The following is a 55965-nucleotide window of genomic DNA, read 5'->3' on the forward strand; positions in this document are numbered from 1 at the left end:
CCTGGTTCTCCGCGCTGGAGTACGACATCTCGGGCACGGTGACCGCTCCGGCCGACCGGCAGGAGGGGATCACCCTGCAGTTGCTGGACGGCGACGGCGAGGTGATCGCCGAGACCGAGACCGACGCCGACGGCAACTACACGTTCCCCGGCTACGCGACCTACGACGACTATCAGGTCACGGTCGTCCCGCCGGCCGGGCTGGAGGTGGATGGGCCACCGGTGCGGGAGGCCGATCTGAGCGACGGTGATCAAGAAGGCGTCGACTTCGTACTCGTCGAGGAGGGCGAGCCGACCGGAGCGATCATCGGCCACGTGACCACCGACGAGGGCGAGCCGGTGCCTGGCGCGGAGATCACGGTCACCGGGCCGGAGGGCCTCGAACGGACCGTGATCACCGACGACGACGGCCGCTATCGGGTGGAGGATCTGCCGTCGGGGCCCGGCTACCGGGTGAAGATCACTCCGCCGGACGGCTACGAGACCTCGGGACCGGCCGAGCGCGAGGTCGGCGTGATGAAGAACGGCGCCACGCCGGTCCACTTCGAGGTGACGGCGTCCGAGGAACCCGCCTACGACGTCTCGGGTACGGTCACCGACCCGGCCGGCGATCCGGTCCCGGACGTCGACGTCACCCTGACCGGCGATGGAATGGAGGAGCCGGTCGTCGTCACCACCGACGAGGACGGCACCTTCACCTTCCCCGACGTCCCGGCCGGCGACGACTACCAGGTGACCGTCGAGCCGCCGGAGGACGGCGAGGTGGTGGGCGATCCGTCGGTCACCATCGACGTGGTGGACGAGAACGTGACCGGGATCGAGTTCACGGTGGAGCTGGCGAAGCCGTCGCCGAGCCCGACACCGTCCCCGTCGGAGCCCACCGATGAACCGACCGACGAACCCTCGGACGAGCCGAGCGACGAGCCGTCCGACGAACCGAGCGAGGAGCCGTCGGACGAGCCGACCGACCCGGGCGAGGAGGAACTGCCCAACACCGGTGGTCCCTCGGCCCTGATCGGATTGGGTGCGGCGTCCTTGATCACGGCCGGCCTCGTGCTGGTGGCGCGGCGACGGTCCAGGCTCTGACGGTCAGGACTGCCAGACCCGGAGGTACGCCATCCGGACGGCCGCACCGTCGAGGTACAGGCCGATCGGCTGGTTGTCGTAGCTGACGCCCTGGTAGACCCCGGGCGCGGCTCCGGCCGCGGTCTGCACGATCAGTCGGTCGTCCGAGCCGTCCTCGGCGTGCCGGTGGTGGACGCTGATCCGGTCGTCGGCCCAGGTGATCTTGAACGAGCGGTACGTCTCGATCGGCGTCGGGTAGCTGACGTTGGCCAGAGTGGTGTATTCGTGGCCGTACTCGCGCTGGATGGTCACGTAACCTGACTTGCGGATCAGCAGCACCGCGTAGTTGAAGTCGTTGCTGTGGTGGCCGAGCAGCACCTTGAGCCCGCCGTTCGCGGAGCGGGTGACCCCGTCGATCACCCGGCCGCCGAGCGGGTCGTACCAGAGGGTCCGGCCACGGACGACGACCGAGTAGTTCTGTTGGAAGCTGCGCCGGGAGCGGACCCGGACCCGGCGCACGTTGTGGCCCCAATCGCCGCGGTGGAAGGGATCCGTGTAGCTCCCGTTCTCCACGCTGCCGACCGCCGCGTCGTGCACCCAGAGCCCGCCGCGGACGCCGGTCGCCGCGTAGGTGATCAACTCCGGTCCGTCGGAGTAGTTGCCCTCGTCGCCGTACGAGGCGGCGTTGCGGAACAGGTCGTACGTCGTCGCGGCGGCGGCCGGGATCGGATCGGGCCACGCCGTGGCGCCGGCGACGGCGAGCCCGCCGGTCAGGCCGAGGCCGAGGAACCGGCGGCGGTTCAGGGGCGGATACGGCTGGTCGGGCATCGGAACCTCCTCGCCGCGGAGGGCAGCGGCGGGACGCCCTCGCGTACCGTCAGCTTGACGTGCAACCGAATGCGGATCAAGGGTTGACCGGAAACTCCGGCGGGCTCGGCCTTAAGGTTGGGCGATGGCGTTGATCAACTGTGACTTCTTCTCGGACGTGCTCGAGGTCGGTACGTCGATGACGGTGGTGCTGCCCCAGGCGACGGAGGAACAGATCGGTGTCTCGCCGGCCGGGCTGCGCACCGACTTCCCACTGCTCTACCTGCTGCACGGGCTCTCCGATGATCACACGGCGTGGCTGCGCTACACGAGCATCGAGCGGTACGCGGCCGCCGCCGGGCTCGCGGTGGTGATGCCGGCGGTACACCGGAGCTTCTACGCCGACGAGGCACACGGCCACCGCTACTGGACCTTCGTCTCGGAGGAGTTGCCGAAGATCGTCGGCGCATTCTTCCGGGTCTCCGCCCGGCCCGAGTCTACGTTCGTGGCCGGCCTGTCCATGGGCGGCTACGGCGCGATGAAGCTCGGCCTGACCCACCCGGACCGGTTCGGTGCGGTGGCCAGCCTGTCCGGGGCCGTCGACGTACGCCAGCTGCTCAGCCGGCCCGAGCGGTCCGAGATCGCCCGGCGGGTGTTCGACGGCGAGATCACCGAGTCCGATGATCTCTTCGCGCTGCTGGCCGGTGCCGCGCCCGGGACCGTACCGCCGCTCTACATCGCCTGTGGGACGGAGGAGGACCGGCTGATGCCGCCCAACCGGAAGCTTGCCGAGCAGGCCCGGAGCCAGGGCGTCGACGTGGTCACCGACTTCCGGCCCGGGGTACACGAATGGGGACTCTGGGACGACGTGATCCAGGACGTGATCAACTGGCTGCCGCTGCCCGGCCGAGTCAGGGCCTGACCCGCGATGATCTTGCTCGTCGTCGGCGGCAGCGGCTTCCTCGGTAGCGAGCTGGTGCGGCAGGGCGTCGCCGCCGGGCACCGAGTGACGGCGACTCACCTGACCCGGGCACCCGGAGCGGGAGTTCCGAGCGAGGCTCTCGATCTCCGGGACCGGACTGCCGTCGAGGAGTTGATCTTCCGGATCCGGCCGGACGTCGTGTTCAACGCCGCCTACCAGCAGAAGGATTGGGCCACCACCGCCGGCGGTGCGATCCACGTCGCACTGGCCGCCAAGGAGGCCGGCGCGCGCCTGGTGCACGTCTCCAGCGACGCCCTGTTCTCCGGCAGTGATGATCACTACACCGAGACCGCGAGACCCGATCCGATCACCCCGTACGGTGCCGCCAAGGCCGCCGCCGAGACCGCGATCATGATCATCGATTCGACGGCGGTCGTCGCCCGTACCTCCTTGATCATCGGCGACGGCGACTCGCCGACGGAGAGATTCGTCCACGCCCTGACGGCCGGCGAGGCGACCGGAGGCCTGTTCACCGACGACCGCCGGTGTCCGGTCCACGTCACCGACCTGGCCGCCGCTCTGCTCGAACTCGCGGCCGGTGATCGCTCAGGCATCCACCATCTGGCCGGCCCCGATTCGATCAGCCGCCACGAGCTCGGCGTCCTGATCGCCCGCCGCGACGGCCTCGATCCCGACCGACTCCCGACGGCGACCCGAGCCGGCAGCGGAATCCCCGGCCCACTCGACCTCCGGCTCGACAGTTCGGCTACTCAGCGGATCCTGAGCACGCGGCTCCGCGGCGCCCGAGAGTTTCTCTCGCGCTGAGAGCTCACTTCCGAGCCTGGACCAGGAATCGTCTGCTCCTCACGTCGAACCCGCCTGTTCGGCCGATCTGATCATGGATCGCCCGCAGGCGCGATCGGTGCCGGTCCGGGTCGAAGCCCGGGGCTTGCCAGGAGACGATCCGGAGCTGATAGATCACGGCGCCGACGTCGAGGTAGCGTGTCCGAATCGCGGCCTCGCGAGCGTCGATGATCATGAACCCGGCGTTCCGTAGCTCCTCCTCAAGGCGAGGCAGCGAGTCCGGGATCGTGGGATCGATGGCCGGCGGGATGCCGAGCGCTTCGTTGAACTCGAGGTCGTTCTGTGCCGCGACCTGCTGGGTCAGCATCACCCCGTGAGGTGCCAGTGCGCGGAAGACCTCCGGCGCGTTGAGCCGGCCGTGGCGGTTGAGGACCAAATCGAACTCGCCGTCGCCGACCGGAAGTCGGGGTGTCGGCCGTTCGATCACCTGGATGCCGAGCGGTCCCAGCCGTGCTGCGGCGACGGCGACGTTCGGAGCGTGCGGCTCGACCGCGACGCTCCCCGCCGGCGGCCGAAGCGAACCGAAGATCTCGCCTCCGCCGGTATTGATGTCCAGGACTCTGCCCGCCCGCTGACCATCGGGCGCGCGAGGTCCTGATAGCTCCAGGGCAGCGGTTGATCAACGGTGCGATCGCGGTTGAAGGAGAAGTCCCAGCCCTCGATGGGCGCGGACACAGCCTCGTCGAAGAGTTCGTCGAAGGATCGGTCGGGTGATGCGTCGAACAAGATCAAGTCACTTTCAGGTGATGGTGGGTGAGCACGCTGAGACATCCCGAGGTCCGGCCCGAGACTGGCCTACGGGGAACGCAATCCGTGTGTGCCCGCAGCGTGAGGAAACCTCTTCGCGCGGGCTAGTTAGCTCGACACATCACCGTGCCGTTCTATCACCGAGCACCTGGGTGACGCCATCGTCAACGCCCACGGCGACGAGTTGGAGGTCGGACACCTCACCGTTTCGAGGCTTCGCAACGCCTTCGGCCAGAGTTGGCGTGTCCGGTCCAACCCGGCATCACGGGGTAAGCGAATCCCACCCGGCTTTCGCCGTCCTAGCCCGGACCCCCCGAGATGCCGCGACTCTTGCCATCGTGTTGATCAGTTCGTCGCGACCTCGGGATCGAACATTCGGGATCAGCCTGGCTACGAGCGCTGAGCGGTCGAGTTCGCCGAGACCGCGAGTCCACTCGGGCAGCACAGTGTTCTTCAAGATCTCTTGTTTTGTAGGGTTTCTGTCGGTCCAATGAAGTAGAATAGTGCACATGTTCGAATCGTTGGAGGCGAAGGCTGCCGGGTACGGCACCGCCGACATCCTGAAAGCTGCGGGCGGGTTGCGGCGTGCCCGGATCGCGGCGGCGAACGAACTGCTGGTCTGGACCGCGGCCTGGGTGGATGCGCATCCGGCGGAGTCGATCACAGATCACGGGCCCGGGTTGGCGCAGGCGGTCCGGCCGGGTGGTGAGGGCACGCCGGCGGTGAACGATCTGGCGATGTTGGAGTTCTTGGCCAAGATCGGCAAGAGCAGCGGAGCAGGGATGTTGTTCATCGGTGACGTGCTCGATCTGCGGCACAGGTTGCCTTTGTTGTGGGCGAAGACGCTGCGCTGTGAGGTGGAGGAGTGGCAGGCCTGCAAGATCGCCCGCCTGACCCACCACCTGACCATCGCGCAGGCGGCGCAGGTGGATCGAGCGGTGGCGTGGTTCGCCGGGACGCAGCCGTTCGGGAAGCTCCGGGACGCGGCCGAGGCGGAGATGCTGCGGGTCGACAGTGACCGGGCCCGGGCTGATTATGAGGCTCGCCGTAAACAGCGCGGGGTGTGGTTGTCACAGACCGACGACAACGGGCACAAAGCCGTCTTCGGGCGGTTGGAGCCGCTCGCGGCGCTCAAGCTGTATGCCCAGGTCCAGGAGTTGGCCGATTGCCTGACCGAGGCAGCGCTGACGAGCGTAGGGCCGAGGCGTTCGGCTTGTTGGGGGATGTCGGCGCGATCACCAGGTTGCGGGCGCGCCGCCGGCAGCCGGACCTGTTCGACAACGATCTCGCTGAGGCTGTCGCGGCACTAACGCCCGAGGATGAGCCGGACCTGGTGGTGGAGGAGACCGAGGTTCATCCGGCCCTGCGGGATCGCCCGGACCTGGTGGAGGTCGAGTCGGCGATCTTCGAGGCGGCGGTCGAACGGCTCGTGGCCAAGCTTGACCCGACGGTTCTGGCGCCCACGTCGACGGTGGTGGTGCACATCGCGGCCGAGGAGCTAGCGCAGGCCGAGGGTGTGTGCCGCGTGCCCGGGGTCGGGCCGGCTTTGAAGAGCGTTGTTGGTGAGTGGCTGATTCATGATCGGGTGGTGGTGCGGCCGGTGATCGATCTGAACGATGTGCCGCCGCCGGTCGATGCCTATGAGATTCCGGCTCGGGTTCGTGATCATGTGCTGTTGCGGCAGCCGAGCAGTGCGTTCCCGTGGTCGACCGCGACTCGCAAGCTGGATCTTGATCACACCGATCCCTATCAGCCGAATGGATCGCCTGGCCAGACCCGAGTCGACAAGCTCTCACCGCTGGCCCGTGTGGAGCATCGCGCAGTGACCCATGGCGGTTGGCGCCGTCGCAGGCCTGATCCCACCACGATGATCTTCCGGTCACCGCACGGCAACGTGTATCTGACGAACCGTTCCGGCACCCATGATCTTGGTACCGGACCGGTCGCCCACGCCCTCTGGGCCGCCGCCTGCAGGTAGGCAACGGTTCGGAGGGTGGGCCAATCCAGCGAGTTCCCGGCCGAACCCAATAACCCCGCTGTCAGGACTTGGCACTGCGCGCTGGATCCGCCCGATGGCCGTGGGCTTACCCCCCCGCGAACAGATGTGCTGACGAATCGAACGGCCGCCACCCGGCATCTGGGCCTGGTGTCAGGGAAGCCGTCGGCGCGTGGCCGGCCCTGAACGACCGGTGCACGCCGGCCCGTCTCGGGATCTTCCAGCGGTGGGCAACGCAGCTGGCGCTGACCCCTCGACGTACTCATGATCTCGCACCGGCCCGGCACCGTGATCTTGGTGCCGGACCGCTGCGCTCAGGAGGCGGATCGGGCCGTGCCCTTCGACAGGCTCAGGGCACGGCGTCTCCCGCGACGAACGCCCGGGTCAGCCCACCTGGGCGGGGGTTCGCGTTCTGGTCAGCCGCATCTCGTGGCCGGCGTCTTCGAGGACGTCGCCGAGACGGGCGACGATCTCGTCGAGGAGGGCGCGGTCGCTGATCAAGGGTGGGGCGATCTGGACGACGCTGTCGCCTCGGTCGTCCGGGCGGGCGATCAGGCCGGCGGCTCGGAGGCGGCGGGGGAGATAGCTGCGGAGCAGGAAGTCGCGTTCGGCCTGGTCGAAGCGGGCGCCGCGTTCGTCCTTGACCAGCTCGACGGCCCAGAAGAACCCGGAGCCGCGGACATCGCCGACGATCGGCAGCGAACGCAGGGCGAGGAGTTCGGCGGCGAGGTGCGGGGACTGTCCGCGTACGTTCTCCAGGATCCGGTCCCGTTCGAAGATCTCGATGTTGCGCAACGCGATCGCGGCGCTCAACGGGTGCCCGCCGAACGTGATGCCGTGCCGGAACGGTGAATCCGTGGTGATCATGGGATCGGTGACCCGGGAGCGGGCGAGCACGCCACCCATCGGTGCGTACGCCGACGTGAGGCCCTTCGCAACGCTGATCAGGTCCGGCGCGATGGACTCGGCGGTGATGCCGAACCATTCGCCGAGCCGGCCGAAACCGGTGATCACTTCGTCCGCCATCAACAGGATGCCGTAACGGTCGGCGATCCGGCGCAGGCCGGCCCAGTACCCGGGTGGCGGCACCAGACAGCCACCCGCGTTCTGCACCGGTTCTGCGATGATCATGGCGACGGTGTCCGGTCCGGCGTCGATCACCGCATGCTCGATCTCGGCCAGCAGCCGATCTCGGAACGCGACCGGGTCGGTGCCGTCCGGGGCACGATAGGCGTTCGTGTTGGAGACGTGGGTGACCTCGATCGGCGACGGCCCGAAACCGGCCGCGTAGTTCGGCAGCCCGGTGAAGGACAACGCGCCGAGGGTCACCCCGTGATAGGCGGTCTTGCGGGCGATGGCCTTGGTCCGTTGCGGCTGCCCGATCGCGATGAAGTGTTCCCGAGCCAGCTTCCAGGCGGCCTCCACCGATTCCGAGCCGCCGCTGGTGAAGAACACCCGGTAGTCCTCGGCCGGTGCCCGGGCCGCGATCGCCTCGGCCAGCTCGATCGCGGTCGGATGGGCGGTCGCCCAGGTCGTGTGGAAGGCGAGCGTGCTGAGCTGCCGACTGGCCGCCTCCGCCATCTCCTCGCCGTACGAATAACCGAGCTGTGCACAGAACAAGCTGGACAGCGAGTCGATGTAGCGCCGCCCTTCGGTGTCGAACACATACGGCCCGTCGCCCCGCTCGATCACCAGCAGGTCGTCGATCCGTTGTTTGGAGAAGTGCAGCAACAGGTGGTCGCGTGCCCTCTCCTGCCAAACGTCGTGAGTCATGATTCCGCTGAACCCCTCAATCCCAGATCCCCTGATTTCCTGACGTCCCCGAGTGCTGAAGAACCCATCGTGCGCCCAATCACGGCATCCGTCGAGGGGTCGAGCCGTCCCCCGGACCGCTGCGATCGGCGGACGACCGGGAGAATGGTGCTGCCGACGGACCGACGAGGGGACTCGACATGGATTCGCGATCACGCGAAGCGACCGGATTCCAGGAAAGCGCACCGTACGATCCGCGCATCGATCTTCGGACCGACTTCGTCATGGTGTACGGGCTCAACGACACCACCGCCGACCGGATCGCCCGATGGCGTGAGGCCGGCTACCGGGTGCATCTGATGACCGGCATCTCGTGGGGGCAGTACCAGGACTATCTGGACGGCCGCTGGGACGGCACCGATCACTGGTCGGACGCGCAGACCGACGCCGAAGGCCGACCCATCCTGCACGGCGAGAGCGCCGACATCCCCTACCTGGTGCCGACGATCAGCTTCACCGAATACCTGATCGAGAAGCTTGCACCGATCGTCGATCTTGATCTTGACGGGCTGCACCTCGAGGAGCCCGAGTTCTGGGCCCGCGGCGGCTATGCCGCATCGTTCCGCCGCGAATGGCTCGCCTACTACCGCGAACCGTGGCAGCCGCCGCACTCCTCGGTCGAGGCGCACTACCGGTCCGGTCAGCTGATGCAGCACCTGCTGACCCGCAGCCTCGACCGGGTCACCACGGTGCTCCGCGACCGGGCGTTGCAACGGGGCCGGGAGCTTCGCTGTTACGTCCCGACGCACAGCCTGCTCAACTACACCCAATGGCAGATCGTCAGCCCGGAGTCGCGGCTCCGCGAGCTTCCCGCCGTCCACGGCGCCATCGCCCAGGTCTGGACCGGCACGTCACGGACGCCGAACGTCCACGCCGGCCGGCACGCCGAACGGACCTTCGAGACGGCCTTCCTGGAGTACGGGATCGCGCAGGACCTCACGCGCGGCACGGACCGCACCCTCTGGTTCCTGCACGACCCGATCGAAGATCATCCGGGCCGGACCTGGGAGGACTACCGGGCCAACTACCACCGGACGCTGGTCGCCTCGCTGTTGCATCCCGGGGTGGACCGGTTCGAGGTGACGCCGTGGCCGCGCCGGGTCTTCACGGGGCGCTACCGCCGCGACGGCAGCGACGAACGAGTGTCGATCCCGGCGGACTACGCGACCTCGTATCTGATCACCATGCAGAGTCTCCGCGATCTTGAGCAGCCGGCACCGGCTGCGGCCGAGGGGCTTCGGATCGGCGTGCCGCTGTCGGACACGGCGATGTTCCAACGCTGGCTGCCGGGTGGCGGTTCCGGCGAGAAGTACGACGGCCTGCAGGGTGAGCCGACCGCGGAGTCCCGGCGGCTGCTCGACTTCTCCGCGTTCTACGGCCTCGCGCTGCCGCCGTTGTTCGACGGTCAGCGGGTGGTGCCGATTCAGCTGGAGCGGCTGCTGGACGACCCGAGCGCGCTCGATGATCATGACCTGATCGTGCTCAGCTACGAGTTCCAGAAGCCGCGACTGCCGGTGATCAACGAGATCCTGGCCGGCTGGGTGCGCCACGGCGGTGCCCTGCTCTTCGTCGGCGACGGCGCGGATCCGTACCACGGGATCAGGTCCTGGTGGACCGGCCGGTATCCGACACCCGGCCACCACCTGGCCGATGTGCTCGGTGTCGATCATGGAACGGTGGAGCCCGTGCCGGTCGGCAACGGCTGGGTACGGTTCGTGTCCGCGGACCCGGCCGGCTTCACCGACAGCCCCGAGGCGGCCGCCGAGCTGGTGGCCGTCCTGCGCGGACTCGCCGCGGCCGCCGGGCAGGCGTGGCACTCCGGCGGTTGGCTCTCGGTCCGTCGCGGCCCGTACCTGATCGGCGCGGTGCTGTCCGAGGCGACCGAGTCGACGCCCCTCACCGGGCGCTACCTCGATCTGCTGGACCCGACCCTTCCGGTGATCACCGAGCGAACGGTGTCACCCGGTGACGTGGTCTGGCTCCGCGATCTCGATCATGAACCGCGGCCCGGCCAGCTGCTCGCTTCGGCCGGCCGGCTTCGTGATCATGAGATCGACGACGGCCGGATCGGGTACGTCTGCGAGGCACCGACCGGGATCGCGGTGATCACGGCACTGCGCGTGACCGAGCGCCCGGCCGAGATCCTGATCGACGGTGCCGCCGGCACGGACTGGGATCATGACGCGGCGGCCGGCGTCCTCCGGGTCCGTCACCCCGGCGATCCGTCCGGTACCGCGGTCATGATCAGGGGCCGGTAGCGTGGTCGCCGTGATGACGGCGGACGAGGTGCTGGGCGTCCTGGCAGTGGCCCGGAGCGCCGAGGCGGCGGTGTGGATCGGCGGCGGCTGGGGGATCGATGCGCTGGTCGGCCGGCAGACCCGTGATCATCGTGATCTTGATCTGATGCACCGACGGGACCAGGAGCCGGCACTGCTGGCGGTGCTCGCCGAGGCGGGCTTCGTCCGCGGCCTCGACTGGTACCCGATCCGGTTCGTCATGGCGCATCCCGACGGTCGCGAGCTCGACCTGCATCCGCTGGTGTTCGCCCCGGACGGTTCGGCGGAGCAGGCGTCACCGGATCCCGACCGTCCGTTCCACTACCCGGCCGACTGCTTCGTCACCGGCATGATCAACGAGACTCCGGTGCCGTGCCTGTCCGCCGAACAGCAGGTCCGGTTCCATCAGGGCTACGAACCGGCCGAGCGCGACCGGCACGACATGGCACAGTTGCGGCGTGCCTTCGGCCTCGCGACTCATTTCTGATCCTGGGCTGGATCCCTCCCGGTGCGACTGACCGGGTCGGCGGATCAGGGTGGGTCGGGATGGGTCAGGATGATTCGGCGGCGCGGGCTTCGGTGCAGGCGATGCCCAACCGGTGCAGGACGACCTCGCTGATCTCGCCCAGGGCCTCGAGCTGGGCCGGGTCGAGGGCGTCGACCAGATGGACCCGGATGCGCTCCTGCTGGAACCGGTCGGCGTTGCGGCGGGCCGTCCGGCCGGCGGCGGTGATCACGATGACGGTGCCCCGCGAGTCCTCGGTGCACTCGGTGCGGCGGACCAGGCCGCGCTGCTCCATCCGCCGCAGCTGGTGCGACAGCCGGCTCTTCTCCCAGGCCAACTCCCAGCGCAGATCCCGTGCCCGCAGGGTTCCCTTCGGTGCCTCGGCGAGGGCGGTCAGCACCTCGTGGTCTGCCTCGGACAGTCCGGTCGCCTGCGCCAGCTCGCGCCCGAGCACGCCGATGAGTTGCGCCTGCATGCGATGGAACCGGCGCCAGGCCGCGACCTGGGCCGGGGTCAGGGGCGCACCGCGAGCCATGGCCACAGCCTACCGCAGGATGGTTGATGTATCATCCATTCCGTACGAAGGTTGACGTATCACCATGGAGGCGGCGAGGCATGACGGACTACGGGCACGAGCTGAAGTTCGGCGGATTCCTGACCCCGGACGCCGGTGACCCGGACCGGGTGGTCGATCTGGTCCGGCTGGCCGAGCAGGACGGCCTCGACCTGGTCACCTTCCAGGACCATCCGTACCAGCCGGCGTTCCTGGACACCTGGACCTTGATCAGTTACGTCGCCGCCCGGACCGAGCGGATCAGTCTGGCCGGCAACGTGCTCAACCTGCCGTTGCGGCCGCCGTCGGTGCTGGCCCGCAGCATCGCCAGCCTGGACCGGCTGTCCGGCGGTCGGATCGAGCTGGGCCTCGGCGCGGGCGGCTTCTGGGAACCGATCAAGGCCATGGGCGGCGAGCAGCGGACGCCCGGCGAGGCGGTCGCCGCCGTGGACGAGGCGATCCTGATCATGCGCGAGCTGTGGGACACCGAGCAACGCGGCGGGGTCCGGGTGCGGGGCAGGGTCTACCACGTCGAGGGCGCGAAGCGCGGCCCGGCACCGGCGCATCGGATCGGCATCTGGCTCGGTGCCTACAAGCCGCGGATGCTCGAGCTGACCGGCCGGTCCGCCGACGGCTGGCTGCCGTCGCTGTCGTACCTGCAGCCGGGCGATCTCACCCGCGGCAACAAGATCATCGACGAGGCCGCGGAGGCCGCCGGCCGGGCGCCGAGCGACATCCGCCGGCTGCTCAACCTGGACCGGACCCGGCCCGAGGAACTGGCCGAGCTGGCCCTGACCGAGGGCATCGGCACCTTCATCATCACGGTCGACGACCCGAATCTCCTGCGCCGGTTCGCTGCCGAGACCGCCCCTGCCGTACGGGAGCTCGTCGCCGCGGCCCGTCGTGGCGGCGGTGCCGGCCCGGACCTGCCGCCGCCCGCTGCGGGCCCTGGTCCGGTTGACGCGACGAGCGGCGACGTGTTCGACCGGCTCGGCGTCCACCCGACTCCGGACGACGGCAGCCGGCTCCTGGTCGAACAACCGTGGGACGAGTCCACCCGGCCGCACCGCGCCGTCGCTCCGGAGCAGGAGTACGACCGGCAGGGCAGCGCGGTCAGCCAGCACCTGATCGACGTCCATGATCACCTGCGGCAGGAGCTGGAGACCGTCCGCGATCTGGTCCAGCAGGTGAAGCAGGGCACGATCGAGGCCTCCCGGGCCCGCTCGGTGATCAACGACCTGACCATGCGGCAGAACAACTGGGCGATCGGCGCCTATTGCGCGTCCTACTGCCGGGTGGTCACCCAGCACCACACGATCGAGGACCGCAGCATGTTCCCGCACCTGCGCAGCGCGGATCCGGAGCTGGCGCCGGTGCTGGACCGGCTCGGCGAGGAGCACCAGGTCATCCACGAGGTGCTCGAGGAACTGGACCGCCGGCTGGTCGAGCATCTGAAGGCGCCCGGCGAGTTCACCGAGCTGCAGCACGCGGTGGACCGGCTCACGGACACGCTGCGGTCCCATCTCTCCTACGAGGAACGGGAACTCGTGGAGCCGCTGGCCCGGGTCGGGATGTACCAGGGCCAGCTCTGAGGGGCGCGGGTTAAGCTCGTCCGCATGTCCACGTCCGACGGGTCCACCGCAGCAGGGGGCTGGGTCGTGATCACCGGGGCCACCGGCGGGCTCGGCGCCCGTTTCGCCCGGGCCCTGGCCGCCGAGGGCCGGAACCTCCTCCTGGTCGGCCGCAACGAGACGGCGCTGGAGGGCCAGGCGACGGAGCTCGCCGGCCGGTTCGGGGTGACGGCCCGGCCGCTGGTCGCCGACCTCGCCGAGCCGTCCTCGGTGTCCGACCTGGTGAAGCAGCTCAATGAGCTCGACGTCGACCTTCTGATCAACAACGCCGGCTTCGCCCAGCACGGCCCGTACGAGGCGCTGGACCCGGCCGGGCAGCATGATCAACTTCAGGTGTGTGTGGTGGCGCTGGCCGACCTGGCCCAGGGGATCGCGCCGCAACTGGTCCGCCGCGGCCAGGGTGGCATGATCAACGTCGCTTCGACGGCCGCCTTCCAGCCGACGCCCTACCTGGCCGCGTACGCCGCGAGCAAGGCGTTCGTGCTCTCGTTCAGCCAGGCGCTGCACGACGAACTCCAGGGCAAGGGCGTGACGGTGACCGCGCTCTGCCCGGGGCCGGTGATGACCGGCTTCTGGGATCAGGTCGGCTCCACCGACGCGGCGTTCGGCCAGCGGCTCAGTGCCGACCGGGTGGTCGCGCAGGGGCTGGCCGGCTACCGACGAGGCCAGGCCGTCGTCGTCCCGGGCTGGCGGAACCTGATCACAGCCCAGGCGAACCGGATCATCCCGCGCCGGCTGGCGGTCCGGATCGCCGGCCTCGCGGTACGACCCCGAGGACGATCATGAGCGACCACTGCTGCGCGACCGGGCGTCCGGCCGATGCGAAGCCCGAGGGCCGCAGATCCACGGTCGTCCCGGCCGACGGGCGGCACCTGATCGAGCAGGCCGAGCTGCCCGGCGGCACGTTCACCATGGGTGATCAACACGGCGACGGGCTGGCCGCCGACGGCGAGACCCCGGTGCACCAGGTCACCCTGTCCCCGTTCTCGATCGACGTCACCTCGGTGACCAATGCCGACTACGCCCGGTTCGTCGAGGCGACCGGCTACCGGACCGATGCGGAGATGTTCGGGTTCTCGGCGGTCTTCCACCTCGCGGTGCAGGCCAAGCCGAGTCAGATCATGAGCAACGCCGACGGCACTCCGTGGTGGATCGGCGTCCGCGGTGCCGACTGGCGCCATCCCGGCGGGCCGCTGTCCGACCTGGACGGCCTCGATGATCATCCGGTGACGCACATCAGCTGGACCGACGCCCGGACCTACTGCCGCTGGGCCAAGCGACGGCTGCCGACGGAGGCCGAGTGGGAGTACGCGTCGCGCGGCGGGGTCGAGGGCGACCGCTACCCCTGGGGCGACGAACTGGACACCGAGGACTGGGCCTGCAACATCTGGCAGGGAACCTTCCCCAAGATCAACACCGAGCAGGACGGCTGGCTGACCACGGCCCCGGTGCGCAGCTACCAACCGAACGGCTTCGGGCTGTGGCAGACGGTGGGCAACGTCTGGGAATGGTGCGCCGACTGGTTCGATCCCTTGTACTACAGGGCTTCGCCGGCCACCGACCCGAAGGGACCGCCGGCCGGGCGGGGCCGGGTGCTGCGCGGCGGCTCGTACCTCTGCCACGACTCGTACTGCAACCGCTACCGCAACGCGGCCCGGTCCTCCAACACCCCGGACTCGTCGATGGGCAACGCCGGCTTCCGTACGGTGGTCAGTCTCGACGGATGATCACCGGGAGGTTCGGCGCAGGCTGAGCCGACGGAAGATCCGGGACCAGCGGCCCAGGTGTCGCGGGTCCGGATACTCCGGTACGTAGCCGAGGCGCAGGTACGCGGAGATCGCGGGCAGCCGGTCGTCGTCGGTGTGCAGGATGCTCGCCGCGAGGCCGTCTGCCGCGAACCGGTGCAGGACGGCCAGGGTCACGGTCAGGCCGAGCCCGCGGCCGCGCAACGCCGGATCGCTCGCGACCCAGTGCAGGATCCCGACGTCCGGCTGGTCGGCCCGGACCAGGGCGGACGCCGTGGCCACCGCGAGCCGGCCGCGACGGACCAGATAGGTGTCTCGGACCTCGGGCTCGTCCAGCAGTTCGCGGCGGACCCGGTCCGGCGTCCACGCCTTCGTGAACGCGGCGTCGAGCAACCGGGCCAGGCCGTCGGCGTCGGCCCCGGCGGCTCGATCGACGCCGGCCGGAAGCGGCGGCAGGTCGTCCAGGTCCGGCCGGCGCATCCGTAACTGCATCGGCGGACCGATCAGGCGGCGGCGTCGCGCGCGTTGGTCGCGACCCGGTAGAGGCTGGTGGTCGCGGTGATGTAGAGGTCGGTGCCGTCCGGGCCGCCGAAGCAGAGGTTGGCCGCGGTCTCCGGCAGCCGGATCGCACCGAGCTGCCGGCCGGCCGGGTCGAAGACGCCGACGCCGTAGCCGGTCGAGGTCCACAGGTTGCCGTCGGTGTCGACCCGGAGGCCGTCCGGCACCTTGTCGTCGATCGTGATCACGGTGCGCCCGTTCTTGCACCTCCCGTCGACGAGGTCGTACGCGCGGATGTGGGCGTTCCCGACGCCGGGATGGATCCCGGTGCCCGAGCCGGACGAATCGGCGACGTAGATGATCTTCTCGTCGGGTGAGAAGGCGAGTCCGTTCGGGGCCTCGACGTCCATGATCACCGGACGGGTCTCACCGGTTGCCTCGTCGTGCCGGAACACGTACTGATCGCGGTACTCCCGCTCGCCGGGGTGGCCCTCCTCCGGGATCGTGATCCCGTACGCGGGGTCGGTGAACCAGAGCGAGCCGTCCCGGGCGACGATCACGTCGTTCGGCGAATTGAACCGATGCCCGTTCCACTGCTCGACGATCCCGGTGACCTCGCCGTCATGATCACGTTCGACCCGGCGGCGGCCGTGCGAGCACTGGACCACCCGGCCCTGCCGGTCCAGCGTCCGGCCGTTGGTGAACTCGGCGGCGTCGGAATAGACGGTCGTCGTGCCGTCGTCGGCGTGGAACTGCAGGATCCGGTTGTTCCAGATGTCGCTCCAGCGGACGGCGCGCAGTTCCGGCAGCCAGACCGGGCCCTCGGACCAGATGGCACCGGTCCAGAGGCGCTCGACCTCGGTGCCGGAATCGATCAAGCCGGCCAGGCCCTCGACGACGGGGGCGGAGTTATCAGGCATGGCAGGAATTATCACCCGGCCCGCCGTGGCCCGCGGCGGGCGGGTGGACCAGAATGGCGGCCATGGCTAACTCGACGGAATCGATCGTCATCATCGGAGCCTCTCTGGCCGGCGGCGGTGCAGCCGTGGCCCTGCGCGAGGGCGGCTATCAGGGCGAGATCACGCTGCTGGGCACCGAGACCCACCGGCCGTACGAGCGACCACCGTTGTCCAAGGCGTTGCTGCTCGGCGACGCCGACGAGCCGGACTGGGTCGGCGAGGACGGTTTCTTCGACCAGGCGGTCAGCTGGCTGCCGGGGACGACGGCGACGGCGATCGACACCGAGCGCCGGGTCGTCACGGCGGGGTCGGCCGAGTATCCGTACCAGAAGTTGATCATTGCGACCGGTTCGTCGCCGCGCCGGTTGAGCCTGCCCGGCGGTGAGCTCGACGGGGTGCTGACGCTGCGCACCCTGGACGACGCGTTGGTGCTGCGGGAACGGATCGCCGCCGGCGGTCCGGTCGCGGTGATCGGGGCCGGTTGGATCGGTTGTGAGGCGGCTGCGGCGGCCCGCAGTCGGGGTGCCGCGGTGACCATGATCGCGCCGGAGGCGCAGCCGTTGGTCCGGGTGCTCGGTGAGCAGATCGGTGGTGTGTTCGGCGAGTTGCACCGTGAGCACGGTGTCGACCTGCGGCTCGGTGCCGCGGTGGCGGGTTTCGAGGGCGAGGGTACGGTCAGCGGCGTGCGGCTCGGTGACGGCAGTGTCGTGGCGGCCACGACGGTGGTGCTCGGGGTCGGTGCGGCACCGAACCTCGGGCTGGCCGAGGCGGCCGGGCTGGAGTTGGCCGACGGCGGGATCGCGGTCGATCCGCAACTGCGTACCTCCGTTCCCGACGTGTACGCGATCGGTGACGTGGCCGCCCATGATCATCCGCGGTACGGCCGCCGGGTCCGGGTGGAGCACTGGGCCAACGCGAAGGACCAGGGCGCCCAGGTGGCCAAGATCATCCTCGGCTCGGACGAGCCGTACCAGGCGAGTCCGTACTTCTTCACCGATCAGTACGACCTGGGCTGCGAGTACCGCGGCCTGGCCGATCCCGACCATGATCGACTGGTGGTCCGGGGCGACCTGGCGAGCCGTGAGTTCATCGCGTTCTGGGTCCGTGACGGCGTGGTCAGCGCCGCCATGAACGTCAACGACTGGGACCACGGCGACGCGCTCGGCGCGCTGGTCGACTCCGGTCGCCAGGTCACCGACGACGAGTTGATCAACGGCGACCTCGGGTAGGGCGAGCGCTTTCCCGAATGGTCGGCTGTCGGTCACCCGGCGGTCATCCCGGTGACCTCCAGGCGTCGGACTGGAGGCGCACCGTGGGCCCATGGGGACTTCTCGGGGGCCTTCGCGCCGTACGCTGATCAAGACCGGACTGGCCACCGCGACCACCGCGGCCCTGGCCTTCTCGACCAGGGGTGCGGCCGCGGCGCCGACACCGCGGCAGAATCCGTTCACGCTCGGGGTCGCCTCCGGTGACCCGTGGTCGACCAGCGTGATCCTGTGGACCAGGCTCGCGCTGGACCCGCTGGCCGGCGACGGACGCGGCGGGATGCCCGAGCGCGACTACGACCTGCTCTGGCAGGTGGCCACCGACTCCGGCTTCCGGAAAGTGATCAAGTCCGGCCGGGCCGTGGCCAGGCCCGAGTTCGGTCACGCGGTGCACGTCGAAGTGACCGGGCTGCAGCCGGGCCGCGAGTACTGGTACCGGTTCCGGCAGGGCACCCACACCTCGGAGCCCGCGTTGACCCGGACCGCGCCGGGGCGGGACGAGTCGCCGGCGTCGTTGGCGATGTCGTTCGTCTCCTGCTCCCAGTACGAGCACGGCTGGTTCACCGCCTACCGGCGGCTGGCCGAGGACCAGCCCGAGTTGATCTTGCACCTGGGCGACTACCAGTACGAGTACAAGGCCGGCGCCTACGTCGCGCCGGGCGGCAACGTTCGTGATCATGCCGGCCCGGAGACCACCGACCTCGCCACGTACCGGCAGCGGCACGCGCAGTACAAGGCGGATCCCGATCTGCAGGCAGCGCACGCGATCGCGCCCTGGCTGGTGGTCTGGGACGATCATGAACTGGACAACAACTGGGCCGACGAGATGCCGGAGAAGCCGGCCGAGGCCGGACCCGCGTACCTGGAACGGCGGGCCGCCGCGTTCCGGGCCTACTACGAGAACATGCCGCTGCGGCCCAGTTCGGCGCCGGAGGGCATCGACATGCTGCTCTACCGCCGGGTGCAGTGGGGCAACCTGGCCACGTTCCACATGCTCGACACCCGGCAGTACCGCGATGATCAAGGGTGCGGCGACGGCTACCGGACCGACTGCCCTGAGGCGGTCGACCCGGCCCGGACGATCACCGGCGACGAACAGGAGGCCTGGCTGCTGGACGGCTTCCGGCAGTCGAGGGCGCGCTGGGACATCGTCGGCCAGCAGGTGTTCTTCGCCCAACGCGACAACAACGTCTCGCCCGACATCAAGACGGTCTCGATGGACGGCTGGGACGGCTACCAGGCCTCCCGGGAACGGATCACCCGCGGCTGGGTCGACGCCGGCGTCCGCAATCCGGTGGTGCTGACCGGCGACGTGCACGCGCACTGGGCCTCCGACCTCAAGATCGACTACGACGACCCTGACGGCGCCGTGGTCGGGTCGGAGCTGGTCTGCTCGTCGATCACCTCCGGCGGCGACGGCGCGGACTCGGCGACGCCGCACCCGTGGCTCGGCTGGAACCAGCACCTCAAGTTCCAGAACAACCTGCGCGGGTACGTGAACACCACGATCACCGCCGATCGGCTGGACGCCGATTTCCGTTGCCTGCCGAAGGTCTCGGTGGCCGATCAGGCGGTGTTCACGCGGCGTTCGTACAAGATCGTCGACGGTGAGCGTGGCCTGCAGCAGACGGCCGACCACCCGCCGGTCGCTGCCCGGACCAGCGCTCGCGGCGCGGACGAGATCACCCGCGAGACGGTGGCCTGGGAGACCGAACGTCCCTGAGGCACAACGTTCCCTGAGCTTGTCGAAGGGCAGGCAGGATCGGCCCCGGCACTTCGACAAGCTCAGTGCGCGTGTGGTTGGTTCTTGACCCGATGGGTCCGATTCGCGTTGGATGAGGGCAGCCGAGGTGCGGGAGGGTGACCCGATGATGCGTCCGATCCGACTGATCGCTGTGCTGTCCCTGGCGGTGCTGGCCGCGTGCGCGCTGCCGACGCCGCCGGCCGGGGCCGAACAGCAGAACGTGTTCCGGGCTCCGCTGAACAACGGGGCCGACCCGTTCATGGTGGTGAACGACGGGACCTACTACCTGATGACGACCCGCGGGGATCGGCTCACGATCAACGCGGCGCCGAGCATCGGGCAGTTGCCGGCCGCCGAAGATCACGACGTCTGGATCGGGGCCGAGGACGACCCGAGCCGGAGCACCCAGATCTGGGCGCCGGCGCTCTACCGGTTCGACGGCGCGGACGGCCGGCCGCACTGGTACATCTACTACACGGCGAGCGACGGGGTCGACGCCAATCACCGGATGTACGTGCTGGAGTCGGAGGGCGACGACCCGCTGGGTCCGTACGAGTTCAAGGCCAAGATCGCCGATCAAGGTCAGTACATGATCGACGGCGAGCCTATCGTGGTGAACGGCCAGCCGTACTTCACCTGGTCGATGAACGGCCGCGGCCACGGCGGCGGGCCGCAGCAGGTCTACATCCAGAAGATGATCAACCCGTGGACGACGGACGGCCCGGTGGTCGCGCTGCCGGTCGACGCCGGCATGTGCACCGAGGTACGGGAGGGGCCGACCTCGATCGTGCACGGGGACCGGCTGTTCCTGACGTACTCGACCTGTGACACCGGCAAGCCCGACTACTCGCTCTACCTGATCTCGATCCCGACCGACGGCGACCCGATGGTGCCGGGCAACTGGACCACCTATCCGGACCCGATCCTGACCCGGAACGACGAGGCCGGCGTGTACGGCCCCGGGCACCATTCGTTCTTCAAGAGCCCGGACGGCAGCCAGGACTGGATCGCCTACCACGCGAAGAACACCAGCGACTACACCTACGAATGGCGCACCACCCGGGCGCAGCAGGTGACCTGGAGCGATGCCGGACTGCCGGTGATCGGCGCTCCGGCGGCGCTCGGCACGGATCTGCCGCTGCCCGCCGGGGATCCCGGACCCGGGCCGCGGGCGATCAACGACACCGACACCGGAACCGGATCCTTCCAGGTCGAGTACGGCGGCACCTGGTCCTCCGGCTCGGGCTGCGGCAACCAGTGCTATCGCGGAGATGATCACTGGAGCGGCGAGACCGACGCCACCGCGACCTTCCGGTTCACCGGGACCCAGCTGGCTCTGTTCAGCGTCCGCGACGTCGGCAACGGCATCGCCGCGATCTCCATCGACGACGGCCCGGAGACCCGGCACGACTTCTACTCGTCGCCGCGGCAGGGCCAGGTGATGAACTACCGGACGCCGCAGCTGCCGCCCGGTGATCATGTGGTGAAGGTCCGGGTGACCGGCCAACGCAACCCCGAGTCGACCTCGACGGTGATCAGCATCGATCGGGCCGAGGTCTGGCCCTGATCTCGGCCGGGTAACGATCAGGACACGGTCCCGCGGCCGGCGGGAAGCGACCGCATACTGCTGGTCGGGGCAGGGGCGACGGTCGTGGGGACCGCCGATACGGGCCTGCCGGGAATGTGGGGGATTCATGCGGATCAAGCGCGCGCTCATCGGGCTGGCGGCGGCCTCGGCCCTGCTGGCCGGGACCACCGTGCTGCCGGCGGATGCGGCTCCGAAGCCGAAGTCGTACAAGAACTGTGCTGCCCTGAACAAGGTCTATCCGCACGGCGTCGGCAAGAAGGGCGCCAAGGACAAGGTCAAGGGCAAGTCCAAGCCGGTCAAGAACTTCACCGTCAACAGCAAGGTCTACAGCTACAACGACGGCAAGGCGAAGCGGAAGGGCGAGCGGGACCTCGACCGGGACAACGACGGCGTGGCCTGCGAGAAGCGTTGATCTTGGTCAGCGCCAGTCGGCTCTGATCCGTACCCGGTCGCCGGGGAGCTGCACCGCCGTCGCGGGGTCGTGGCCGAGGGTGAGTTCTTCGACCACGTCCTCGGCGTCCCAGGCCCAGGCACAGCGCAGGGCCTCGGCGGCCGTGTCGAAGGGGGTACGGCGCTGCGACTGGCGGACGACGAACCGGCGGGACAGGACGACGTCGCCCTCCCGGAGCGCCGCCGTCTCCGAGCCGGCCCAGGTCGTCGTCTCCAGTCGGCGGCCGTCGGGGTTCTGCAGTTGGTAGGTCAGGGCGATCGTGCCGCCGCCCAGGGGGTCGGTCTGCTGCCGTCGATCGGCTTCGGCGTAGCTGGCGCAGCGCACCCGGACGGACCGCTCCGGCTGGTACCACCAGTCGAGCCGGATCACCTCGGCACCCGGCTCGGTCCACCCGCGCTCGTTGATCAACTGGCGCCGGTGCCGGATCGCCAGGTCCACCGTGCCCCGGTCCGGGTCGTGCTCGGTGATCATGATCCCGGGCGAGACGAGCATCCGGTGCTCGCCCGGCGCGATCCGGGTCAGCCAACCGCTCTCGGCCAGTTGGTCGGCCTCCGCCGGTGACAGCCCGCCGGCGAGGAACACGGCCGTACCCTCGCCGTAACCGGCCAGCCGGTCGATCAAGACCCTGAGCCCGCCCGGGCGCTCGTCCGCCGGCAGCCGGTCCAGCTCCGCGGCGCAGCACACGATGGTCACCTGGTCCGCCGGCCGCCACAACCGCAGGGTCCAGGCCGTCAGTCGGCCGTCCCGCGCCGGCACGCTGAAGATTCCGTGCAGATCGAGGACGTCGGGAGCGAAGCCGATCACCGTCGGCTGCTCGTCGCCGAGCCCGGTGGAGAACCACCGGTAGTCGCGGTCGGCCGGCGGCGGTGCGCCACGCAGGACCAGGACGTCGGCGGACGGCAGAGCCGCGACCTGACCGGCCGGGCCGAGGTTCGCGAAGCGCATGCCCGGCAGCCTAGAACCGGGGGAGCCGCGACAACGTCGACGGACGGCGCCGGATAATGTTTCGGCGTGCGCTTTCCGCACTCCGAAGGTTTCCGATCTCATGGTGGAGGCAGTGACATGGGCCCGCTACGCAGTCAGGAGTGGTACGCCGGCCAGGAGCGGGACGGCTACATCCACCGTGCATGGATGCGCCGAGGGCTTCCGCTGGACGCGTTCGACGGCGAGAAGCCGCACATCGCGATCGCCAACACGGCGTCCGACCTGACCCCGTGCAACCTGCACCTCAACGAGGTGGCCAGCAGCGTCCGGGACGGCATCCTGGAGGCGGGCGGCGTGCCGCTCAACCTGCCCGTGGTGTCGCTCGGTGAGACGCTGGTCCGGCCGACCGCGATGCTCTGGCGCAACATGGCCGCGATGGCGATGGAGGAGATGTTCCGCGCCAATCCGATCGACGGCCTGGTGCTGCTCGGTGGCTGCGACAAGACGATCCCGTCGCTGCTGATGGCGGCGGCATCGGTCGACCTGCCGGCGGTCGTGGTGCCCGGCGGGCCCGCGCTGACCGGCACGTTCAAGGGCCGGCCGCTCGGCTGCGGTACGGATGTCTGGCGGCTCAGCGAGGACGTTCGCGCCGGCGTGATGTCCGCGCAGGAGTTCACCGACTCCGAGTCCGCCATGCTCAGGAGCAAGGGCCACTGCAACACGATGGGGACCGCCTCGACGATGGCGGTGGTGGCCGAGTCCCTCGGCATGACCATCCCCGGTGTCGCCGGCACCCCGGCGCCGGACGCGCGCCTGCTGGCGACCTCGCACGCGACCGGCAAGTTGATCATCGAGATGGTGCGGGAGGACCGCCGGCCGAGCCAGATCCTGACCAAGGCGGCCTTCCACAACGCGATCGTCGCGGTGGCCGGCGTCGGCGGCTCGACCAACGCCGTCGTCCACCTGCTCGCCCTGGCCGGTCGGCTCGGCGTCGACCTCACCCTGGCCGACTTCGACGAGATCGGCCAGCGGATCCCGCTGCTGGCCAACCTGCAGCCCTCCGGCACCCACCTGATGGACGACCTGTTCCGGGCCGGCGGCGTGCTCGCCGTCCTGGCCCAGCTCAAGGACCAACTGCGGCCGGAGGCGATCACCGTCACCGGAAAGCCATTGGTCGACTACCTCGGTGACCGGCCGATCTACGACGACGACGTGATCAAGCCGGTCACCGAGCCGGTCCTGGAGGACGCCGGAATCGCCGTCCTGCGGGGGAATCTGGCCCCGAAGGGCGCGATCATCAAGCCGTCCGCCGCCTCGCCGGAGCTGCTCACCCACCGCGGTCCGGCCGTGGTCTTCCACAGCATCGAGGACCTGCACGCGCGGCTGGACGACGAGGACCTCGACATCACGCCGGATTCGATCATGGTGCTGCAGGGTTGCGGCCCGCGCGGCTACCCGGGGATGCCGGAGGTCGGCAACATGCCGCTGCCGCAGAAGGTGCTCCGCCAAGGGGTACGGGACATGGTGCGGATCAGCGACGCCCGGATGAGCGGCACCGCGTACGGCACCGTCGTGCTGCACGTCGCCCCGGAGGCGGCGGCCGGCGGTCCGCTCGGCCTGGTCCGCGACGGCGACATGATCACGCTCGACGTACCGAACCGGACGCTCGTGCTCGAGGTCTCCGACGAGGAGCTCGCCGCCCGCGCCGCGGAGCCGGGCGCATCGTCCACGGCGGCGCCCACTCGGGGCTGGGAGAAGCTCTACGTCGACCACGTGATGGGGGCCGACACCGGCGCCGACCTGGACTTCCTGGTCGGGTCCAGCGGCGCCCCGGTCGGCCGCGAATCCCACTGACACCGGTCGCGGTCAGGTCCCGCCGAGGATGATCGCGCTGGTGTAGTAGTGGCCGGGACCGGTCGGCTTCGGGATCACGACTTCGGTGCGCAGCGTCACGGCGGGCAGGTCGAAGGCGCGGAGGGTCGTGGTCTCCTGATCGTCCGGCGAACTGAGGGCGTAGAGGGTCTGGTCCTTGATCGCGATCGCATCGAGACCGCCGCCGACCTCGAAGCGCTCGATCTTTCCCGTCCTGGGATGGAAGCGGGTGACCCAGCGGTACTCCGCCATCTCACGGAACCCCGGGTGCATGTAGGTGTGGCCGATGTAGAGGTGCTCGCCGGACTCGACCATCAGGTACGGCGCCGGCGAGCCAAGATCGACTCGGGACCGTCGCCCGGTCGCCAGGTCGATCGCCACCAGGTGGGTCCCCTCCCGGCCGTTGACGGTCGTCTCCGGGTAGTAGAGCCGGCCGTCGACGATCGCGGCCGCGTACGGGGAGCCGTGTTCGGGATACACGGTACGGGTCTGCTCGGCCAGCGTCTCGGCGTCGAGGGTCAGCATCATCGTCCGGTCGTCCTCGAGGCTGGCGCCGAGCACGTAGAGCAGGTCGCCGTGCACCAGCAGCTTCGTCGGGATCACGCCTTCCAGAGCGATCTTGGCCATCTCGGCACGGTTCGCGTCGCGGCGCCGGATCACCCCTTCCCAGTTGAGCGTGTTGGTCGTGTAGACGTCCTGGCCGCGGGACTCGATGCTCCAGACGCCGGTCTCCTCGACGCCGTGGGCGGTGACCGAACAGCGGGCCGTGTCGATGCTGATCAGATGCCGTGGCCCGAAGTAGGGCGAGCCGTTGGAGGCCATGATCACCTCCTGGCCGGACCGCTCCACGGCGGCGGTCGAGGCCGTCCCGAAGCCGAGGTACGGAAGGTTCTGCCGCTCGATCCGACCGTCCCCGGTGACGTAGGCGAGCTGGCTGTACCAGCCGCCCTCGGTGGACCAGAGCACCGCAGACTGCCAGCCCGCCGGGCAGGGTCCGCCCGCCGGGAGCCCAGGGACCACTCCGCACCCGGCCGCCGTCAGCACGGCCACGAGCAGACCTGCCCAGCCGGCCCGACCCCGGTTGCTGCGCCGCATCGCGTCCTCCGTCCCTGCCGTTCCGCCGGAACGCCCGCACTTCTGGTCCGTGATCCCAGTGTGGGTCACGGGCGGAGGTTCCGCTCTCATTCGTCCTCGCGCGAATCATTCGCCGGGGGCTGTTGACCGGCGCCGCGGCGGATGCGAGGCTTGGAATTAACAAACCGGGTTTCGCAATTCGTCACGGGAGCGCGCGTGTCAACGGAGGACCCCGCCGGCGCGGCCGTCCGGCAGGCCAATGCGGCGGCCTGCCTGACCGTGCTGCGGGACCAGGCTCGGCCGTTGACGATCGCCGAGCTCGCCGTGGCGACCGGGCTGTCCCGGCCCACCGTCAACGCCGTGATCACCGACCTGCTCCGCTCCGGGCCGGTCCGGTCCGCCGGTCCGCGGCAGGCCCCGGGCGCCGGTCGGCCGGCGCGGGCGTACGTCTTCGCTGCGGACGCCGGCCGGGTGGCCGGGATCGACGTCGGCGACCGCCGGGTCCGGGCCTGGGTCGCCGACCTGGCCGGCCGGCTGGCCGGCCTCGCCGAGACCAGGGTGCCGAGCGGGACCACGGGTACCGGCCGGATCGCCGCGGTCCGGCAGACCGTCCGGGACGCGCTCGCCGACTCCGGGGCCGAGCCGGACGCCCTGCGCGCGGTCGGCATCGGGGTGCCGGGCATCCTCGACGCCGCCGGCCGGGTGGCACGCAGCCTCGCGGTGCCGGACTGGGTCGGTCTCGACCTCGCGCCCCGGCTGGAGCGGTCGCTCGGCTGCCCGGTGCAGGTGGAGAACGACATCAAACTAGCCGCGCTGGCCGAGCAACGGCTGCGTTCTGACGGCGACGACCTGGTCTTCCTCCAGTTGGGCCACCGGATCTCGGCGGCGTTGATCATGAACGGGGCGATCCTGCAGGGCCGGCACCGGCTGGCCGGGGAGCTCGGCAGCCTGCGCGGGATGCGCTGGACCGAGTCGTCGGTCCGCGGCCGGTTGCGCTGGCGTACGGCACGGACGGGGCGGAAGGTGTTCGACCTGGCCCGCGCCGGTGATCACCGGGCGGCCGCCGAGGTCGAGGCCTTCTGTGCCGAGATCGCCCCCAAGATCGCCACCCTGGCCCTGACCGTCGACCCGTCGGTGATCATCATCGGCGGCGGGCTCTCCCAGGCCGGCGAGACGCTGATCGAGCCGCTGACCGCGGCGGTCCACCACGACCTGATGACCGACGACAAGCCGGAGGTCGCAGCCGCGCACCTGTCCACCGAGGGAACCCTGTGCGGTGCGCTCGGTTCCGCCTTCGAATCCCATTCGGCCGAGATCCTCGGCGTGCCGGGCGTACCGGCACGCTGGAGTTCCTGGGCCGACACCCCGACCACCCACCGAGAGAACACGAGGATGATCAGATGAAGTTCGGCTTCAGCTCCTACAGCTTCAACCAGAAACTCAGCAGCGGCGAGATGACCCTGTTCGACGTGATCGACTGGGTCGCCGAGAGCGAGGGCGAGCACCTCGAACTGGCCGCGATCTACCCGAACGCGGACGGCCCGGTGCCCAACGCGGACAGCGATCCCGGCTTCATCGACAAGATCGCCGAGCACGCCGGCACCCGCGGCGTGACCCTGTCCAACCTGGCCATCGGGGCCAGCTTCCTCGGCGACGAGGCGGAGAACGCGGCCGAGGTGGAGCGCGTCAAGGCCCACGTCGACCTGGCCGAGCGGCTCGGCATCAAGCTGATGCGGCACGACGTCGTCCGGCACGCCGGCATCGAGGGCGACGACACGCCGGCCTTCGAGGAGGCGCTGCCCAAGATCGTCAAGGCCAGCAAGGAGATCGCGCAGTACGCGGCCACCAAGGGGATCACCACCAGCCTGGAGAACCACGGCTTCTTCGTCCAGGCCAGCGACCGGGTGCGTCGCATCGTGCATGCGGTGGCCGAGCCCAACTTCAAGACCACGCTGGACGTCGGCAACTTCATCTGCGTCGACGAGGACTCGACGGTCGCGGTGCCGGCCAACCTGCCGTACGCAATGATCGTTCACTTCAAGGACTTCTACATCCGGCCGGCCGACCGGAACCCCGGCGAGGGCTGGTTCCGCAGCCGGGGCGGGAAGTACCTGCGCGGCGCCATCGTCGGCAACGGCGACCTGGACATCTGGAGCATCGCGAAGTCGATCAAGGAATCCGGCTACGACGGCTACGCCTCGATCGAGTTCGAGGGCCACGAGGACTGCCTGATCGGCTGTGCTCGCGGCGTCGCCAACGCCAAGCGCATCTACGAAGAAGCCTGAGCCTCCCACCATTCTCGAAGGAGAAACCCTTATGCAGCAGGTCAAGATCGGCGTCGTCGGCACCGGCGGCATCGCCGGCTGTCACCTCAAGGCCTATCAGGGCAACCCGCGGGCCGAGTTGCTCGCGGTCTGCGACATCAACGCCGACCGGGCCACCGCGGTGGCCAAGCAGTGGGGCGCCGCCCGCTCCTACAGCGATCCCGCCGAACTGTTCGCCGACCCGGACGTCGATGCGGTGAGCATCTGCACCTGGAACAACACTCATGCCGAACTCGCCGCCGCGGCGATCGAGGCCGGCAAGCACGTCCTGGTCGAGAAGCCGATGAGCCGCACCTACGCCGAGGCGCAGAAGCTCGAGGACGTGGTGAACGCCCATGATCGAATTCTGCAGATCGGCTTCGTCCGGCGGCACTCGGCCAACTGCCGGGTGCTCAAGTCGTTCATCGACGCGGGCGAGCTCGGCGATCTCTACTACGGCAAGGCGAGCTGCATCCGTCGGGTCGGCAACCCGGGCGGCTGGTTCGCCAACAAGGCGATCTCCGGCGGCGGCCCGTTGATCGACATCGGCGTCCACGTGATCGACCTCGCCTGGTACCTGATGGGTAACCCGCGGGTCACCTCGGTCAGCGCGAACACGTACGAGAAGCTCGGCAACCGGTCCAACATCACCACCATGCCGCGCTACAAGGTCGCCGACTACGACCCGACGCTGAACGACGTCGAGGACATGGCCAACGCCTTGATCAGGTTCGAGAACGGCGCCTCGCTGATGATGGACGCGTCCTTCTCGCTGCACGCGACCGAGGACTCGCTCACCGTCTCGGTGTACGGGGACAAGGGCGGCGCCGACCTGGAGCCGAAGCTGCAGATCGCCACCGAGAAGCACGAGACCGTGCTCAACGTGACCCCGCGGATCGGCTTCGACACGTTCAACCTGGACGACGGCTTCAGCCACGAGATCGAGAACTTCGTCGCCGCCTGCCTGGGCGAGGCGGAAAGCATCGCCCCGGTCTGGCAGGGCGCCGAGATGATGAAGATCCTGGACGCGGTCTACACCTCTGCCGCGGAAGGCAAGGAGATCCAGGTCTGACATGCCTGATCGTTCCCTGAGCTTGTCGAAGGGCAGGTCCGATGAACCGGGCCAAGGCCCTTCGACGGGCTCAGGGCGTGTGCGGACGGGCTCAGGGCACGGCGGGTCGTGGGCCCGGGCGTTGATCATCAGTGGGGCGCTGGCGATCCTGCTCGCGCTGACCTGGCTGGTCTCCGACCTTGCGGTACGGCGAGCGGATCCGGCCGTGGTCGCGGCCGGGCGGTCGGCGTTCAGCGCGCTCGGCCTGTGCCTGTTGGCCTTCCGGGGCAAGGGTGCGCTGCGCCGCTCGATCGACCAGATCCGGCGTAGGCCGCTGTCGCTCGGGTTGTCCGGGCTGCTCGGCGTCTCGATCTACGCGCTCGGCTCGCTGACGGCGATCTCGCTGGTCGGCGTGACCGTACCCAATCTGCTGCTGGCGACGACGCCGTGCCTGTCGCTGCTGATCGGCGTGCTGTTCTTCCGCAAGCGGACCAGTTGGCCGGCGGTGGCCGGCGTCGTGGCGGGCTCGGCCGGCGCGGTGCTCTTCGTCACCACGAGCTTCGCGCTCCGGCCCGATCTGCCGAGCTCGACCCTGGTGTCCGGGGTGATCGCCTCGGTGATCGCGGTGATCGCCATCGCCGCGTACGGGCAGCACTATGCGCGGCTGTCCAAGGGTCACGACCCGCTGGACCTGCTGCCCGGGATCTTCGGCATCGGCACGCTGGTCGTGATCATCTTCCTGGTGATCACCGGCCAGCTCGGCGGCGTGGCCCGGCTGACCTGGCTGGACTGGGGCCTGCTGGCCCTGCTCGGGGTCGGGATCTACGTCCCGGTCTACGTTCTGCAGCACCAGCTGATCCATCTCAGGGGAGCGGTCTTCAAGGCCTCGATCTCGCTCGTGGTCCCGTTCCTGGTCCGGTTCGCCGAGACCTTCCTCGGCGCCCCGCCGCCGACCCTGTTCGAGCTGGCGACCATGATCGTCTGCGTCGCCGGCGTCGCCCTGGTGATCCGACACCCGGAACGCGACCGCGACGACGGGTGACACACTGGCTCCCATGGCAGGCAAGGAACATCACTACCGGGTGACGACCACCTGGACCGGCAACACCGGGACCGGTACCTCGGGCTACCGGGACTACTCCCGTGATCACGAGGTGACGATCGAGCCGAAGCCGGCGCCGCTGCTGGGCTCGGCCGACCCGACGTTCCGCGGCGACCCGCAGCGGTACAACCCGGAGGAGCTGCTGCTCACCGCGCTGAGCCAGTGCCACATGCTGTCGTACCTGCATCTGTGCGCGGTGAACAAGATCGTCGTCACCGGCTACGTCGATCGCGCCGAGGGCACCATGGCGACCGACCAGACCGGTGGCCACTTCACCGAGGCGGTGCTGAATCCGGAGATCACGATCACGCCGGAGTCCGACGCCGAGTTGGCCGCGCAGCTGCACGAGCCGGCCAGCGCGGCCTGCTTCATCGCGGCCTCGGTGAACTTCCCGGTGCACCACCGGCCCACGATCACGACGGGCTGACCGGGTGTCGCGCCTCTCGGGGTGACCGGCCGGTGTTGCGTTTGAAGGCCCGGCTGAAGGCCTCCTCGGACTCGTAGCCGACCCGTCGGGCGACCGCGGCGACGCTGAGCGTCGTCGACCCGAGCAGATCCCCGGCGACGTGCATCCGCCAGCCGGCCAGGTAGCGGATCGGCGGCAGCCCGAGCGTGTCCCGGAACCGCTCGTCGAGCAGCGATACCGAGACATGCGCCAGGGCAGCCAGGGACTCGACCCGCCAGTGCACCTCCGGCGCCCCGTGGATCGCGGCCAGGGCCGGTGCCAGCACCGGATCGCCGAGGGCGGCGAACCAGCCGCCCTCGATGTTCGGAGCACTGGCCAGGTGCAGCCGCAGCACCTCCCGCACCACCAGTTCCGGGAGCTGGGTCGGTCCGCGCAGACCGCCACGCTCGGCGGGAGCGGTCTGGGCCAGTGCGTAGTCGATGCTGGCGCGAACCCAGTCCCGGGCGGGCCCGGAACCGAGGCGCACCACGAACAGCGGCGGCAGTGCGCGCAGCCGGGGGTCGAACAACGGGTGGTCGCTGGACAGGTAGCCGCAGACCACGTCGGTCTGCGGTCCGCCGGTCCCGAGCGTGATCACCGGCATCCTCAACCAGGGCAGGGGATCGAGCAGTTCCTCCATCGCCACGATCGCGCTGTCGGCCGCACCGCCCATTGTGTGGACGTCGCCGTACGGTGCCACGATGACGTCGCCGGCCCGCGCCCAGTGCCGTTCCCCGTCCGGCAGTGCGGTCCAGCAGCGGCCCGAGGCGACGAGATGGAACAACGCGACTCGGGGCGACCCGGGGCTCAACAGTGCCGCGGTCGCCTCCGGCGTCGGTGACCGGTAGGCCCAGGCCTCGCTGTACTCACCGCGCAGGAAGACCGCCCCCTGGAGTCGCATCCGGTTGAGCATCTCGACAAGCGTGGTGTTCCGGTCAGGCTCGGCGGGGACGCGGTCATGGTCGGCCGGTACCGCTCGCACAAGACTCAGTCTGACAGCGATTCACCACCACCGAAGGAGCATTCATGCTTTTCATGGACGTCCACGAGAACCTGCCGGGAGTCAAGGCGGCCGATGTCGCCGAGGCGCACCAGAAGGACCTGGCCATCCAGGACCAGTACGGGGTCGACTACCGGCAGTACTGGGTCGACGAGGCGGGCGGCAAGGTGTTCTGCCTGGTCGAGGCACCGTCCGCCGAGGCCGCCGCAGCCGTGCACAAGGAGGCTCACGGGCTGCTTCCCGATCATGCCTACCCCGTGGTCGAAGGGGTCTGATCCGAGGTCGAACAGGGTGGCCGCCCGGAGCGTACGTTTCCCCGGGCGGCCACCCTGTCGGCTGTTGACCCAGGATCAGGACAGCAGTCGGACGCTGAACAGCGTGGCCGCGCGGAGCCGGCGCACGTTGTCCGGGTCGCCGCCGTTCTGACTCTCCCAGTACGTCGACGCGACATAGCGGGCCAGCGAGAGGCGGCTCGCCTGATCATGATCGACCTGGGCAGCTCGGCAGGCCTCCGCGGTCAGCGCGGCCAGCGTCGCGGCGTCGCCGATCTCGGGCAGCCGGCTCCGGACGATCGTGTGCACCTCGTGGGCGACCGGTCCGGCGACCAGCAGCGGGTCGATCGCGACCCAGCGTCGGTCGGCGGCTGAGCGGATGTTGTCCAGGCTGAGATCACCATGGGTCAGCCGGTCCGAACGCCCGGCACCGAGCTCGGCCACGGCGACCAGAGCCAGCGCGAACACGTCGTCCGGGAAGGCGAGCCGGGACCGGTCCGCGGCCTCGTGCTGCTCGATCAACTGGTGCCGCCAGGCCAGGGCGCCCGCGGCCAGGCTGGTGCTGCCGGCGGGGGCCGGGGTGCGGCCGAGCCGGGCGGCCAGCTGTCCCGCGATCCGTACCGCGACCCGCGGATCCGGCTCGCCGGCCAGTGCGGGACCGGGCAGCCACTCCAGCAGCAGGGCGTTGGCGGCGGGTTCGGTCTCGAACAGCCGGACCGTCCCCTCGCCGTCGAACGCCTGCAGCGCCGTGGCCTCCGTACCGGCGTCGATCATCGGGCCGATGATCTTGAGCGCGGCCGGGCCGGCCGGTGTCATGACCGGTACGACGACCGAGGTGGCCCCGGTGGCCACCGGTCCGCTGATGGTCAGCCGCCAGCGCCGGCACAGATCGGCACAGCGCCCGGGCAGGTCGGCCAGCCAGGCGGCGCCGGCGTCCGGGCTCCGGCGCAGCACCTCGTGCCGGAACCGGTCCGGCAGCTGAAGTTCGGATGCGCCCACACCGCGAGTCAACCACCGGCCCGGGAACGCGTCCTGGGTCTTGCCGTCGCTCGGCGAGCAACTTAGCCTATATAGGAAGATTGTTTCGAAATATCGAAGCTTACCGGGAAGGTCACAACGATGCGACGACTCCTGCTCGGGGCCGCACTGGCCCTGCTCATGATGATCACTCCCGGAGTCGCCGCGGCGAACCCCGCGCCGGCCGGAGTGATCCCGAAGAGTACGTTCCTGTCCGCGATGTCGGGTGGCAACACGGTCGACTCGCCATTGCGGGAAGAGAAGCCGCGGTCCGACGGCTATCGGCACATCGACACGCCGGCCATGATCAAGCGTCTGCAGGCCCTCAATGTGAATACGTTTACATACGGCATCTGGGACCAGCACACCGACTGGGCGGACCTGGTCGAGGAGTTCGCGCCGGCGGCCCAGCGGGCCGGGATCAAGATCATGGTCTACATCGTGCCGCCCAGCGAGTGTTTCCTGAACGACGTCACCCACCTGGACGGCCGCTGCTCGCGCCCGTTCAACAAGGACTACCGGGCCTGGGGCAAGGCGATCGCCGAGCTCTCGGTGAAGTACGACAACGTCGTGTCCTGGGGCATCGACGACTTCCTCGTCGGCGACAACAGCCAGCTGTTCACCAAGGAGTATCTGGACAGCATCCGGGCGATCATGGACGGGATCAACCCGGACCTGAAGTGGTACGTCACCATGTACCACTGGGACATCACGCCGGCGCACATGGCGACGATCAAGGACGCGCTGGACGGCGTGATCTACGCCTACAACGGCTACCTCAACAACACCGTGGACCCGACCTGGCTCGAGCCGCGGGTGGACTCGGCACTGCAGGTGACGGGCGACGCGAACCTCGAGCTGGTCCTGTTGATCTACAACGGCCGGTTCCTGGACGGGATCATCTACCCGGACGACCGCTACGCGAAGGCGATGCTGGAGCGGGCCGAGCCCTACCTCCGGGACGGCCGGCTGACCGGCGTGATCGCGTACGGAACCCCGTTGCTGCTGGAACAGCAGGCACCCAGTTGGGACTCCTGGGCGCACGGCGGGATGGGCCGGCTCAGCCTCAGCGTCAGCAACTTCACCGCCACGAAGGACGGCTCCTGGGCGGCGGCCGAGCAGCGGATCAGCCTGCCGGGCGATGATCAACAACGCAGGCTCACCTTCTACCACCATGATCAGGACGAGGCCGGCCTCCCCGGTTACCAGTACAAGCAGTTGCTGGTCGACGACGAGGTGGTCTGGCAGGCCGACATCACGGCCGACCCGCGGATGGAGTGGCTGAAGACCACGGTCGACCTGACCGAGGCGCTGCGCGGCAAGACCAGTGCCACGCTGTCGTTCCGACTGTTCCACGCCAAGGGCGTCGGCTGGTGGCCGGCCGATGTCGGCATCGACGATGTCAGCGCGGAAGGCTTCACGATCAAGGGCGGCGACTTCGAGTCCGAGGCCGGCTGGACGCTGGATCGCAACGAGCCGACCATGCAGCCGTACATCGAGCTGTACACACCGGACCGGTGGACCACGACGTTCAATGCGATCAGCGAGGGCTTTGCCCGCTATCAGGGCAAGGAGTTCCGTCCGGTCTCGTACAACTCCTGGCCCAATCTCCGGATCGGCCGGGACAACCGGGCCATGTACGGCAACGGCCGGCTGCAGTTCAGCACCCCGAAGAACACGCCGATCCCGGCGAACACCTGCGCCACCGCAACTCAGACCGCGACCGTGCTGCCCGGCCTCGGCCGGTACGAGATCTCGTTCTGGCACACCGACTGGTACCAGGCCAACTTCGGCAACCTGTTCAAGCAGTTGCGGATCGACGGCAAGACCATCTGGGACCGGGATGCGGGCGACTACTGGCCCTGGTTCTACATCAACGGTTCCGATCATCAGGGCGTGATCGACCTGACCGATCTGGTCAAGGGCAAGTCCAAGGTCGAGATCGAGTTCGCCGTCTGCAGCAAGGCCGCGATCGCGAAGTACCAGACCGAGATCGGGTTCGATCACATCGAGACGATCGGGCTGGACCTGGCCAACGGTGAGCTGGAGAACACGTCGGGCTGGCACCTCGCCTCCACCGCGCCGATCAAGGCGGAGTTCGACCTGCACGGTCCGTGCCAGGTGGACGACGACGCCCGGGTGATCACCGGCAAGCACAGCGGCTCGCTGGTGATCAAGGACCGGGTCTGTCTGGACCGGGCCGAGATCGCCGGCTCGGTGGTGATCAAGAGCGGCGGCTCGCTGGAGTCGACCGACTCGGTGATCACCGGCAGCCTGGCGGCGGCCGGCGCCGAGTCCGTCCGGCTGGCCGGCACCAAGATCGGCGGCGCGGTGTCGATCACCGGCACCACCGGTGAGCTGAGCCTCGAGCACAGCCGGTTCGGCGGTGCCGTCTCGCTGACCGGCAACCACACCGACGCCTGGCGCACCGTGTTCCGGAGCAGCGACGTCCTCGGCGCCCTGGCCTGCCGGGACAACCAACCCCGGCCGACCGACCTCGGCTTCCCGAACCGGGTCCGCGGAGCGGTCAGCGGGGCTTGTTGATCACCCGGTAGTGCAGGTGGGTGGCGTTGGGCGAGTCGATCACCTCGGTCCGCTCCAACGCCACCGGCCCGCCGAGGTGATCGAACAACCGGGTGCCGGAACCGAGCAGCACCGGCACCAGGTGCAGCTGGATCTCGTCCATCAGCCCGGCGGCGAGGCACTGCTGGGTGGCGCTGGCCCCGTGCACGCCGATCACCTGGTCACCGGCGACCTGCTGCGCCTGCTCGACGGCGCTCCGCACGCCGTCGGTGACGAACGTGAACACCTCGCGAGCCCGTACCGTCTCCTGTTCCGGGGCCCGGTGGGTCAGCACGAAGCACGGCACCGGACCGGCCGGCCCGCCGTCGCCCCAGCCGCCGTCGCCCTCGGCCAGGTCGTAGGACCGGCGGCCCATCAGGATCGCGCCCGCACCCTGTTGCATTCCCTCCAACAACTCGGTGTCGACCGGCGCCGGCGCCCACAGCCACCGGTGCAGCACGTCGCCGCCGTCGCCGAGCTGCTGGGCGCGGGTGACGTTCGGGCCGGTGACGAAGCCGTCCAGCGAGATCGAGATCCCGGCGATGACCTTGCCCATGATGTTCCTCCTTGATCGGGTACGGCGACCTCCGCCGTCACCCCCTCGTCGGAGCCGAACCGTCCGTCACGACAGTTCCCGGACAGAGATCCCGGGCGGCGCCGAGCGGGACGCGGCGGCCTCGATCTCGCGGACCACCAGGTCGTCCGGATAGCGGGCGATCGCCGTCGCCAGCCGGCACGCCCCGTCGGCGAATCCGGGCTCGTCGAGCACCCGCCGCAGCGCGTCCCCGATCCGGTCGGCCGGGGCCTCGGGGTCGAGCACGAGCCCGGCCCCGTGCCGGGCGACCCGTTCGGCGACGGCCGGCTGGTCCCGGCCCATGGGCAGACAGAGCAGGGGAACCCCCGCGGCCAGCGCCCCGATCACGGTGCCGTGACCGGCGTGGGTGATCACCGCGTCCGCCCGGGCCATGATCGGGCCGTGCGGGACGGTGCCGTACACCTGGATCCGTTCGGTGCCGGGGAAGTCGGCCGGATCGACGGCAGGCCCGACGGTCACGACCGCCCGGACGTCGGTTCGGCGGAGGGCCGCCAGGATCCTGTGCAACAGATCGGTCTGGCCCTGCTCGGAGGTGCTCAGCTCAACCAGGACCAGCGGCCCCGGACCCTCCGGAATGAGCGGGTCGATGGTCGCCTCAACGGCCTGGTCAAGCTGGGGGCCGACGTAGCCGAGGTCGTCGGGCAGGTCGAACTCCGGCGGCTCCAGTTCCCGCGCGGTCAGCATCAGCACCCGATCCACGTCGTGGAACTGGTCCAGGAACGAGTCGAGCGGCGCCAGGCCGAGTCGCCGGCGGGTCTGGTTCGCCGGGTGCACGAGTTCCGCCGCTGGTCCGGACGCGAACTGGTCGGCGACGTACACGGTGGGCATCAGAGAGATGGACGGCAGGCCAGTCAGCCGGGCGGCGAGCGGGCCGGCGACTACCGCCGAGTCGCTGATCAAGGCGTCCGTGCCGACGCTCGCGAGGTCGGCGAGCCGTCGCGCCCAGCGTTCCGCGGCCAGAAGTTGCTGGGGCATCAGCGGTTGGTCGCCGTAGCGTTCGCCGGGTTCGGGCCAGGGCAGTCCCAGGTACGGGAAGCCGGCGCGCTCGACGTAGTCGCGGACCTCGGGCGGCCCGGCGACCCGGACCGTGTGGCCGCGAGCTCGCAGCTTCTCGGTGACCCGAAGCTCGACGCCAGGCGTGCCGCCGCCCTCGCGGATGACCTGGAGCAGATGCAGTGAACGATCCATGCCGATCAGCGTCCGACTTCAGGTCGACCTCACGTCAAGCGCCGAGCGGAACACGGGACACTCGGTGAGGTCGGCGTGCGTACAGGTCAGGGCGTGGCCGAGCATCTCCACTGCCTGCTGTGCGGCCGCGATCTGCTGCTCCAGCTCGGCTTGCCGGCCGGCCAGCACCGCCCGCCGCCCGGTCAGATCCTTCGAGTCGAGCAGCAGCCGGATCTCCTCCAGACTGAGCCCGGCCCGCTTGCCGAGCCGGATGATCGCGATCCGCTCGCGCTCCCGCTGCCCGTACCGGCGCCGGCCGGCGGAATTCCGCGCCGGGTCGAGCAGCCCGACGTCCTCCCAGTGGCGCAGCACGTGCGTCGCCACCCCGGCCTCGCGGGCCAGCTCGCCGATGGTCAACTCCGCGGCGGACATGCCGTCCATGCTGGCAGAGAAAAAAGTTCGGCCGAACTGTCGGGATCGTGTCGACGGCTCCGTACGAGGGGTGACAGCAACCCCTACCAAGGAGTCATCATGACCACGCAGACCATCTCAGCCACCGTCGTCCGGCCGACCAGGGCCGGCGGCCGAGTCCGTACCGTCGCCTCCTGGGTCCTCCAGGTGGCCCTGGCCAGCCAGTTCGCGATGGCCGGCATCCCCAAGCTGGCCGGCGACCCGATGATGGTCGGCATGTTCGACACCCTCGGGGCCGGCCAGTGGCTCCGGTACGTCGTCGGATCGCTGGAAGTGGCCGGCGCCGTCGGCCTGCTGATCGCGCCGGTGGCCGGCATCGCCGCGATCGGCCTGTTCGCCCTGATGATCGGCGCCGCCGTCTCCAGCGTCGGGCCGCTCGCCACCAGCCCGGCGATTCCGCTGACCGTGGCCGCCGTGGCCGCCGTCGTGGTCGTCCTGCGGCGGCACCGTCTGCTCGACTTCGTGACGGTCATTCGCCGGTACGCTGAGCGCACCGCAACGACGAGGAAGACCCGGTGATCTCCATGAAGTACATGCTGATGACCTTCGGCGACGAGTCCTCCTGGGACTGGGACCAGTGGCCGCGCGAGCGGGTCGAAGATCATTTCCGCAACATGAACGCATTCCTCGAGGAGCTGCAGGCCTCGTCCGAGTTGGTGACCGGGGAGGGCCTCACCCCGCCGTCGCACGCGCTGACCGTGGAGCTCCGCGACGGCCGGCCGGTGGCCTCCGACGGACCGTACGCCGAGACCAAGGAAGTGCTGGCCGGCTTCCTGATCGTCGAGACCGAGTCCCATGATCGTGCGCTGGAGCTGGCCGGCCGGTTCGCCGGCCTGGTCGAGGCCCGGGTCGAGCTGCGGCCGGTCGACGAGTCGGCCGGGCCGGACTACATCTGACCCACCGTGACCCGGACCACCGGCTTCGAGAGCCTGCTGCGTGAGATCGCGCCGCAGGCTCTCGGCGCGCTGACCCGGCGGTACGGCCGGTTCGACCTCTGTGAGGACGCGGTCCAGGAAGCCCTGATGGCGGCCGCCACCCAGTGGCCGGAGTCGGGCGTACCGGACAATCCGGCGGCCTGGCTGACCACCGTGGCGGGCCGCAAGCTGACCGACCTGCTGCGCAGCGAACAGTCCCGGCGGCAGCGCGAGCAGCGGGAGTTCGTCCGCGAGGTGCCGATGCCGTCGCAGACGCCCGACACGCCGCGGCCGGAGGATCGCGACGACACCTTGATCACCGTCTTCCTGTGCTGCCACCCGGACCTGAGGCCGCCGTCCCAGATCGCGCTCACCCTGCGCGCGGTCGGCGGCCTGACCACGGCCGAGATCGCGCGCGGGCTGATGATCCCGGAGACCACCGTCGGACAGCGGATCACCCGGGCCAAGCAGCGGATCCTCGAAGCCGGTGCCCGGTTCCGGATGCCGGAGCCGAAGGAGCGGGACAAGAGGCTGGCCGCCGTGCTGCAGGTGCTCTATCTGATCTTCAACGAGGGCTACACGGCCTCCTCGGGCCCGGACCTGCAGCGGGTCGAACTGGCCGACGAGGCGATCCGGCTGACCCGGCTGCTCTGGTCCCGGCTGCCGGACGAGCCGGAGATCGGCGGCCTGCTCGCCCTGATGTTGATCACCGCGTCGCGCCGGGACACCCGGACCGGGCCGGCCGGCGAGTTGATCCCGCTGGCCGAACAGGACCGCGGCCGCTGGGACCGGACCATGATCACCGAAGGGGTCGGGCTGCTCGAACAGGTGTTGCCGCGGCAACGGCCGGGCAGCTACCAACTGCAGGCGGCGATCGCCGCCTGCCATGCCGAGGCGGAGCGGTACGAGGACACCGACTGGCCCCAGATCGCTGCCCTGTACGGGGTTCTGGACCGGATGTCGGACGACCGGATGATCACGCTGAACCGCGCCGTCGCGGTCGCGATGGCGGACGGCCCGGCCGCCGGTCTGACCTTGATCGACAGCGTCGCCGATCATCCCCAGCTGGCCGGGCATCACCGCCTGTTCGCCGTCCGCGCCCATCTGCTGGAGCAGAACGGCGAGCCGGAGGCCGCGCTGGCCGCCTACCAGGAGGCCGCGCGGCTGACCCTCAGCCAGGTCGAGCGGCACTACCTGCAGTCCCGCGCCGCCCGCCTGGCCGGCACCCCTTCGGCTCCTTGATCAGGAAGCGTTCTGCCCCTCGATCGCGGCGACCCGGCGCTGGATGTTGCGGAGCCGGGTCAGGTCGAACTTCGGCTTGCGGTCGAAGAAGTAGATCCCGTTCTGCTCCTGGAACACGTCGGTCAGCTGGGTGTAGCAGTAGCCGAACATGTTGGGGTCGTCCATCAGCACCTTGAGCAGGCCCTCGAAGCGCTCGTAGAACTCCTCCTCGGTCCGCGGCCGGTCGCCGTACCCCCAGGAATCGCCCTGCTCGACGCCGGACGCGGCCACATCCGGGTTCCACCAGATGCCGCCGAATTCGCTGCAGAAATAGGGCTGTCCGCGGTACGGCAGCGACCAGAGCCGGTCCGGAGCTTGATCATCCGGGTTCGCGTACGGCTTGCCCTCGGCCAGCGGGGCCATGATCGCGGCGAACTTCGCCGGGTCCTGCTCGTAGTTGTGCGAGTCGTAGATGTCGGTCTCGGCGACCCGGTGCGAGTAGCCGGAGGAGTCGATCACCGGCCGCGTGGTGTCCATCGCCTTGGTGGCCAGGAACATCCCGCGGGTGACGTCGTCCAGCACGGTGACCTGATCACTGATCACCTGCCAGGTCTCGTTCAGCGGGCACCAGCCGACGATGCTCGGGTGCGAGTAGTCGCGCTCGACCGCCTCCAGCCACTGGGTGACGTACCCCTGGGAGGGCTGCTGATGATCATAGGGAGCCTGGCCGGTGCCGCAGCCCCAGTCGCCGAACTCGCCCCAGACCAGGTAGCCCAGCCGGTCCGCGTGGTAGAGGAACCGCTCCTCGAACACCTTCTGGTGCAGCCGGGCGCCGTTGAAGCCGGCCTCCTGGCTGAGCCGGATGTCGTCGATCAGCGCCTGGTCCGACGGCGCGGTCATGATCCCGTCCGGGTAGTAGCCCTGGTCCAGCACCAGCCGCTGGAACACCGTGCTGCCGTTGATCCGCACCTGCTTGCCGACGATCGAGACGCTGCGCAGGCCGGCGTAGCTGAGCACCGAGTCGATCAGGTTGCCGTCAAGATCACGAAGTTCGATGGTCACGTCGTAGAGGTACGGGTCGTCCGCCGACCACTTCCGCGCCCGGTCGGCCGGCAGCCGCACCTCGGTCCGCGGAGCAAGATCGAGATCGGCCCGGACCGACCGTACGGCGACCGTGCCGGTGTCGTCGGTGATCGCGATCCTGATCATGGTGTTGTCGCGGTTCTCGGACAGCGGCAGCTCGAACTCGAACGAGGTGCCGGCCACGTTCGGCGTGATCCGGGGCCGGCGCAGGTGGTGCTGCGGCACCGACTCCAGCCAGACGGTCTGCCAGATCCCGGTGGTCCGGGTGTAGAGACAGCCGTACTTCTCGTAGCGGGTGGACTGCTTGCCGCGCGGCTGCGGGCTCTCCCGATCATCACGCGCCCGTACGGTGATCCAGGCGGGCCGGCCCGGCGTCACGGAGTCGGTGATGTCGAGCGTGAAGCCGGTGAAGCCACCCCGGTGCCGGCCGACCTCGACGCCGTCGACCCAGACGGTCGCGTCGTAGTCGACCGCCTGGAAGTGCAGCAGCACCCGGTCGCCGGCCCAGTCGGCGGGCACGGTCACCTCGCGCCGATACCAGACAGCGGTCATGAAGTCGACGTTCCCGATGCCGGACAACTCGGACTCCGGCGCGAACGGCACCGTGATCTCGTCGGGCAGGTCACTGGTCACCAGCCCGCGCTGCAGGCCGGAGTCGCCCGGGTCCTGCGCGAACTGCCATTGGCCGTTGAGGTTGAGCCAGCGCTCCCGACGGAACTGCGGGCGCGGGTATTCGGGTCTCGGGATGTCGGTCACGAGGTTCCTTCGGTACGGATCGGAGGTCACGGTGTCAACGAGCACAGAGCGTCTATCGTGGCAGACTCCGCCGAGCGCCGCGCCCGGAGGTCGCGATCAGTTGGCTGGGCCGACGCCGCGCAGCAGACTGGCGGCATGAACGGCGAACCGGTGCGCCCCGAGCCTTCCCCACTCCCGCGCCCTGAGCCTTCCCAACCCCCGCGCCCTGAGCCTTCCCAACCCTCGCGCCCTGAGCCTGTCGAAGGGCCCGGCCCGCTTCCGCCGACCCTGGCACCGGCCCGCCTGGACGAGCTCCGGCGCGGCATCGCCGGGACCGGCCCGCTCCAACCGACGATCATGCCGTTCACCGGCGAGCCGCTGACCGAGCTGCCGACGTCGACCGCCGATGATCTTGATGCGGCCGTGGACCGGGCCCGGGCGGCGCAGGTGCGCTGGGCCGAGACTCCGGCGCGGGTACGGGCCGCGGTCGGCCTGCACCTGCAGGAGGCGATCCTCGATCGCTCCGACGAACTGCTGGACGTGATCCAGGCCGAGACCGGCAAGGCCCGCGGGCACGCGTTCACGGAGCTGCTCGAGGTGGCGCTGCTGAGCCGGTTCCTGGGCCTGGTCACCCGTTCCACCCTGGCGCCGCGATCACTACCGGGCGCGTTGCCGATCTTCACCCGGGTCCGGCAGCACCGAGCCCCGGTCGGGCTGATCGGCCTGATCAGTCCGTGGAACTACCCGTTCTCGCTCGGCGTCGGCGACGGCCTGGCGGCGCTGCTGGCCGGCAACGCGCTGCTGCACAAGCCGGACAGCCAGACCGTCCTGACCGCACTGCTCGGCCGTGAGTTGATCATGGACGCCGGACTGCCGGCCGACCTGTGGCAGATCGTGGTCGGTCCCGGCGGCGAGGTCGGGCCGGCCGTGATCGACCGGTGCGACCAGGTGATCTTCACCGGCTCGACGGCCACCGGCCGGCGGATCGCCGAGCAGGCCGGGCAGCGGATGATCAAGGCGAGCCTCGAGCTCGGCGGCAAGAACCCGATGATCATCAGGGCCGATGCCGACCTGGATCGGGTGGTGCCGGGCGCGGTCGCGGCCTGCTTCTCGTCGGCCGGTCAGCTGTGCGAGTCGATCGAACGGATCTATGTCCACCGGGCGGTGGCGGCGGAGTTCGCCCGCCGGTTCGCCGCCGTGACCGACCGGCTGGTGGTCGGCGTCGGGTTCGCCGACGACTACGACATCGGCTCGCTCACCTCGGCCGACCAGCTGGCCAAGGTTCACGATCACGTGAGTGACGCGGTCGCGCACGGGGCCCGGGTGCTGGCCGGCGGCCGGCCGGTGCCGGAGGCGGGACCGTACTGCTACCGGCCGACGGTGCTGACCGACGTGCCACCGGCGGCCCGCTGCTACCGGGAGGAGACGTTCGGTCCGGTCGTCGCGATCACGGCGGTCGAGTCCGACGACGAGGCGGTCAGTCTCGCCGCGGATTCCGAGTTCGGCCTGAACGCGTCGATCTGGTCCGCCAATGCCCGCGCCGCCCAGGCCCTGGCCGCCCGGCTGCCGTTCGGCAAGATCAACATCAACGACGGCTTCGCCGCCGCGTACGGGTCGGTGCACGCCTCGATCGGCGGCTGGGGACAGTCCGGCGGCGGCCACCGGCACGGCCGGGAGGCCCTGCGCTCGGTCACCCGGGTGCAGACGGTGGCCCGGCAGGCCGGTGTGCCGACCGGCGAGTTCGGTCCCTTCCGCGGCCGCGCCTACCGCCGTCTGATGACCGAGGTGCTGCGGGCGGTGCGGATCCTGCCCGGCCGCTGACCGCCGCGCCCGGTTCGGCACGGTCGGCTGCCAGAATGCCCGGGTGCCGAATCGCCGAACCGTGCTCGCCGCGATCGCGTCCGTACCGCTCCTCGCCGCCTGCTCACCGGGCCCCGGCTCGCGGGCACCCGAACTCGCGCTGGACCGGGTCTGGGACCGGCCGGTGCCCTGGGATGCCGGGCGCGGGATCGACTACCTGGTCGACCGGCTGAGCCTGGTCGGGGACACCGTCCTGTATGCGGAGGGCGCCGAACCCGAGCCGGAGCGGATCACCGCGCTGGACGCGGCCACCGGCGCGAAGCGATGGTCGCTCGCGGTCGGCCGGCCCATCACCGTGCCGACGGTCGGTCGGGTCCGGCTCAGCGGCTGCGGGCGGGTCGCCTCCGGCTCGTTCGGCGCGACCTTCCAGAATCCGCTGCTCCGGGCGGTCGGTGACACCCTGCCGCTGCCGTACGTCAGCGACGGCGGTGCGAAGCCGGCCAGCGGCGTGATCGGAGTCCGGCTGGCGACCGGCGAGCCGGTGTGGGGCGTCGCCACCTCGGAGCCGTCGACCGAGCGGCCCGTGATCACCGCCGTGACGGACGCGTACGTGATCATCACCGTCACCCCGGAGCTCGGCCCCGACTGGCCGGCCGCGGACGCACCGCTGACCACCGTGGCCATCGATGGGCGGACCGGGCAGCGGCTCTGGTCGGCCCCGGACGCGGTCGGCCTCGGAGCCGAGGGTGAATACGTAGTCGTCGGGCAGCGCGAGCGCGGGTCCGGCGGCCGTGCCGTCTGGACGCCGCGAACCCTGGACGCCGGGACCGGTGAGCAGCGCTGGGCCGGTGATCAGGAACTGCGCTTCCTCGGCGATCACCGAGCCACCGCGGCGGGCTGCGCCGTGTTCAACGGGCCCCAGGTCTTCCGGCTGGCCACCGGCGAGCGGGTCGACTTCGCGGCGAAGGCTCAGCCGCTGCCGATCATGACGGATCCGCCGTTGCTGGCCTGGGACACCGGGGACGACTGGTGGAGTCCCTGGTCGAGCGGCTTCTTCACCCAGGTGCTGCCGGACGGGAAGCCGCAGCACGGCCGCGGCCGGCCGGGCGGGCTCGACTTCGAGGCGAGGTCCGGCGTCGGCCACCACATCTGGGGACAACTCACGACGACCCAGGGCACCTGGGAGAGCGATGCCGATCTGGCCGGGGTCGTGGCGCTCGATCGCTCCGGCACGCCGCGATCGCCCAGCCTGCACGGCGTCTTCGCAGCGGTCAACGACCGCTGGCTGATCACCGTGGACTCGAAGGGCTTCGCGACGTACCGGATCTCGCCCGCCTGAACGGTCAAGCCGCCGGGCTGATGTTGTGGTTGCGGGCGAACAGGTTGGCCGGGTCGTAGTGCTGCTTGATCGCCGCCAGCCGGTCCCGGGTCGCGGCCGGGTAGACCGCGGCAAGATCATCGGCAGACGTACCGGTGAGGAAGTTGGCGTAGGCGCCGCTCAGGTGCGGTGCCAACCGCTCCCACAGCGCAGCGACGCCCGGGCTCGCCGCTTCGATCACCGGGGGCGGGCCGGCGACCACGGTCACGATCATCAGCTCGGCCTGCCGGTGGGCGTAGGCGGTGGCGTCACCGTCGACCCGGGAGACCGCCCCGCCGAGACTGCGGATCGCGATGAACGGCGACCGGCCCGAGGTGCCGACCTCGGCCAGCAGGGTCAACACCTGCGGCACGGAATCCCTGTCGACGAAGGCGTTCCGCGTGATCAACCTCAACCCGGGCGGCAGCACCTGGCCCGGCACCAGTACGTCGCCGTACGGCCGCACTGCGACGTCGTCGTCGATCACCGGCGCGAGCCGGCGGATCGGGTCGAGGATCCGCGCGGCCAGCGCCGGATCGTCGGTGTCCACCGCGACATGGACCTGCACCGGCGCCTCCGGGCCGCCGGCGATCGGGTTGGCCAGGTCGGCGATCGCGGTCAGCTCCTCCGGCGCCTCACGGAGCACGTCGGCCCAGCCCTGCAGCACGGCGGCCGCGTGGTCCTGCGCGAACGTGATCTTGCCGACGTGGACGTCGGTGGTCGGGTGGGCCTCGAACTCGAAGGCGGTCACGATGCCGAAGTTGCCGCCGCCACCCCGGAGTGCCCAGAACAGGTCGTCATGATCATCCGCGCTGGCCCGGACCAGGTCGCCGGTTGCGGTGATCACCTCGGCCGCGACCAGTTGGTCCAGCGCGAGGCCGTACTTCCTCACCTTCCAACCGATCCCGCCGCCCAGCGTCAGTCCGCCGACGCCGACGCTCCGGGTGTCGCCGGACGAGATCGCCAGGCCGTGCGGGGCCAGTGCATCGACGACCTGACCCCAGGTGGCGCCGCCGCCGATCCGGACCAGGTGCCGGTCTCGGTCGCTCACCTCGACGCCGGCGAGCGAGCCGAGGTCGATCACGATGCCGCCGTCGTTGGTCCCGAAACCCGGGAAGCCGTGACCGCCGCCGCGGACGGACAGCGGCAGCCCGCCGGCCGCGGCGAACCGCACGGCGGCCTGGACGTCGGCCACGGTCTCCGGGCGGAGGATGGTGGCCGGACTGCCGAGGGCGAGCGGCGTCCGGCTCGCTGCCGCGTACTGGTCACTGGTGTTGTCGATGATGGCTCCGCCGAAGTCGCGGCCGAGCAGTTCGAGGGTCGTGCTCATGATGATCTTGTCCTTCCACGTCAACTGAACGCTCACAAGACGCCGCCCGCCGGGACACTGTGACCGGCCCATGATGTGACCTACGTCACGGGGACAGTCCTGTCACACCCGCGGGTTCGGCGGAGTCTTATGGGTGACACCGAGCCTGAGGAGCACCATGTCCAGCGACCCGGACGCCGCCACCGAGACGTTCGTCGAGCATCGGAACCTGCTCTTCACCGTGGCCTACGAGCTGCTCGGCTCGGCGGCGGATGCGGAGGACGCCCTGCAGGAGTCCTGGCTGAAGTGGGCGTCCGTCGACCTCGACGAGGTACGGGACCGGCGGGCCTACCTGGTCCGGATCGTCACCCGGCAGGCCCTGGACCGGCTGCGCTCGCTCGGCCGGCGCCGCGAGTCCTACGTCGGGCCATGGCTGCCGGAGCCGCTGTTGACCACGCCCGACGTGGCCGAGGACGTCGAGCTCGCCGAAAGCGTGTCGCTGGCCATGTTGCTGGTGCTGGAGACGCTGTCGCCGACCGAGCGCGCGGTGTTCGTGCTGCGGGAGGTCTTCGGCCTCGGGTACGACGAGCTTGCCGCAGCGGTCGACAAGAGCCCGGCCGCGGTCCGCCAGATCGCCCACCGGGCCCGGGAGCACGTCGCCGCCCGCCGCCCGCGCGGCGAGGTCACCCGCGAGGAGGCCGGCGCCGCCCTGGCCGCGTTCCAACGGGCCGTCGAGACCGGGGACCTGCAGGGACTGGTGGATCGGCTGGCGCCCGACGCCGTCCTGCTCGGCGACGGCGGCGGCGTCGTCCAGGCGACCCTGGAGCCGCTGGTCGGGGCCGACCGGATCCTCGGCCTGCTCTCGCTGCGGATGCCGATCCCCGACCTGGAGTCGATCGAACAGGCCATGATCAACGGCTGGCCGGCGCTGATCATGCGCGTCGCCGGCAAGATCAACACCGTGCTGACCCTGCGGCTCGACGGCGGCATGATCACCGGCATCTACCTGGTCCGGAACCCCGAGAAGCTCTCCCGCCTCTCCGAGCCGACCACGATCACGCGCTGATCGACGTCACGGGATCAGCGCGGTCCGCTCGGGGTGCGCCGCGGCCAGACCCGGGTCGAACGTCGCCAGCAATCCGCCACGGCTTTCGGCCAGAGCGGCGAGGTAGCTGTCGGTGACCTGACGGTGACCTGTGACATGCCCCAGTTCGACTGCCGAGTAGGAAACGGAGTCTTCCCAGAACTCGCAGCGGGCTGAGTCGTGCATCGCGTTGAGCAAGGTCTTCGCGGTGCGGGATGTCTCGCCGGTCCGGACGAGAAATCGGACCAGCGCACCCTCGACGATCGGACACAGGGCGATGCGCTCGACGCCACCAGCCCAGCGGGCGGCCCTGGTGTGATGCTCGTGGTTGGCCACGACCAGTGCGATCAGGACGTTGGCATCCAGGAGAAAGGTCACTCGTCGTCCAGCGCGTCCGCGACGTCTTCGGATGTGATGGCCCGGTCGCCGAGGGTCAGGACCGGAAACCCGCTGACCGGATCGGTCGTCACCTGAAGCGGTTGCCCCAAGGTGGCAAGGCCACGAGTCGTGAGTTCGGCGACGACAGTCGACAGTGATTGATGGCGTTCGCGCGCAAGTTCGCTGGCGCGCCGATGGACAGCAGGCGGCAGGTCGACAGTGGTTCGCATACCTGCATCGTACCTGCATCACTCGTGATGCAGAACCGTGCGAGCCGCCCGCCAGCCGCTAGCAGTAGGTGCGGTTGTCGACATTCCGACGCCGAAGTCGGCGAAGTGCGTGGGGTTGTCGACAAATCCGCGGTGTTGGGGCGAGGGGGCCGGGGTCAGGTGTTGACGCGGTCCATCGCGTCGGGGTGCGGGCCGATCCGGGCGTCGGTGTTGAGGGCGGTGATCGCGGCGACGTCGTCGTCGGAGAGCTCGAAGTCGAACAGGGCGAAGTTCTCCTCGACCCGGCTGCGGGTGATCGACTTCGGGAAGACGATGTCGCCGCGCTGCAGGTGCCAGCGCAGGGTGACCTGGGCCGGGGTCCGGCCGACCCGCTCGGCGATGCCCTTGATCACCGTGTCCTCGGCGACCTTGCCCTTGGCGATCGGCGCCCAGGCCTCGGTGGCGATCCCGTGCGCCTGGTTGTAGGCGCGGACGACGTCGTTGGTCAGGTACGGGTGCGCCTCGATCTGGTTGATCGCCGGTACGGTCTCGGTCTCCGCGGCCAGCCGGTCCAGGTGGGCCGGCTCGAAGTTGGAGACGCCGATCGCCCGGACCTTGCCGCCGGCCAGGATCTCCTCCATCACCCGCCAGGTCTCGACGTAGTCGCGCACGGTCGGCAGCGGCCAGTGGATCAGGAACAGGTCGAGGTAGCCGAGGTCGAGCTCGGCGAGGGTCCGTTCGAACGCGGCCAGGGCGTCGTCGCGGGTCTGGTACGGATTGTTCAGCTTGCTGGTGACGAACACGTCCTCGCGGGCCAGGCCGGACTCGCGGACCGCCTCGCCGACTCCGCGCTCGTTGCGGTACATCTCGGCCGTGTCGATGTGCCGGTAGCCGATCTCCAGCGCGGCCAGGGTGGCCTCCCGGGTCTGCTCCGGTGGCACCTGGTAGACCCCGAAGCCCAATTGGGGAATGGTGACGCCATTGTTCAACGTGATCACTGGCACGGAAGTCATGCTCCAACCCTATCGGCCACGGCCGCGCCGGTTCCTGGTGGTCGCCGTGATCACGTACGCGGTCGGGCTGACCCCGCCGAAGCTCAGCACCCGTTCCCGGATGATCTTGATCCCGCCCGTGCGCTGCACCGACTCGGCGAACAGCCGCTTGTCGTCGGTGAGCAGCACCGCCCGGCCGCGCGGGTCGAGGATCCGGCCGATCTCCCGCAGCGCGGCGGGATAGAGCTGCTCGTTGTCTTGGTGGCTGCCGACCTGCTTGCCGAACGGCAGGTTCGCCACCACCCGGGCGGCGGCGCCGTCGCGGAGCTCGATCGTCTCGGCCGCTCCGGTACGCCAACGGGCCCGGATGCCGAACCGGTCGGCGTTGAGCCTGGCCAGCCGGATCGCCTCCGGGTCCCGGTCGGAGCCGAACAGGCGTGCCTCGGGCTCGACCAGCCCGGCCAGGACGAGCAGCGTTCCGGTGCCGCAGAAGGGATCCGCGACCAGGTCGCGCGGGCCGATCTTGGCCAGCCGGACCAGGGTCGCCGCGAGCACCGGCGTGCTGGACCAGGGCAGCCGCTCCAGCCGCCCGAACCGCCGGCTCCAGTGCAGCGGCCCGAGCTCGGCCAGCCAGCGCTCCCCGTACCGGGTGAGGTTGATCAGCCAGTCGCCGGGCGCGTTGACCCAGCCGAACTCCGCGGTGATCCGGTCGGTCAGCGCAGTACGCACCCCGGCCGAGTCGTGGCCCACCCGGAACGTGATCGCGCCGTGCTCGGGAGCGAGCGCCGCGATCATCCCGCGGCCGGCGGACTCGCGCAGCGGTCCGAGGTCCGGTTCGGCCCCGTCGCCGAGGGGCAGCGACGCGGTGGAACTGAGCCGGAGCCCGGTCAGCGTCTCCGGCGGCGCGGTGACGGTCGCGGTGACCCGGCGCTCTCCGAGCGCCAGCTCGGTCAGGCCGGCGTCGCCGAGCTCCTCGGCCAGCAGGTCCTCTGCGCCGCCGATGGTACGGAACTCCAACCGGTCGTTGATCATGACCGGGTCCGGGTCCGGCGACGGTCCAGCTGGCGCTGGGCGTACCGCTGGATGATCAAGGTGAGCACCCCGGCCACGATGATCGCGACGAGGTTGATCAACAACTGCAGGGCCGAGCCGCCGGCCTCCCAGGGCACCCAGTAGGCGAGGGCCACCGCGGCGTTGGCCGCCGCCGGGATCGTGGTCACCGAGATCAGCACGCCGACCAGGGCGCCGGACTTGGCGGACGTCAGGGACAGCATCCCGGCGATGCCGGCCAGCAGGCCGATCACCCAGGACAGCGCGTCGGGGTGCCAGATGAAGCTGGTCAGCGGTCGCGGCTCGAGCAGCATCTCGCGGTTGATCAGGCCGAGTGCGGTGAACAGCCAGGTGGTGCCGACGGTGATCACCATGCCGGCGCCGAAGCCCGCTACCAGGGTGCCGAGCGGCCGGCCGATCAGGCTCCGCCGGCGGCCGACGATGCCGGTGCAGAGGGCGGCCAGCGGGCCGAACTCCGGGCCGACCACCATCGAGCCGACGATCAGGATCGGCTGGTCGAGCAACACGCCGATGCTCGCGATGATCATGGCGACCGTCATGAAGACCAGGTACGTCCAACTCAGCTTCGCCTCGTCGCCGGAACGCTGCTCGATGTCGGACCAGACGATCGCGTCGCCCGGCTCGCCGGGCGTCCTGTCGACGGCCGAGTCGGCCGCCGTGGAGAGTGTCAGGTCGACCTGCTCGACACTGATGCCGCCCTGCTTCTCCAGTCCGAGTGCGCGGAGTCGGTCCAGGATGTCCTGGGCGCCCTCTCGCGCGATGTCGCAGCTGATCACATCGCCGGCCGGTCGTTGCGCGGCACCCTTGAGCACGAAGAGATGGGTCACCGCCTCGTCGTCGCGCAGCAGCTCCAGGGTCGGCTCGGTGAGCGCGTCGGGCGAGATCACCCGCAGGTGCAGCATCCGTACCTCCTCGATTCGCCGTCCAGAATCGCATAGCCTTCCCGACAGCGCGGAAGGGAGCGGGGCGATGGTCGCCGACGGGACTGCCGGAGTGGAACTGTGGACGCCGGACGAGGACGCCACCCAGCGGTCGCAGGTGGCCCGGTTCCGGGACTTCGTCGCCGCCGATCTCGGGCTGAGCCACCCGGACTACGCCTCGCTGCACCGCTGGAGCGTCGAGCAGCCGGACGAGTTCTGGGCGGCCGTCTGGCGGTTCTTCCGGCCCGGAGTCGATCTTGGTGCGGAGCGGATCCTGGCCGACCCGGTGATGCCGGGGGCCCGCTGGTGTCCCGGCGCCCGGATCAACTTCGCCCAGGAGCTGCTCCGGCCGCTGCCGGACGAGTCGCCGATCGCGTTGATCGCGATCGACGAGCGGGAGCAGCCGGTCGAGCTGACCCGGACCGAGCTGCGTCGCCGGGTGGCCGGCCTGGCCGCGACCCTGCGCTCGGCCGGCATCGGACCGGGTGACTGCGTCGCCGCGTACCTGCCGAACGTCGCGGAGACCGTGATCGCGCTGCTGGCCGCGGCGAGCGTCGGCGCCACCTGGACCTCCTGCTCGCCGGACTTCGGGGTGGCCGCTGTGGTCAGCCGGTTCGAGCAGGCCGAGCCGACGGTGATCTTGGTCGCCGACGGCTATCGCTACAACGGCAAGGTGTTCGACCGGACTCCGCAGGACCGGGAGTTGATCAGCGCGCTGCCCGGCCTCCGGCTGGTGATCACGGTCGATCTGATCGGCGGTGCCGACTGGTCCGACCTCGGCCCGCGCCGGATCGCCTGGACCGACGCCGTGGCACCCGAGGCCGAACTGGTCTTCGCCGACCTGGAGTTCGATCATCCGCTCTGGGTGCTCTGGTCGTCCGGCACCACCGGCCGGCCGAAGGGGATCGTGCAATCCCACGGCGGCATCGTGCTCGGGTTCCTGGTCTCGATCGGGCTCGGCTCCGACGTCCGGGCGGAGGACCGCTACTGCGTGATCACCTCGGCGAGCTGGATGATGTGGAACTACCTGGTCGGCGGCCTGGGCCTCGGTGCGACGGTGATCTTGTACGAGGGCAGCCCGCTGGCCGGCGGCGGCGACGCGGTCTGGCGGATCGCCGCCCGGACCGGGGCCACCGTGCTCGGCATCGGTGCCGGCTACCTGGACGCGGGCTTCCGGGCCGGCGCCCGGCCACGTGATGATCATGATCTGAGCCGGCTGCGGGCGATCCTGCAGACCGGGTCGCCGCTGCCGGCCGGGGCCTGGGTGTGGGTGTCCGAGGCGGTGGCGGACCGGTGCTGGTTCGCCTCGGTCAGCGGCGGTACGGACGTCTGCGGCGTGCTGCTCGGCGCCTGCCAGCTGCTCCCGGTGTACCCGGGGCGGATGGCGGCGCCGTACCTCGGGGTCGACCTGCACAGCTGGGATCCGGACGGCCGCGACCTGATCGGGACGGAGGGCGAGATGGTGATCACTGCCCCGCTCCCGTCGATGCCGATCCGGCTGCTCGGCGACCCGACCGGCGAGCGCTACCGGGAGACGTACTTCGATCTCTACCCCGGGGTCTGGCGGCACGGCGACTGGATCACGATCTTCGCCGACGGTTCGGCGGCGATCTCCGGCCGCTCCGACGCGACCCTGAACCGGCAGGGGATCCGGATGGGCTCGGCCGATCTCTACGGCGTCGTCGAGGGGGTGCCCGGCGTCGCGGACAGCCTGGTGATCGGGCTCGAACTGCCGGACGGCGGCTACTTCCTGCCGCTGTTCGTCGTCACCGAGCCGGACACCGACCTGGACGAGGCGTTGATCACGAGGATCCGCACCGCGCTGCGGACCAGGTTGTCGCCGCGGCACGTGCCGGACGCGATCATCGAGGTTCCCGCGGTGCCGCGCACCCTGACCGGCAAGAAGCTCGAGGTGCCGGTGAAGCGGATCCTGCGCGGCGCCGACCTGACCTCGGTGAGCGGCGGGCGCGGCTCGATCACGGCGCCGGAGATGCTCGACTGGTTCGCCGACTTCGCCCGGCACGATCCGCGGCTGGCTCCGCTCCGCGACCAGAAGGGGAACTGAGACAACGTCCCTGAGCCTGTCGAAGGGCATGGCCCGGTCAGGCTCGGCACTTCGACAAGCTCACTGCGCGCGAGCTATCGTGGTCACGATACGAGACATTCAGTCCTGAAATGTGAGACGCATCATGATCAGTGAGTTCCGGCGCTGGGCGCTGCTGGCGGTGAGCATGCTGGCTCAGGCGACCAGCGCGTTCTTCGTCCACGGCACGGCGTTCCTGATCCCCGAACTGCACGGCCGGCACGGGCTGTCGTTGGTCGAGGCGGGCGTCGTCGTCGCGATGCCGACGATCGGGACCATGCTCACGCTGATCGCCTGGGGTGCCGCGGTCGACCGCTTCGGCGAGCGGCGGGTGCTGGTGGTCGGCACCGCTCTGATGGCGGCCGCGGCGGCCGGGGCCGCACTGTCCACCTCGATGATCATGATGTCGGGCTTCCTGCTGCTGGGCGGGATGGCCGGCGCCAGCACGAACGCGGCCAGCGGCCGGGTCGTGGTCGGCTGGTTCCCGGCGCACCGGCGCGGGCTGGCGATGGGCATCCGGCAGATGGCCCAGCCGCTCGGGGTCGGCCTGGCCGCGATCTCCGTACCGACCCTCGCTCTCGGGTACGGCCTCGCCGCCGCCCTCTGGCTGGCCGCGGGGCTGGCCGTGACGGCCGCGGTCCTGTCGTTCCTGGTCGTGCTCGACCCGGCCCGGCCGGCGCGGTCCGACCCGGCCGCGGCGGCTCAGCTGGCGAACCCGTACCGGAGCGGCGGGTTCCTCTGGCGGGTGCACGCGGTGTCGGTCCTGCTGGTGGTGCCGCAGTTCATGGTCTGGACGTTCGGCCTGGTCTGGCTGATCGGCGAGCGGGGCTGGTCGCCCGGCGCCGCCGGCACCTTGATCGCGATCACTCAGGTGCTCGGTGCCCTGGGCCGGATCGCGGCCGGACAGCTGTCGGACCGGGTCCGCAGCCGGATGCGTCCGCTGCGCTGGGTGGCGATCGCGGCCGCGCTGACGATGATCTTGCTCGCCGCCGCCGATCAGTTCGACTCGCCGGCGGCGGTCGTGCTGCTGGTGCTGGCCACCGTGATCACGGTGGCCGACAACGGTCTCGCCTTCACGGCGATCGCGGAGCGGGCCGGCCCGTTCTGGTCCGGCCGGGCGCTCGGGGCGCAGAACACGGCCCAGTTCCTGACCGGTTCGCTGGTGCCGCCGGTGCTCGGCGCGGCGATCACCGTCCTGGGCTTTCCGTTGGCGTTCGCCGTGACCGCGCTCTGCCCGGCCGTGGCGGTGTCGTTGGTCCCGGTACGGCAGGAGGAGTTGATCAGCTGAAGCCAGCTGATCAACATCCCGCCCGGGCCGAGATCAGTCGGCCTGCTTGCTGCCCATGCGACCGCGGATGAATCCCCAGATGATCAGGACGATCAGGGCGCCGACGATGGCGAGCAACCAACTGCGCAGCTCGAAGAAGCCGCCCAGGTTCACGTTGAAGATCAGCCCACCGAGCCAGCCGCCGAGCAGCGCACCGATCACACCCAGGATCAGGGTGGAGATCCAGCCGCCGCCCTGCTTGCCCGGCAGGATCAACTTGGCAATGGCTCCCGCAATCAGGCCCAACAGCAAGAATCCAAGAAAGCCCATCTCTGTCTCCCTCAATCGTTAGTTGGACCAACCCAACGTAGCGCTCGATCGGCGGTTCTGGCGATGATCAGCAGCCGGAAAGTGCGTGCCGTGTCTCGCCGACATCAAACCGTGATCGAGAGCACCGGAATTTGATCTCAACCGCGGTTGAACTCCTAGCGTCGTGGGTATGCACATCGGCAGAGCAGGCATCAGCATCGAGGCGACCGGCGACCTGGCCCAGCGGGCGCGCCGGTACGAACGACTCGGCTATGACGCGATCTGGATGGCCGGTGGCCAGCTGTCGTCCCTGGACCTGTTGGACGCATTGGCCACCGCGACGGAGCGGTCGACGATCGGCACCGCGATCATCCCGACCGGCGTCCATCCGTCGGACCAGGTCGCCCGCAGCTATGCCGGGCTCGAAGCTGCGGCGCCGGGTCGGTTTCTGGTCGGGCTCGGCGCCGCCCAACAACCGCGTTCGCTGGGCGCGCTGCGCGACTATCTGGACCGGCTGGACCGGGACGAGCCGGTGGTGCCGGTGCAGCGTCGCTACCTCGCCGCGCTGGGCCCGCGGAAGCTCGAACTGGCCCGGGAGCGGTTCGCGGGCGCCATCACGCTGCTGGTGACCCCGGAGTTCACCGCGCAGACGCGGGCCGTCCTCGGCGCGGCTCAGCAGATCGTCATGCTGCTCGCCGTCGCCGATCATGATCCGGTACGGGCTCGCGCGACGGCCCGGGAGACACTCGGCTTCCTGACCCAGGTGCCGGGCTACCGCGCGCACCTGACCCGGATCGGTTTCACCGAGGGTGAGCTGGACCGCCTGGACGACCGGGTGGTCGACGCCCTGGTCCCGTGGGGTTCGGCGGAGACCGTGGCCGCTGCCGTACGGAAGCAGTGGGAGGCCGGTGCCGACCACGTGATCATCAGCCCGACCGGAGCCGGCGCCGAAGAGCTGGCCGCCGATCTCGGCGAGCTGCTCGGCCTGACCGGCCGGTGAGTCAGGCCGGCCCGAGCCGGTTGCTGACCAGGTAGCGGCCGTGGTCGCGACGGTAGCCGTAGAACACGACCAGCAGCGTCCCGTCGGGCAGTTCGGTCAGCGCCGGATAGCCGCACTGATACTCGGCGGTGGGCCGCCGGCCGTCCGGATACTCGAACTCGAGCGGGTCGCTCCACGGCCGGCCGACGCCGTCGCTCAGCCGCAGCTCGACGCCCGGCGCCGAACCGTCCGCGGTCGCCCGGCGATAGGCGAGGACGAACTGCCCGGAGGGACGCCGGTGCAGGCACGGCGACATGCCGGCGAAGCCCAGCTTCGCGTACGGGCTCCAGGTCCGGCCGCAGTCCACGGACTCGGCCGTGAACAGCTGAAGGGTGTCGTCGCCGCCCACGCCCTGCTGTCGCAGCACGGCCACCAGCCGGTCGTCGTCCTCGATCACCGTGAACTCGTTGAACCCGTCGATGGCGGCGTGCGGCCGGAAGTCGGGGTCGGTGGTCGCGGACAGGTCCGGCCGGCCGTCGGCGGTCTCGCCGCTGACCGTGGGTGCTGCGTAGGCGCCGGACAGCCGGGCCGTCGGATCGTGGGCCACCGTGGCCAGCCAGGCGAACGTCTCGCCGTCGTCGGTGGACGCGTAGAGCCCTGCCTGCCAGCGGTCGCCCTCCCGGCGCTGTCCCCACACCGGCAGCAGGACCCGGCCGTCGGCGGTCGGCAGCAACCGGCCGTAGATCGCCGGGCCGTGGAAGTCGGCGGCGATCCGCCGCTCGGCGGACCAGGTGCGGCCGCCGTCGTCGGAGCTGATCAAGTGTGCCGAGATCCGGCGGCCGTCGACGCCGTCGCCGATCCAGCTGACCCGGTTGTACGGCAGCAGCACGCGACCGGTCGCCGTGGTCGTCATCGAGACGGCGCCGAGCGCGGCCTCGCTCGTCTCGTCGGGCCCGGCGAGGAACTCCGGTC

The 55965-nt window shown here is 70.1% G+C and carries 53 protein-coding genes (2 of these 53 running past the window's edge); 31 read left to right on the top strand and 22 right to left on the bottom strand.

Annotated elements, in window-relative coordinates:
- A protein-coding gene (locus AC6CCG_RS11490) for a carboxypeptidase regulatory-like domain-containing protein (protein WP_496654676.1) crosses the window boundary here: on the top strand, positions 1–1085 show its 3' portion. 703 nt of this gene lie to the left of the window's left edge; the window shows 1085 of its 1788 coding nt (coding positions 704–1788); its start codon lies off the left edge, out of view; its stop codon occupies positions 1083–1085.
- A 3-nt stretch (positions 1086–1088) separates the two neighbouring features.
- Here the strand turns inward: AC6CCG_RS11490 and AC6CCG_RS11495 are convergent, their stop codons facing one another.
- Positions 1089–1892, bottom strand: coding sequence for a hypothetical protein (locus AC6CCG_RS11495; protein WP_496654677.1), 804 nt, complete (start codon positions 1890–1892; stop codon positions 1089–1091).
- 124 nt (positions 1893–2016) lie between these two features.
- On the opposite strand from AC6CCG_RS11495, the gene AC6CCG_RS11500 reads away from it, so the two are divergent.
- Positions 2017–2793 carry an alpha/beta hydrolase gene (locus AC6CCG_RS11500; protein WP_496654678.1) on the top strand — a complete coding sequence of 259 codons (777 nt, stop codon included), beginning with the start codon at positions 2017–2019 and terminating at the stop codon, positions 2791–2793.
- A 6-nt stretch (positions 2794–2799) separates the two neighbouring features.
- Complete coding sequence (locus AC6CCG_RS11505) at positions 2800–3618, top strand: SDR family oxidoreductase (protein WP_496654679.1); 819 nt, start codon at positions 2800–2802, stop codon at positions 3616–3618.
- A 4-nt stretch (positions 3619–3622) separates the two neighbouring features.
- Here AC6CCG_RS11505 and AC6CCG_RS11510 read toward each other — a convergent pair whose 3' ends face one another.
- Positions 3623–4084 (bottom strand): hypothetical protein, encoded by a 462-nt coding sequence (locus AC6CCG_RS11510; RefSeq protein ID WP_496654680.1) that lies wholly within the window; start codon positions 4082–4084, stop codon positions 3623–3625.
- An 829-nt stretch (positions 4085–4913) separates the two neighbouring features.
- On the opposite strand from AC6CCG_RS11510, the gene AC6CCG_RS11515 reads away from it, so the two are divergent.
- Complete coding sequence (locus AC6CCG_RS11515) at positions 4914–5714, top strand: hypothetical protein (protein ID WP_496654681.1); 801 nt, start codon at positions 4914–4916, stop codon at positions 5712–5714.
- Positions 5648–6382, top strand: a complete 735-nt coding sequence (locus AC6CCG_RS11520) for a hypothetical protein (RefSeq protein WP_496654682.1) — start codon at positions 5648–5650, stop codon at positions 6380–6382. The genes AC6CCG_RS11515 and AC6CCG_RS11520 overlap by 67 nt, the downstream gene beginning before the upstream one ends.
- A gap of 402 nt (positions 6383–6784) precedes the next feature.
- Here the strand turns inward: AC6CCG_RS11520 and AC6CCG_RS11525 are convergent, their stop codons facing one another.
- Complete coding sequence (locus tag AC6CCG_RS11525) at positions 6785–8173, bottom strand: aminotransferase class III-fold pyridoxal phosphate-dependent enzyme (RefSeq protein WP_496654683.1); 1389 nt, start codon at positions 8171–8173, stop codon at positions 6785–6787.
- A 179-nt stretch (positions 8174–8352) separates the two neighbouring features.
- On the opposite strand from AC6CCG_RS11525, the gene AC6CCG_RS11530 reads away from it, so the two are divergent.
- Both AC6CCG_RS11530 and AC6CCG_RS11535 read left to right on the top strand, forming a co-directional pair.
- Positions 8353–10470 (top strand): hypothetical protein, encoded by a 2118-nt coding sequence (locus AC6CCG_RS11530; protein ID WP_496654684.1) that lies wholly within the window; start codon positions 8353–8355, stop codon positions 10468–10470.
- A 13-nt stretch (positions 10471–10483) separates the two neighbouring features.
- Entirely contained in the window at positions 10484–10975 is a 492-nt protein-coding gene (locus AC6CCG_RS11535; protein WP_496655391.1) for a nucleotidyltransferase domain-containing protein, read from the top strand.
- A 64-nt stretch (positions 10976–11039) separates the two neighbouring features.
- Here AC6CCG_RS11535 and AC6CCG_RS11540 read toward each other — a convergent pair whose 3' ends face one another.
- On the bottom strand, positions 11040–11528 hold the full coding sequence (locus AC6CCG_RS11540) for a MarR family winged helix-turn-helix transcriptional regulator (protein ID WP_496654685.1): 489 nt from the start codon (positions 11526–11528) through the stop codon (positions 11040–11042).
- An 80-nt stretch (positions 11529–11608) separates the two neighbouring features.
- On the opposite strand from AC6CCG_RS11540, the gene AC6CCG_RS11545 reads away from it, so the two are divergent.
- The 3 genes from AC6CCG_RS11545 to AC6CCG_RS11555 are packed head-to-tail and all read left to right on the top strand — an operon-like array spanning position 11609 to position 14904.
- Positions 11609–13138, top strand: a complete 1530-nt coding sequence (locus AC6CCG_RS11545) for an LLM class flavin-dependent oxidoreductase (protein ID WP_496654686.1) — start codon at positions 11609–11611, stop codon at positions 13136–13138.
- A 24-nt stretch (positions 13139–13162) separates the two neighbouring features.
- A complete protein-coding gene (locus tag AC6CCG_RS11550) occupies positions 13163–13963 on the top strand; it encodes an SDR family NAD(P)-dependent oxidoreductase (protein ID WP_496654687.1) in 801 nt (266 codons plus the stop codon).
- Complete coding sequence (locus AC6CCG_RS11555; protein ID WP_496654688.1) at positions 13960–14904, top strand: formylglycine-generating enzyme family protein; 945 nt, start codon at positions 13960–13962, stop codon at positions 14902–14904. Before AC6CCG_RS11550 ends, AC6CCG_RS11555 begins: the two co-directional genes overlap by 4 nt.
- Here AC6CCG_RS11555 and AC6CCG_RS11560 read toward each other — a convergent pair whose 3' ends face one another.
- Both AC6CCG_RS11560 and AC6CCG_RS11565 read right to left on the bottom strand, forming a co-directional pair.
- Positions 14905–15414 carry a GNAT family N-acetyltransferase gene (locus AC6CCG_RS11560; protein ID WP_496654689.1) on the bottom strand — a complete coding sequence of 170 codons (510 nt, stop codon included), beginning with the start codon at positions 15412–15414 and terminating at the stop codon, positions 14905–14907.
- Positions 15415–15425: 11 nt separating this feature from the next.
- Positions 15426–16340, bottom strand: coding sequence for an SMP-30/gluconolactonase/LRE family protein (locus AC6CCG_RS11565; RefSeq protein ID WP_496654690.1), 915 nt, complete (start codon positions 16338–16340; stop codon positions 15426–15428).
- Positions 16341–16402: 62 nt separating this feature from the next.
- On the opposite strand from AC6CCG_RS11565, the gene AC6CCG_RS11570 reads away from it, so the two are divergent.
- From AC6CCG_RS11570 to AC6CCG_RS11585, 4 genes are all read left to right on the top strand, one after another.
- Positions 16403–17608: an NAD(P)/FAD-dependent oxidoreductase gene (locus AC6CCG_RS11570; protein WP_496654691.1), complete on the top strand. Its 1206-nt coding sequence runs from the start codon at positions 16403–16405 to the stop codon at positions 17606–17608.
- Between the two features lie 91 nt (positions 17609–17699).
- A complete protein-coding gene (locus tag AC6CCG_RS11575) occupies positions 17700–19367 on the top strand; it encodes an alkaline phosphatase D family protein (RefSeq protein ID WP_496654692.1) in 1668 nt (555 codons plus the stop codon).
- Between the two features lie 145 nt (positions 19368–19512).
- A complete protein-coding gene (locus AC6CCG_RS11580) occupies positions 19513–20955 on the top strand; it encodes a glycoside hydrolase family 43 protein (protein ID WP_496654693.1) in 1443 nt (480 codons plus the stop codon).
- 127 nt (positions 20956–21082) lie between these two features.
- On the top strand, positions 21083–21388 hold the full coding sequence (locus AC6CCG_RS11585) for an excalibur calcium-binding domain-containing protein (protein ID WP_496654694.1): 306 nt from the start codon (positions 21083–21085) through the stop codon (positions 21386–21388).
- A 6-nt stretch (positions 21389–21394) separates the two neighbouring features.
- Here the strand turns inward: AC6CCG_RS11585 and AC6CCG_RS11590 are convergent, their stop codons facing one another.
- Complete coding sequence (locus AC6CCG_RS11590) at positions 21395–22372, bottom strand: hypothetical protein (protein ID WP_496654695.1); 978 nt, start codon at positions 22370–22372, stop codon at positions 21395–21397.
- 117 nt (positions 22373–22489) lie between these two features.
- On the opposite strand from AC6CCG_RS11590, the gene AC6CCG_RS11595 reads away from it, so the two are divergent.
- The gene (locus AC6CCG_RS11595) at positions 22490–24205 is read left to right on the top strand and encodes an IlvD/Edd family dehydratase (protein WP_496654696.1); all 1716 of its coding nucleotides are present in this window, start codon (positions 22490–22492) and stop codon (positions 24203–24205) included.
- Positions 24206–24217: 12 nt separating this feature from the next.
- Here the strand turns inward: AC6CCG_RS11595 and AC6CCG_RS11600 are convergent, their stop codons facing one another.
- Positions 24218–25318: a hypothetical protein gene (locus AC6CCG_RS11600; protein WP_496654697.1), complete on the bottom strand. Its 1101-nt coding sequence runs from the start codon at positions 25316–25318 to the stop codon at positions 24218–24220.
- A 195-nt stretch (positions 25319–25513) separates the two neighbouring features.
- Here AC6CCG_RS11600 and AC6CCG_RS11605 point away from each other — a divergent pair, with 195 nt between their 5' ends.
- From AC6CCG_RS11605 to AC6CCG_RS11625, 5 genes are all read left to right on the top strand, one after another.
- A complete protein-coding gene (locus AC6CCG_RS11605) occupies positions 25514–26701 on the top strand; it encodes an ROK family transcriptional regulator (protein WP_496654698.1) in 1188 nt (395 codons plus the stop codon).
- Complete coding sequence (locus AC6CCG_RS11610; RefSeq protein ID WP_496654699.1) at positions 26698–27582, top strand: sugar phosphate isomerase/epimerase family protein; 885 nt, start codon at positions 26698–26700, stop codon at positions 27580–27582. The genes AC6CCG_RS11605 and AC6CCG_RS11610 overlap by 4 nt, the downstream gene beginning before the upstream one ends.
- A 31-nt stretch (positions 27583–27613) precedes the next feature.
- On the top strand, positions 27614–28672 hold the full coding sequence (locus AC6CCG_RS11615; protein ID WP_496654700.1) for a Gfo/Idh/MocA family protein: 1059 nt from the start codon (positions 27614–27616) through the stop codon (positions 28670–28672).
- 79 nt (positions 28673–28751) lie between these two features.
- Positions 28752–29693 (top strand): DMT family transporter, encoded by a 942-nt coding sequence (locus AC6CCG_RS11620; protein ID WP_496654701.1) that lies wholly within the window; start codon positions 28752–28754, stop codon positions 29691–29693.
- Positions 29694–29706: 13 nt separating this feature from the next.
- Complete coding sequence (locus AC6CCG_RS11625; protein WP_496654702.1) at positions 29707–30180, top strand: OsmC family protein; 474 nt, start codon at positions 29707–29709, stop codon at positions 30178–30180.
- Here the strand turns inward: AC6CCG_RS11625 and AC6CCG_RS11630 are convergent.
- Complete coding sequence (locus tag AC6CCG_RS11630; RefSeq protein ID WP_496654703.1) at positions 30167–31111, bottom strand: AraC family transcriptional regulator; 945 nt, start codon at positions 31109–31111, stop codon at positions 30167–30169. The genes AC6CCG_RS11625 and AC6CCG_RS11630 overlap by 14 nt on opposite strands.
- Positions 31112–31224: 113 nt before the next feature.
- Between AC6CCG_RS11630 and AC6CCG_RS11635 the strand changes: the two genes are divergently transcribed.
- The gene (locus AC6CCG_RS11635; RefSeq protein ID WP_496654704.1) at positions 31225–31473 is read left to right on the top strand and encodes a nickel-binding protein; all 249 of its coding nucleotides are present in this window, start codon (positions 31225–31227) and stop codon (positions 31471–31473) included.
- Positions 31474–31548: 75 nt separating this feature from the next.
- Here AC6CCG_RS11635 and AC6CCG_RS11640 read toward each other — a convergent pair whose 3' ends face one another.
- The gene (locus AC6CCG_RS11640; RefSeq protein ID WP_496654705.1) at positions 31549–32469 is read right to left on the bottom strand and encodes an aminoglycoside phosphotransferase family protein; all 921 of its coding nucleotides are present in this window, start codon (positions 32467–32469) and stop codon (positions 31549–31551) included.
- A 120-nt stretch (positions 32470–32589) separates the two neighbouring features.
- On the opposite strand from AC6CCG_RS11640, the gene AC6CCG_RS11645 reads away from it, so the two are divergent.
- Complete coding sequence (locus AC6CCG_RS11645) at positions 32590–35031, top strand: hypothetical protein (protein ID WP_496654706.1); 2442 nt, start codon at positions 32590–32592, stop codon at positions 35029–35031.
- Here the strand turns inward: AC6CCG_RS11645 and AC6CCG_RS11650 are convergent.
- The 3 genes from AC6CCG_RS11650 to AC6CCG_RS11660 all read right to left on the bottom strand — a co-directional run bounded on the left by AC6CCG_RS11650 (position 35015) and on the right by AC6CCG_RS11660 (position 37252).
- A complete protein-coding gene (locus tag AC6CCG_RS11650) occupies positions 35015–35605 on the bottom strand; it encodes a dihydrofolate reductase family protein (protein WP_496654707.1) in 591 nt (196 codons plus the stop codon). The two genes, AC6CCG_RS11645 and AC6CCG_RS11650, sit on opposite strands and share 17 nt — an antisense overlap.
- A gap of 66 nt (positions 35606–35671) precedes the next feature.
- On the bottom strand, positions 35672–36832 hold the full coding sequence (locus AC6CCG_RS11655; RefSeq protein WP_496654708.1) for a glycosyltransferase: 1161 nt from the start codon (positions 36830–36832) through the stop codon (positions 35672–35674).
- A gap of 18 nt (positions 36833–36850) precedes the next feature.
- Positions 36851–37252, bottom strand: a complete 402-nt coding sequence (locus AC6CCG_RS11660) for a MerR family transcriptional regulator (RefSeq protein WP_496654709.1) — start codon at positions 37250–37252, stop codon at positions 36851–36853.
- Positions 37253–37342: 90 nt separating this feature from the next.
- Between AC6CCG_RS11660 and AC6CCG_RS11665 the strand changes: the two genes are divergently transcribed.
- Genes AC6CCG_RS11665 through AC6CCG_RS11675 form a run of 3 tightly spaced genes read left to right on the top strand, consistent with a single transcriptional unit; the run spans position 37343 to position 39438 of the window.
- Positions 37343–37801 carry a DoxX family protein gene (locus AC6CCG_RS11665; protein ID WP_496654710.1) on the top strand — a complete coding sequence of 153 codons (459 nt, stop codon included), beginning with the start codon at positions 37343–37345 and terminating at the stop codon, positions 37799–37801.
- Positions 37802–37806: 5 nt separating this feature from the next.
- Positions 37807–38178: a YciI family protein gene (locus tag AC6CCG_RS11670; RefSeq protein ID WP_496655392.1), complete on the top strand. Its 372-nt coding sequence runs from the start codon at positions 37807–37809 to the stop codon at positions 38176–38178.
- 6 nt (positions 38179–38184) lie between these two features.
- On the top strand, positions 38185–39438 hold the full coding sequence (locus tag AC6CCG_RS11675) for an RNA polymerase sigma factor (protein WP_496654711.1): 1254 nt from the start codon (positions 38185–38187) through the stop codon (positions 39436–39438).
- On the opposite strand, the gene AC6CCG_RS11680 is transcribed toward AC6CCG_RS11675, so the two are convergent.
- Positions 39439–41256: a glycoside hydrolase family 2 protein gene (locus tag AC6CCG_RS11680; RefSeq protein ID WP_496654712.1), complete on the bottom strand. Its 1818-nt coding sequence runs from the start codon at positions 41254–41256 to the stop codon at positions 39439–39441. It abuts the gene before it with no gap.
- Positions 41257–41391: 135 nt separating this feature from the next.
- Here AC6CCG_RS11680 and AC6CCG_RS11685 point away from each other — a divergent pair, with 135 nt between their 5' ends.
- A complete protein-coding gene (locus AC6CCG_RS11685) occupies positions 41392–43056 on the top strand; it encodes a succinic semialdehyde dehydrogenase (protein ID WP_496654713.1) in 1665 nt (554 codons plus the stop codon).
- A 43-nt stretch (positions 43057–43099) separates the two neighbouring features.
- Positions 43100–44374: a PQQ-binding-like beta-propeller repeat protein gene (locus tag AC6CCG_RS11690; protein ID WP_496654714.1), complete on the top strand. Its 1275-nt coding sequence runs from the start codon at positions 43100–43102 to the stop codon at positions 44372–44374.
- 4 nt (positions 44375–44378) lie between these two features.
- Here AC6CCG_RS11690 and AC6CCG_RS11695 read toward each other — a convergent pair whose 3' ends face one another.
- Positions 44379–45722, bottom strand: coding sequence for an FAD-binding oxidoreductase (locus AC6CCG_RS11695; protein WP_496654715.1), 1344 nt, complete (start codon positions 45720–45722; stop codon positions 44379–44381).
- 157 nt (positions 45723–45879) lie between these two features.
- Here AC6CCG_RS11695 and AC6CCG_RS11700 point away from each other — a divergent pair, with 157 nt between their 5' ends.
- Positions 45880–46767, top strand: coding sequence for an RNA polymerase sigma-70 factor (locus tag AC6CCG_RS11700; RefSeq protein WP_496654716.1), 888 nt, complete (start codon positions 45880–45882; stop codon positions 46765–46767).
- A 6-nt stretch (positions 46768–46773) separates the two neighbouring features.
- On the opposite strand, the gene AC6CCG_RS11705 is transcribed toward AC6CCG_RS11700, so the two are convergent.
- The 5 genes from AC6CCG_RS11705 to AC6CCG_RS11725 all read right to left on the bottom strand — a co-directional run bounded on the left by AC6CCG_RS11705 (position 46774) and on the right by AC6CCG_RS11725 (position 50337).
- On the bottom strand, positions 46774–47163 hold the full coding sequence (locus AC6CCG_RS11705) for a TA system VapC family ribonuclease toxin (protein WP_496654717.1): 390 nt from the start codon (positions 47161–47163) through the stop codon (positions 46774–46776).
- Complete coding sequence (locus tag AC6CCG_RS11710; RefSeq protein WP_496654718.1) at positions 47160–47393, bottom strand: hypothetical protein; 234 nt, start codon at positions 47391–47393, stop codon at positions 47160–47162. Before AC6CCG_RS11710 ends, AC6CCG_RS11705 begins: the two co-directional genes overlap by 4 nt.
- Positions 47394–47548: 155 nt before the next feature.
- A complete protein-coding gene (locus AC6CCG_RS11715; protein WP_496654719.1) occupies positions 47549–48385 on the bottom strand; it encodes an aldo/keto reductase in 837 nt (278 codons plus the stop codon).
- Between the two features lie 9 nt (positions 48386–48394).
- Complete coding sequence (locus AC6CCG_RS11720) at positions 48395–49396, bottom strand: methyltransferase domain-containing protein (protein WP_496654720.1); 1002 nt, start codon at positions 49394–49396, stop codon at positions 48395–48397.
- Positions 49393–50337 carry a DUF389 domain-containing protein gene (locus tag AC6CCG_RS11725; RefSeq protein WP_496654721.1) on the bottom strand — a complete coding sequence of 315 codons (945 nt, stop codon included), beginning with the start codon at positions 50335–50337 and terminating at the stop codon, positions 49393–49395. The genes AC6CCG_RS11720 and AC6CCG_RS11725 overlap by 4 nt, the downstream gene beginning before the upstream one ends.
- A 67-nt stretch (positions 50338–50404) precedes the next feature.
- Between AC6CCG_RS11725 and AC6CCG_RS11730 the strand changes: the two genes are divergently transcribed.
- Together AC6CCG_RS11730 and AC6CCG_RS11735 are read left to right on the top strand one after the other, a co-directional pair.
- A complete protein-coding gene (locus tag AC6CCG_RS11730) occupies positions 50405–52420 on the top strand; it encodes an acetoacetate--CoA ligase (protein WP_496654722.1) in 2016 nt (671 codons plus the stop codon).
- 124 nt (positions 52421–52544) lie between these two features.
- Positions 52545–53726 (top strand): MFS transporter, encoded by a 1182-nt coding sequence (locus AC6CCG_RS11735; RefSeq protein WP_496654723.1) that lies wholly within the window; start codon positions 52545–52547, stop codon positions 53724–53726.
- A 33-nt stretch (positions 53727–53759) separates the two neighbouring features.
- Here AC6CCG_RS11735 and AC6CCG_RS11740 read toward each other — a convergent pair whose 3' ends face one another.
- Positions 53760–54035, bottom strand: coding sequence for a GlsB/YeaQ/YmgE family stress response membrane protein (locus AC6CCG_RS11740; RefSeq protein ID WP_496654724.1), 276 nt, complete (start codon positions 54033–54035; stop codon positions 53760–53762).
- A 169-nt stretch (positions 54036–54204) separates the two neighbouring features.
- Between AC6CCG_RS11740 and AC6CCG_RS11745 the strand changes: the two genes are divergently transcribed.
- On the top strand, positions 54205–55014 hold the full coding sequence (locus AC6CCG_RS11745; RefSeq protein WP_496654725.1) for a TIGR03620 family F420-dependent LLM class oxidoreductase: 810 nt from the start codon (positions 54205–54207) through the stop codon (positions 55012–55014).
- Position 55015: 1 nt separating this feature from the next.
- Here AC6CCG_RS11745 and AC6CCG_RS11750 read toward each other — a convergent pair whose 3' ends face one another.
- Positions 55016–55965 carry the 3' portion of a sialidase family protein gene (locus AC6CCG_RS11750; protein ID WP_496654726.1) on the bottom strand. Its footprint extends 199 nt past the window's final position, so only the last 950 of its 1149 coding nucleotides appear in the window; the start codon falls outside the window, past its right edge; it ends in the stop codon at positions 55016–55018.

The sequence above is a fragment of the Microlunatus sp. YIM B11417 genome (assembly GCF_059617205.1).

Coding starts and splice junctions, on each gene's coding strand:
- AC6CCG_RS11530 (WP_496654684.1), top strand. CDS start 8,353: ATGGATTCGCGATCACGCGAAGCGACCGGATTCCAGGAAAGCGCACCG.
- AC6CCG_RS11670 (WP_496655392.1), top strand. CDS start 37,807: ATGAAGTACATGCTGATGACCTTCGGCGACGAGTCCTCCTGGGACTGG.
- AC6CCG_RS11540 (WP_496654685.1), bottom strand. CDS start 11,528: ATGGCTCGCGGTGCGCCCCTGACCCCGGCCCAGGTCGCGGCCTGGCGC.
- AC6CCG_RS11655 (WP_496654708.1), bottom strand. CDS start 36,832: ATGGATCGTTCACTGCATCTGCTCCAGGTCATCCGCGAGGGCGGCGGC.
- AC6CCG_RS11575 (WP_496654692.1), top strand. CDS start 17,700: ATGGGGACTTCTCGGGGGCCTTCGCGCCGTACGCTGATCAAGACCGGA.
- AC6CCG_RS11495 (WP_496654677.1), bottom strand. CDS start 1,892: ATGCCCGACCAGCCGTATCCGCCCCTGAACCGCCGCCGGTTCCTCGGC.
- AC6CCG_RS11560 (WP_496654689.1), bottom strand. CDS start 15,414: ATGCAGTTACGGATGCGCCGGCCGGACCTGGACGACCTGCCGCCGCTT.
- AC6CCG_RS11695 (WP_496654715.1), bottom strand. CDS start 45,722: ATGAGCACGACCCTCGAACTGCTCGGCCGCGACTTCGGCGGAGCCATC.
- AC6CCG_RS11710 (WP_496654718.1), bottom strand. CDS start 47,393: ATGCGAACCACTGTCGACCTGCCGCCTGCTGTCCATCGGCGCGCCAGC.
- AC6CCG_RS11635 (WP_496654704.1), top strand. CDS start 31,225: ATGCTTTTCATGGACGTCCACGAGAACCTGCCGGGAGTCAAGGCGGCC.
- AC6CCG_RS11600 (WP_496654697.1), bottom strand. CDS start 25,318: ATGCGGCGCAGCAACCGGGGTCGGGCCGGCTGGGCAGGTCTGCTCGTG.
- AC6CCG_RS11585 (WP_496654694.1), top strand. CDS start 21,083: ATGCGGATCAAGCGCGCGCTCATCGGGCTGGCGGCGGCCTCGGCCCTG.
- AC6CCG_RS11550 (WP_496654687.1), top strand. CDS start 13,163: ATGTCCACGTCCGACGGGTCCACCGCAGCAGGGGGCTGGGTCGTGATC.
- AC6CCG_RS11555 (WP_496654688.1), top strand. CDS start 13,960: ATGAGCGACCACTGCTGCGCGACCGGGCGTCCGGCCGATGCGAAGCCC.
- AC6CCG_RS11535 (WP_496655391.1), top strand. CDS start 10,484: ATGACGGCGGACGAGGTGCTGGGCGTCCTGGCAGTGGCCCGGAGCGCC.
- AC6CCG_RS11730 (WP_496654722.1), top strand. CDS start 50,405: ATGGTCGCCGACGGGACTGCCGGAGTGGAACTGTGGACGCCGGACGAG.
- AC6CCG_RS11700 (WP_496654716.1), top strand. CDS start 45,880: ATGTCCAGCGACCCGGACGCCGCCACCGAGACGTTCGTCGAGCATCGG.
- AC6CCG_RS11725 (WP_496654721.1), bottom strand. CDS start 50,337: ATGCTGCACCTGCGGGTGATCTCGCCCGACGCGCTCACCGAGCCGACC.
- AC6CCG_RS11685 (WP_496654713.1), top strand. CDS start 41,392: ATGAACGGCGAACCGGTGCGCCCCGAGCCTTCCCCACTCCCGCGCCCT.
- AC6CCG_RS11505 (WP_496654679.1), top strand. CDS start 2,800: ATGATCTTGCTCGTCGTCGGCGGCAGCGGCTTCCTCGGTAGCGAGCTG.
- AC6CCG_RS11580 (WP_496654693.1), top strand. CDS start 19,513: ATGATGCGTCCGATCCGACTGATCGCTGTGCTGTCCCTGGCGGTGCTG.
- AC6CCG_RS11645 (WP_496654706.1), top strand. CDS start 32,590: ATGCGACGACTCCTGCTCGGGGCCGCACTGGCCCTGCTCATGATGATC.
- AC6CCG_RS11610 (WP_496654699.1), top strand. CDS start 26,698: ATGAAGTTCGGCTTCAGCTCCTACAGCTTCAACCAGAAACTCAGCAGC.
- AC6CCG_RS11650 (WP_496654707.1), bottom strand. CDS start 35,605: ATGGGCAAGGTCATCGCCGGGATCTCGATCTCGCTGGACGGCTTCGTC.
- AC6CCG_RS11625 (WP_496654702.1), top strand. CDS start 29,707: ATGGCAGGCAAGGAACATCACTACCGGGTGACGACCACCTGGACCGGC.
- AC6CCG_RS11590 (WP_496654695.1), bottom strand. CDS start 22,372: ATGCGCTTCGCGAACCTCGGCCCGGCCGGTCAGGTCGCGGCTCTGCCG.
- AC6CCG_RS11500 (WP_496654678.1), top strand. CDS start 2,017: ATGGCGTTGATCAACTGTGACTTCTTCTCGGACGTGCTCGAGGTCGGT.
- AC6CCG_RS11595 (WP_496654696.1), top strand. CDS start 22,490: ATGGGCCCGCTACGCAGTCAGGAGTGGTACGCCGGCCAGGAGCGGGAC.
- AC6CCG_RS11570 (WP_496654691.1), top strand. CDS start 16,403: ATGGCTAACTCGACGGAATCGATCGTCATCATCGGAGCCTCTCTGGCC.
- AC6CCG_RS11525 (WP_496654683.1), bottom strand. CDS start 8,173: ATGACTCACGACGTTTGGCAGGAGAGGGCACGCGACCACCTGTTGCTG.
- AC6CCG_RS11715 (WP_496654719.1), bottom strand. CDS start 48,385: ATGACTTCCGTGCCAGTGATCACGTTGAACAATGGCGTCACCATTCCC.
- AC6CCG_RS11630 (WP_496654703.1), bottom strand. CDS start 31,111: ATGCTCAACCGGATGCGACTCCAGGGGGCGGTCTTCCTGCGCGGTGAG.
- AC6CCG_RS11745 (WP_496654725.1), top strand. CDS start 54,205: ATGCACATCGGCAGAGCAGGCATCAGCATCGAGGCGACCGGCGACCTG.
- AC6CCG_RS11515 (WP_496654681.1), top strand. CDS start 4,914: ATGTTCGAATCGTTGGAGGCGAAGGCTGCCGGGTACGGCACCGCCGAC.
- AC6CCG_RS11660 (WP_496654709.1), bottom strand. CDS start 37,252: ATGGACGGCATGTCCGCCGCGGAGTTGACCATCGGCGAGCTGGCCCGC.
- AC6CCG_RS11735 (WP_496654723.1), top strand. CDS start 52,545: ATGATCAGTGAGTTCCGGCGCTGGGCGCTGCTGGCGGTGAGCATGCTG.
- AC6CCG_RS11740 (WP_496654724.1), bottom strand. CDS start 54,035: ATGGGCTTTCTTGGATTCTTGCTGTTGGGCCTGATTGCGGGAGCCATT.
- AC6CCG_RS11615 (WP_496654700.1), top strand. CDS start 27,614: ATGCAGCAGGTCAAGATCGGCGTCGTCGGCACCGGCGGCATCGCCGGC.
- AC6CCG_RS11665 (WP_496654710.1), top strand. CDS start 37,343: ATGACCACGCAGACCATCTCAGCCACCGTCGTCCGGCCGACCAGGGCC.
- AC6CCG_RS11545 (WP_496654686.1), top strand. CDS start 11,609: ATGACGGACTACGGGCACGAGCTGAAGTTCGGCGGATTCCTGACCCCG.
- AC6CCG_RS11565 (WP_496654690.1), bottom strand. CDS start 16,340: ATGCCTGATAACTCCGCCCCCGTCGTCGAGGGCCTGGCCGGCTTGATC.
- AC6CCG_RS11720 (WP_496654720.1), bottom strand. CDS start 49,396: ATGATCAACGACCGGTTGGAGTTCCGTACCATCGGCGGCGCAGAGGAC.